This window comes from Bradyrhizobium iriomotense, assembly GCF_018130765.1.
Lineage (GTDB): Bacteria > Pseudomonadota > Alphaproteobacteria > Rhizobiales > Xanthobacteraceae > Bradyrhizobium > Bradyrhizobium iriomotense_A.
Genome location: NZ_JAFCJZ010000014.1, coordinates 1 through 55,307, shown reverse-complemented (window position 1 = coordinate 55,307; position 55,307 = coordinate 1). Strand labels below are relative to the sequence as shown.

The 55,307-nt window shown below is 64.6% G+C and carries 57 protein-coding genes (1 of these 57 running past the window's edge); 13 read left to right on the top strand and 44 right to left on the bottom strand.

The window, feature by feature from the left end; all coding sequences use genetic code 11:
- The 4 genes in view from JQ635_RS23365 to JQ635_RS23350 are tightly spaced (at most 15 nt apart) and all read right to left on the bottom strand, a layout consistent with a single transcriptional unit that may run on beyond the window.
- Positions 1-666, bottom strand: partial view of a thiamine pyrophosphate-binding protein gene (locus JQ635_RS23365; protein WP_211412134.1) — the 5' portion only. The gene continues 996 nt to the left of window position 1, outside the view; the window shows 666 of its 1,662 coding nt (coding positions 1-666); it begins with the start codon at positions 664-666; its stop codon lies off the left edge, out of view.
- Entirely contained in the window at positions 663-1,889 is a 1,227-nt protein-coding gene (locus JQ635_RS23360) for a pyridoxal phosphate-dependent aminotransferase (RefSeq protein ID WP_211412133.1), read from the bottom strand. The genes JQ635_RS23365 and JQ635_RS23360 overlap by 4 nt, the downstream gene beginning before the upstream one ends.
- Positions 1,890-1,898: 9 nt before the next feature.
- A complete protein-coding gene (locus tag JQ635_RS23355) occupies positions 1,899-2,252 on the bottom strand; it encodes a RidA family protein (RefSeq protein WP_211412132.1) in 354 nt (117 codons plus the stop codon).
- A gap of 15 nt (positions 2,253-2,267) precedes the next feature.
- Positions 2,268-3,185: an NAD(P)-dependent oxidoreductase gene (locus JQ635_RS23350; RefSeq protein ID WP_211412131.1), complete on the bottom strand. Its 918-nt coding sequence runs from the start codon at positions 3,183-3,185 to the stop codon at positions 2,268-2,270.
- A gap of 237 nt (positions 3,186-3,422) precedes the next feature.
- On the opposite strand from JQ635_RS23350, the gene JQ635_RS23345 reads away from it, so the two are divergent.
- Genes JQ635_RS23345 through JQ635_RS23330 form a run of 4 tightly spaced genes read left to right on the top strand, consistent with a single transcriptional unit; the run spans position 3,423 to position 6,458 of the window.
- Positions 3,423-4,259, top strand: a complete 837-nt coding sequence (locus JQ635_RS23345; RefSeq protein ID WP_211412130.1) for a transporter substrate-binding domain-containing protein — start codon at positions 3,423-3,425, stop codon at positions 4,257-4,259.
- A gap of 13 nt (positions 4,260-4,272) precedes the next feature.
- Positions 4,273-4,935, top strand: a complete 663-nt coding sequence (locus JQ635_RS23340) for an amino acid ABC transporter permease (protein ID WP_211412129.1) — start codon at positions 4,273-4,275, stop codon at positions 4,933-4,935.
- Positions 4,932-5,690, top strand: a complete 759-nt coding sequence (locus JQ635_RS23335; RefSeq protein ID WP_211412128.1) for an amino acid ABC transporter ATP-binding protein — start codon at positions 4,932-4,934, stop codon at positions 5,688-5,690. Before JQ635_RS23340 ends, JQ635_RS23335 begins: the two co-directional genes overlap by 4 nt.
- A 39-nt stretch (positions 5,691-5,729) precedes the next feature.
- Entirely contained in the window at positions 5,730-6,458 is a 729-nt protein-coding gene (locus tag JQ635_RS23330; protein ID WP_211412127.1) for an aspartate/glutamate racemase family protein, read from the top strand.
- Positions 6,459-6,486: 28 nt separating this feature from the next.
- On the opposite strand, the gene JQ635_RS23325 is transcribed toward JQ635_RS23330, so the two are convergent.
- Positions 6,487-6,651, bottom strand: coding sequence for a hypothetical protein (locus tag JQ635_RS23325; RefSeq protein ID WP_211412126.1), 165 nt, complete (start codon positions 6,649-6,651; stop codon positions 6,487-6,489).
- A gap of 124 nt (positions 6,652-6,775) precedes the next feature.
- Between JQ635_RS23325 and JQ635_RS23320 the strand changes: the two genes are divergently transcribed.
- Both JQ635_RS23320 and JQ635_RS23315 read left to right on the top strand, forming a co-directional pair.
- Entirely contained in the window at positions 6,776-7,204 is a 429-nt protein-coding gene (locus JQ635_RS23320; RefSeq protein WP_211412125.1) for a universal stress protein, read from the top strand.
- Between the two features lie 73 nt (positions 7,205-7,277).
- Positions 7,278-7,730, top strand: a complete 453-nt coding sequence (locus JQ635_RS23315; protein ID WP_211412124.1) for a universal stress protein — start codon at positions 7,278-7,280, stop codon at positions 7,728-7,730.
- Positions 7,731-7,976: 246 nt separating this feature from the next.
- Here the strand turns inward: JQ635_RS23315 and JQ635_RS23310 are convergent, their stop codons facing one another.
- From JQ635_RS23310 to JQ635_RS23300, 3 genes are read right to left on the bottom strand one after another with little or no spacing between them, the layout of a single operon-like run.
- Positions 7,977-9,656 (bottom strand): carboxylesterase/lipase family protein, encoded by a 1,680-nt coding sequence (locus JQ635_RS23310; RefSeq protein ID WP_211412123.1) that lies wholly within the window; start codon positions 9,654-9,656, stop codon positions 7,977-7,979.
- Entirely contained in the window at positions 9,653-11,149 is a 1,497-nt protein-coding gene (locus JQ635_RS23305; protein WP_211412122.1) for a carboxylesterase/lipase family protein, read from the bottom strand. The genes JQ635_RS23310 and JQ635_RS23305 overlap by 4 nt, the downstream gene beginning before the upstream one ends.
- A gap of 23 nt (positions 11,150-11,172) precedes the next feature.
- Positions 11,173-12,513 (bottom strand): MFS transporter, encoded by a 1,341-nt coding sequence (locus JQ635_RS23300; protein WP_211412121.1) that lies wholly within the window; start codon positions 12,511-12,513, stop codon positions 11,173-11,175.
- 208 nt (positions 12,514-12,721) lie between these two features.
- Between JQ635_RS23300 and JQ635_RS23295 the strand changes: the two genes are divergently transcribed.
- Positions 12,722-13,372 (top strand): TetR/AcrR family transcriptional regulator, encoded by a 651-nt coding sequence (locus tag JQ635_RS23295; RefSeq protein WP_211412120.1) that lies wholly within the window; start codon positions 12,722-12,724, stop codon positions 13,370-13,372.
- A 177-nt stretch (positions 13,373-13,549) separates the two neighbouring features.
- On the opposite strand, the gene JQ635_RS23290 is transcribed toward JQ635_RS23295, so the two are convergent.
- From JQ635_RS23290 to JQ635_RS23265, 6 genes are all read right to left on the bottom strand, one after another.
- Positions 13,550-14,335, bottom strand: a complete 786-nt coding sequence (locus tag JQ635_RS23290; protein ID WP_211412119.1) for an ABC transporter permease — start codon at positions 14,333-14,335, stop codon at positions 13,550-13,552.
- Positions 14,332-15,144, bottom strand: a complete 813-nt coding sequence (locus tag JQ635_RS23285) for an ABC transporter permease (RefSeq protein WP_211412278.1) — start codon at positions 15,142-15,144, stop codon at positions 14,332-14,334. Before JQ635_RS23285 ends, JQ635_RS23290 begins: the two co-directional genes overlap by 4 nt.
- A gap of 69 nt (positions 15,145-15,213) precedes the next feature.
- Entirely contained in the window at positions 15,214-16,260 is a 1,047-nt protein-coding gene (locus JQ635_RS23280; protein ID WP_211412118.1) for an ABC transporter substrate-binding protein, read from the bottom strand.
- A 27-nt stretch (positions 16,261-16,287) separates the two neighbouring features.
- On the bottom strand, positions 16,288-17,595 hold the full coding sequence (locus JQ635_RS23275) for an NAD(P)/FAD-dependent oxidoreductase (protein WP_211412117.1): 1,308 nt from the start codon (positions 17,593-17,595) through the stop codon (positions 16,288-16,290).
- Positions 17,596-17,610: 15 nt separating this feature from the next.
- Positions 17,611-18,327, bottom strand: a complete 717-nt coding sequence (locus JQ635_RS23270; RefSeq protein WP_211412116.1) for an HAD family hydrolase — start codon at positions 18,325-18,327, stop codon at positions 17,611-17,613.
- Positions 18,328-18,362: 35 nt separating this feature from the next.
- Positions 18,363-19,445, bottom strand: coding sequence for an ABC transporter ATP-binding protein (locus JQ635_RS23265; protein ID WP_211412115.1), 1,083 nt, complete (start codon positions 19,443-19,445; stop codon positions 18,363-18,365).
- A gap of 211 nt (positions 19,446-19,656) precedes the next feature.
- Between JQ635_RS23265 and JQ635_RS23260 the strand changes: the two genes are divergently transcribed.
- The gene (locus JQ635_RS23260) at positions 19,657-20,595 is read left to right on the top strand and encodes a LysR family transcriptional regulator (protein WP_211412114.1); all 939 of its coding nucleotides are present in this window, start codon (positions 19,657-19,659) and stop codon (positions 20,593-20,595) included.
- 158 nt (positions 20,596-20,753) lie between these two features.
- Here the strand turns inward: JQ635_RS23260 and uxuA are convergent, their stop codons facing one another.
- The 6 genes from uxuA to JQ635_RS23230 all read right to left on the bottom strand — a co-directional run bounded on the left by uxuA (position 20,754) and on the right by JQ635_RS23230 (position 26,988).
- A complete protein-coding gene (uxuA, locus tag JQ635_RS23255) occupies positions 20,754-21,941 on the bottom strand; it encodes a mannonate dehydratase (protein WP_211412277.1) in 1,188 nt (395 codons plus the stop codon).
- Between the two features lie 16 nt (positions 21,942-21,957).
- The gene (locus JQ635_RS23250) at positions 21,958-23,007 is read right to left on the bottom strand and encodes an L-idonate 5-dehydrogenase (RefSeq protein WP_211412113.1); all 1,050 of its coding nucleotides are present in this window, start codon (positions 23,005-23,007) and stop codon (positions 21,958-21,960) included.
- Complete coding sequence (locus tag JQ635_RS23245; RefSeq protein WP_211412112.1) at positions 23,004-24,410, bottom strand: TRAP transporter large permease; 1,407 nt, start codon at positions 24,408-24,410, stop codon at positions 23,004-23,006. Before JQ635_RS23245 ends, JQ635_RS23250 begins: the two co-directional genes overlap by 4 nt.
- Before the next feature lie 4 nt (positions 24,411-24,414).
- Positions 24,415-24,993, bottom strand: a complete 579-nt coding sequence (locus tag JQ635_RS23240; RefSeq protein ID WP_211412111.1) for a TRAP transporter small permease — start codon at positions 24,991-24,993, stop codon at positions 24,415-24,417.
- Between the two features lie 136 nt (positions 24,994-25,129).
- Entirely contained in the window at positions 25,130-26,089 is a 960-nt protein-coding gene (locus JQ635_RS23235; RefSeq protein ID WP_211412276.1) for a sialic acid TRAP transporter substrate-binding protein SiaP, read from the bottom strand.
- A gap of 89 nt (positions 26,090-26,178) precedes the next feature.
- The gene (locus JQ635_RS23230; RefSeq protein WP_211412110.1) at positions 26,179-26,988 is read right to left on the bottom strand and encodes a FadR/GntR family transcriptional regulator; all 810 of its coding nucleotides are present in this window, start codon (positions 26,986-26,988) and stop codon (positions 26,179-26,181) included.
- 144 nt (positions 26,989-27,132) lie between these two features.
- Here JQ635_RS23230 and JQ635_RS23225 point away from each other — a divergent pair, with 144 nt between their 5' ends.
- Both JQ635_RS23225 and JQ635_RS23220 read left to right on the top strand, forming a co-directional pair.
- Positions 27,133-28,617: a mannitol dehydrogenase family protein gene (locus JQ635_RS23225; RefSeq protein ID WP_211412109.1), complete on the top strand. Its 1,485-nt coding sequence runs from the start codon at positions 27,133-27,135 to the stop codon at positions 28,615-28,617.
- Between the two features lie 110 nt (positions 28,618-28,727).
- Positions 28,728-29,135 (top strand): nuclear transport factor 2 family protein, encoded by a 408-nt coding sequence (locus JQ635_RS23220; protein ID WP_211412108.1) that lies wholly within the window; start codon positions 28,728-28,730, stop codon positions 29,133-29,135.
- Positions 29,136-29,203: 68 nt separating this feature from the next.
- On the opposite strand, the gene JQ635_RS23215 is transcribed toward JQ635_RS23220, so the two are convergent.
- Positions 29,204-29,920 carry an HAD family hydrolase gene (locus JQ635_RS23215; RefSeq protein ID WP_211412107.1) on the bottom strand — a complete coding sequence of 239 codons (717 nt, stop codon included), beginning with the start codon at positions 29,918-29,920 and terminating at the stop codon, positions 29,204-29,206.
- Between the two features lie 149 nt (positions 29,921-30,069).
- On the opposite strand from JQ635_RS23215, the gene JQ635_RS23210 reads away from it, so the two are divergent.
- The gene (locus tag JQ635_RS23210; RefSeq protein WP_211412106.1) at positions 30,070-30,921 is read left to right on the top strand and encodes an SDR family oxidoreductase; all 852 of its coding nucleotides are present in this window, start codon (positions 30,070-30,072) and stop codon (positions 30,919-30,921) included.
- Between the two features lie 145 nt (positions 30,922-31,066).
- Here the strand turns inward: JQ635_RS23210 and JQ635_RS23205 are convergent, their stop codons facing one another.
- The gene (locus tag JQ635_RS23205; RefSeq protein ID WP_211412105.1) at positions 31,067-31,954 is read right to left on the bottom strand and encodes a dienelactone hydrolase family protein; all 888 of its coding nucleotides are present in this window, start codon (positions 31,952-31,954) and stop codon (positions 31,067-31,069) included.
- A gap of 620 nt (positions 31,955-32,574) precedes the next feature.
- On the opposite strand from JQ635_RS23205, the gene JQ635_RS23200 reads away from it, so the two are divergent.
- On the top strand, positions 32,575-33,153 hold the full coding sequence (locus JQ635_RS23200; protein ID WP_211412104.1) for a MarR family winged helix-turn-helix transcriptional regulator: 579 nt from the start codon (positions 32,575-32,577) through the stop codon (positions 33,151-33,153).
- Positions 33,154-33,167: 14 nt separating this feature from the next.
- Here JQ635_RS23200 and JQ635_RS23195 read toward each other — a convergent pair whose 3' ends face one another.
- Positions 33,168-34,112: a hypothetical protein gene (locus JQ635_RS23195; RefSeq protein WP_211412103.1), complete on the bottom strand. Its 945-nt coding sequence runs from the start codon at positions 34,110-34,112 to the stop codon at positions 33,168-33,170.
- A gap of 823 nt (positions 34,113-34,935) precedes the next feature.
- On the opposite strand from JQ635_RS23195, the gene JQ635_RS23190 reads away from it, so the two are divergent.
- Complete coding sequence (locus tag JQ635_RS23190; protein WP_211412102.1) at positions 34,936-35,706, top strand: response regulator transcription factor; 771 nt, start codon at positions 34,936-34,938, stop codon at positions 35,704-35,706.
- A 204-nt stretch (positions 35,707-35,910) separates the two neighbouring features.
- On the opposite strand, the gene JQ635_RS23185 is transcribed toward JQ635_RS23190, so the two are convergent.
- The 21 genes from JQ635_RS23185 to JQ635_RS23085 all read right to left on the bottom strand — a co-directional run.
- Positions 35,911-36,369 (bottom strand): hypothetical protein, encoded by a 459-nt coding sequence (locus JQ635_RS23185; RefSeq protein WP_018641232.1) that lies wholly within the window; start codon positions 36,367-36,369, stop codon positions 35,911-35,913.
- Entirely contained in the window at positions 36,366-36,878 is a 513-nt protein-coding gene (locus JQ635_RS23180) for a flagellar biosynthesis protein FlgN (RefSeq protein ID WP_211412101.1), read from the bottom strand. Before JQ635_RS23180 ends, JQ635_RS23185 begins: the two co-directional genes overlap by 4 nt.
- A gap of 41 nt (positions 36,879-36,919) precedes the next feature.
- Positions 36,920-37,396, bottom strand: coding sequence for a rod-binding protein (locus JQ635_RS23175; RefSeq protein WP_211412100.1), 477 nt, complete (start codon positions 37,394-37,396; stop codon positions 36,920-36,922).
- Entirely contained in the window at positions 37,393-37,812 is a 420-nt protein-coding gene (locus JQ635_RS23170) for a hypothetical protein (RefSeq protein WP_211412099.1), read from the bottom strand. The genes JQ635_RS23175 and JQ635_RS23170 overlap by 4 nt, the downstream gene beginning before the upstream one ends.
- Before the next feature lie 6 nt (positions 37,813-37,818).
- Entirely contained in the window at positions 37,819-38,571 is a 753-nt protein-coding gene (fliR, locus tag JQ635_RS23165; RefSeq protein ID WP_211412098.1) for a flagellar biosynthesis protein FliR, read from the bottom strand.
- Positions 38,568-40,649 carry a flagellar biosynthesis protein FlhA gene (gene flhA, locus JQ635_RS23160; RefSeq protein ID WP_211412097.1) on the bottom strand — a complete coding sequence of 694 codons (2,082 nt, stop codon included), beginning with the start codon at positions 40,647-40,649 and terminating at the stop codon, positions 38,568-38,570. Before flhA ends, fliR begins: the two co-directional genes overlap by 4 nt.
- Positions 40,650-40,722: 73 nt before the next feature.
- Positions 40,723-40,989, bottom strand: a complete 267-nt coding sequence (gene fliQ, locus JQ635_RS23155; protein WP_018641238.1) for a flagellar biosynthesis protein FliQ — start codon at positions 40,987-40,989, stop codon at positions 40,723-40,725.
- Complete coding sequence (gene flgD, locus JQ635_RS23150; RefSeq protein ID WP_211412096.1) at positions 40,986-41,408, bottom strand: flagellar hook assembly protein FlgD; 423 nt, start codon at positions 41,406-41,408, stop codon at positions 40,986-40,988. The genes fliQ and flgD overlap by 4 nt, the downstream gene beginning before the upstream one ends.
- Positions 41,409-41,422: 14 nt before the next feature.
- Positions 41,423-41,833 carry a flagellar biosynthesis repressor FlbT gene (gene flbT / locus JQ635_RS23145; RefSeq protein WP_211412095.1) on the bottom strand — a complete coding sequence of 137 codons (411 nt, stop codon included), beginning with the start codon at positions 41,831-41,833 and terminating at the stop codon, positions 41,423-41,425.
- Entirely contained in the window at positions 41,833-42,177 is a 345-nt protein-coding gene (flaF, locus tag JQ635_RS23140; RefSeq protein WP_211412094.1) for a flagellar biosynthesis regulator FlaF, read from the bottom strand. Before flaF ends, flbT begins: the two co-directional genes overlap by 1 nt.
- A gap of 69 nt (positions 42,178-42,246) precedes the next feature.
- Positions 42,247-43,293: a flagellar hook-associated family protein gene (locus JQ635_RS23135; RefSeq protein WP_211412093.1), complete on the bottom strand. Its 1,047-nt coding sequence runs from the start codon at positions 43,291-43,293 to the stop codon at positions 42,247-42,249.
- 3 nt (positions 43,294-43,296) lie between these two features.
- Complete coding sequence (flgK, locus tag JQ635_RS23130) at positions 43,297-44,772, bottom strand: flagellar hook-associated protein FlgK (RefSeq protein WP_211412092.1); 1,476 nt, start codon at positions 44,770-44,772, stop codon at positions 43,297-43,299.
- Between the two features lie 34 nt (positions 44,773-44,806).
- A complete protein-coding gene (locus JQ635_RS23125; protein WP_211412091.1) occupies positions 44,807-46,039 on the bottom strand; it encodes a flagellar hook protein FlgE in 1,233 nt (410 codons plus the stop codon).
- Between the two features lie 90 nt (positions 46,040-46,129).
- Positions 46,130-46,711 carry a transglycosylase SLT domain-containing protein gene (locus JQ635_RS23120; protein ID WP_211412090.1) on the bottom strand — a complete coding sequence of 194 codons (582 nt, stop codon included), beginning with the start codon at positions 46,709-46,711 and terminating at the stop codon, positions 46,130-46,132.
- A complete protein-coding gene (locus tag JQ635_RS23115; RefSeq protein ID WP_211412089.1) occupies positions 46,662-47,990 on the bottom strand; it encodes a flagellar hook-length control protein FliK in 1,329 nt (442 codons plus the stop codon). Before JQ635_RS23115 ends, JQ635_RS23120 begins: the two co-directional genes overlap by 50 nt.
- Positions 47,987-49,180, bottom strand: coding sequence for a chemotaxis protein (locus tag JQ635_RS23110; RefSeq protein WP_211412088.1), 1,194 nt, complete (start codon positions 49,178-49,180; stop codon positions 47,987-47,989). The genes JQ635_RS23115 and JQ635_RS23110 overlap by 4 nt, the downstream gene beginning before the upstream one ends.
- Complete coding sequence (locus tag JQ635_RS23105; protein WP_211412087.1) at positions 49,177-50,484, bottom strand: MotB family protein; 1,308 nt, start codon at positions 50,482-50,484, stop codon at positions 49,177-49,179. The genes JQ635_RS23110 and JQ635_RS23105 overlap by 4 nt, the downstream gene beginning before the upstream one ends.
- Before the next feature lie 5 nt (positions 50,485-50,489).
- Entirely contained in the window at positions 50,490-51,197 is a 708-nt protein-coding gene (locus JQ635_RS23100) for a hypothetical protein (RefSeq protein WP_211412086.1), read from the bottom strand.
- Positions 51,194-52,822 (bottom strand): flagellar basal-body MS-ring/collar protein FliF, encoded by a 1,629-nt coding sequence (gene fliF / locus JQ635_RS23095; RefSeq protein WP_211412085.1) that lies wholly within the window; start codon positions 52,820-52,822, stop codon positions 51,194-51,196. The genes JQ635_RS23100 and fliF overlap by 4 nt, the downstream gene beginning before the upstream one ends.
- 305 nt (positions 52,823-53,127) lie before the next feature.
- A complete protein-coding gene (locus tag JQ635_RS23090) occupies positions 53,128-54,075 on the bottom strand; it encodes a flagellin (RefSeq protein WP_211412084.1) in 948 nt (315 codons plus the stop codon).
- Between the two features lie 293 nt (positions 54,076-54,368).
- On the bottom strand, positions 54,369-55,307 hold a 939-nt coding region (locus JQ635_RS23085), incomplete at its 5' end, for a flagellin (protein WP_246583706.1).

Here is a 55,307-nt window from a genome sequence, read left to right as displayed (position 1 = left end):
GATGCTCTTGGTGGCCTCATCGGTCCAGCGCGAGCCACCGAGGATGACGAGCGGCGCCTTGGCGCTCGCGAGCATCGCACCGACGCGCTCGATATCTGATGGTGCCGGCCAGCTCACCGCCGGCTCGATGCGCATGGCGTCGGCGACGGCAGCGGTCTCGGTCAGCATGTTCTCCGGCAGCGAGATCACGACGGGACCGGGACGGCCCTGCATGGCGACGCGGAAGGCGCGCGCGACCAGCTCCGGAATGCGATCGGGGCGATCGATCTCGACCGCCCATTTCGCCATGGTGCCGAACACCGCCTTGTAGTCGAGTTCCTGGAACGCCTCGCGCTCGCGCATGCCGGTGTCGACCTGGCCGACGAACAGGATCATCGGGGTGGAGTCCTGCATCGCGATGTGGACGCCGTGGCTGGCATTGGTGGCGCCGGGGCCGCGGGTGACGAAGCAGACACCGGGCCGGCCGGTCAGCTTGCCATAGGCTTCCGCCATCATCGCCGCGCCGCCCTCGGCGCGGCAGATCATGACGTCGATCGGGCTGTCATGCAGCGCGTCGAGCGCCGCGAGATAGCTTTCACCGGGCACGCAGGTGACGCGCTCGACGCCTTGGGCGACGAGCTGATCGATCAGGATCTGGCCCCCGGTGCGGGTGTTGCGAATGGTCATGACAGCTCCCTGCAGGCTTTGGCGATGCGCTTCAAGGCTTCGCGCAAGTTTTGTTCGGAGGTGGCGTAGGACAGGCGGAAATAAGGTGCAAGGCCGAAACAGCTGCCCGGCACCACGGCCACGTCATGCCTCTCCAGCAGGAAGCGGCAGAACGTCGCGTCGCTGTCGATCAAGACGCCGTCGGGCGTGCGGCGGCCAATCAGGCCCGCACAACTGGCATAGGTATAGAACGCGCCTTCCGGCCGGCGGCAGCTGACGCCGTCGATGGCATTGAGCGCATCGACCACGATGTCGCGGCGGCGCTGGAACGCGGCGCGGCGTTCCACAAGCACGTCTTGCGGGCCGGTCAGCGCGGCAATTGCAGCGGCCTGGCTCACCGAGGACGGATTGGTCGTGCTCTGGCTCTGCACCACCGCCATGGCCGCGATCAATTCGCGCGGGCCGCCGCCATAGCCGACGCGCCAGCCGGTCATGGCATAGGCCTTGGAGACGCCATTGACCGTCAGCGTGCGTGATTTCAGGCTCGGCTCGAGCGCCGCGGCCGTGACGAACGGCATGCCGTCGTAAATCAGGTGCTCGTAGATGTCGTCGGCCATCAGCCAGACATGCGGATGGCGTTTCAGCACATCCAGGATCGGGCGCAGCTGCGCCGCCGAATAGGCTGCTCCCGTCGGGTTGGACGGCGAGTTCAGCAGCAGCCAGCGCGTCTTCGGTGTGATCGCGCGTTCGAGATCGGCGGCATCGAAGCGAAAGCCGTTGTCCTCGCGGCAGAGCACGTCGACCGGCGTACCGTCGGCGATGCGGACCATGTCGGCATAGCTGGTCCAGTAGGGCGCGGCGAGGATCACCTCGTCGCCGGGACTGAGCGTCGCCATGAAGGCGTTGTGGATCACCTGCTTGGCGCCGGCGCCGGCGGTGATTTCGTCGGCGGCATAGACGAGATCGTTCTCGCGGCGGAACTTCTCTGATATCGCCGCCTTCAATTCCACCGTGCCGTCGAGGATGGTGTATTTGGTCTGGCCGGCGCGGATCGCACGCTCGGCCGCGTCCTTGGCATGGTCGGGCGTATCGAAGTCAGGCTCGCCGGCGCCCAGCACGATCACCGGCCGCCCCTCGCGCTTCAGCCGCTGCGCGACCGCGCCGATCTTCAAGATCTCGGAGACGCCGATCGCGCTGATGCGCTGGGCGGGACGGAAGGTCGACGCGGGAGCCTGGACAGTCACGGCCGGGCCCTACTTGCGCGCGGCGATCGCGATCACTTCGATGCGGAAGGCGGGATCGGCGAGCTCGACCTTGCCGCAGGCGCGGGTCGGCGCGTTGCCGGGCACGACCCAGGCATCATAGACCGCGTTCATGGCGTCGAAATCGTCCATGGTCTTGAGCCAGACCTGCACGCTGAGCAGGCGCGACTTGTCGGTGCCGGCGCGCGCCAGCATGTCGTCGACCTTGGCCAGCGCTTCCTTTGTCTGCTGGGTGATGTCGGCGGTCTTGGTGTCCGCCACTTGTCCTGCGAGGAAAACGAGGTCGCCGAACACGGAAGCGCGGCTGCGGCGGGCGTTCTGGTCGATGCGGGTGATGTCCGACATGGGGTGTCCTTGTTCTTACTTGCCGGTGGCGATGATGCGACGGCAGTGATCGAGCGCAGCACCAATGAGGTTGTCGCTCGCCTCCGGCGTGCGGAACGCCGAATGCGCCGACAGCGTCACGTTCGGCAGCTTTGTCACGGGATGCCCCGCCGGCAGCGGCTCGACGGTGAAGACGTCGAGACCGGCATGAGCGATGTGGCCCGAGCGAAGCGCGTCCAGCATCGCGTCTTCATCCACGATGGCGCCGCGCGCGGTGTTGATCAGAATGCTGCCCTTGCGCATCTGCGCGATGCGCTCGCGCGACAGAAAGCCCTTGGTCTCGTCGTTGAGCAACAGATGCAGCGAGACGACGTGGCTTTCGGCGAGCAGCTTCTCCAGCGAGACGAACTCGACGCCGGGATGGGCCTTCGGCGTCCTGTTCCAGGCGATCACTTTCATGCCGCAGCCCGCCGCCATGCGCGCGGCTTCCGCGGCGATGCCGCCGAATCCGATCAGGCCGAGCGTCTTGCCGGTGAGCTGCATCGCGTCGCGGCGCAGCCAGTTGCCCTCGCGCATGCCGCGGTCCATCTCGCCAAAATTTCGCGCGGAGGCCCACATCAGCGCGATCGCGCATTCGGCGACGGCCGTGTCGCCATAACCCTTGATGGTGTGGACGGAGATGCCGCGCTCGCTAAGCTCTTCCGGATTCATGTAGCTGCGCGCGCCGGTGCCGAGGAAGACGACATGCTTGAGCGCCTTGCACTTCTCGGCGATCGCGGTCGGCACCGCGGTATGATCGACGATCATGATCTCGGCATCGCCAAGCAGGCCCGGCAGGTCATCGGGCTTGATGGATGGGTTGCGGTTGATGCCGACCGGTAGGTCCTGGGAGCGCAGCAGCTTGTCGGTCACCGCCGCCAGGGTGTCGTTTGCATCGACGAATAGGGCGCGCACAGGCCTCTCCTTCAGATCACGGGGTAATTGCGTTCAGTCTTGAATACAGACTTGCATGCGATTGACAACCCCACAGTCCGAGGAAATTTGCGCAATCCTGCCAAGATATTGGGCTCATCTCTGCCTTGCCGCACAAATGGTCAGCAATATGAAATACCGTATTGCATTTTATCCTGAATACAGAAATAGTCCAGTGGCCGAAGCCGATCCGACCCAAATTCCAGGGAGACAGAGACCATGAATCGCAGGGACGCTCTCACCACAGTCGCGCTCGCGGGCGCAGCGATGGCCGCCGCGGGCAGCTCGGCCAAGGCCGACGCGCCGACCTCCACCCTCGACCGCATCAAGAAGAATGGTGTGCTGCGGATCACCGTCATCGTTGGCCAGGAGCCCTACTTCCACAAGGACCTCGCGACCGGCCAGTGGTCGGGCGCCTGCATCGACATGGCCAACGACATCGCCAGCAAGCTCGGTGCCAAGGTCGAGGTGCTGGAATCGACCTGGGGCAACCAGATCCTCGACCTCCAGGCCGACAAGGTCGATCTCACCTTTGCCGTGAATCCGACGCCGGAGCGGGCGCTGGTCATCGACTTCTCCACCCCGATCCTGGTGCACTCCTTCACCGTCATCACCAAGAAGGGCTTTCCCAAGCCGCAGACCTGGGCCGAGCTCAACAAGCCCGAGGTCAAGATCGCCGTCGACATCGGCTCGACGCATGAGACCATCGCACGCCGCTACTGCCCGAAGGCGACCATCCTCGGCTTCAAGGCGCGCGACGAGGCCATTCTCGCGGTGTCCACCGGACGCGCGGATTGCAACGTCTCACTCGCGGTGCTTTCGGTCGCGACCCTGAAGAAGAACCCGACGCTCGGCGAGCTCGCCGTGCCGCGGCCGCTGCTGACGCTGCCGACCAACATGGGCATCCGTGCCGAGGGTGACCGCCGCTACAAGGACTTCCTCAGCGCCTGGGCCGACTACAACCGCTCGATGGGCCAGACTCGCGAATGGATGCTGAAGGGCTTTGAGGCGGTCGGCCTCACCGCGGACGACCTTCCGGGCGAAGTGCAGTTCTGACGGCCGTTCGACGATGTATGTCTGGGAGTTCGCGGCGCTCAAGCCGTATTGGGGCCTGATCTGGCAAGGGCTCCTGGTCACCGTATTCTACACGGTGATCACGGTCGCCGCGGGCCTCCTGGTCGGATTGATCGTCGGCATTTTGCGCACGACGGCACCGCGCTGGGTCTCGGTGCCGCTGCGTCTCTACATCGAGATCTTCCGCTGCACGCCGCTGCTGGTGCAGCTGGTCTGGATGTACTACGCCCTGCCGGTCCTGATCGGCGTCGACATGTCGCCGGCGATGGCCTGCTTCATCGCGCTGTCGCTCTATGCCGGCTCGTTCTACGCAGAGATCTTTCGCGGCGGCATCGAGGCTGTCGACATCGGCCAGTGGGAGGCCGGACGCGCCATCGGCATGCGCCGCGGCAAGATCTTTCGCCGCATCGTGCTGCCGCAGGCAACCCAGGTGATGATCCCCTCCTTCATCAACCAGACCATCATGCAGCTCAAGAACACCTCGCTGGTGTCGGTGGTCGCGGTCGGCGACCTGCTCTACCAGGGCTCGGTGATCACGGCGACGAGCTACAAGCCGCTCGAGGTCTACACCACCATCGCCGTACTCTATTTCGTCGTGCTGTTCCCGCTGACGCTGGTCGCCGACCGGGTCGAACTGAGGATGGGAGCGCATCGATGAGTGCCCTGATCGCGACCAACATTCACAAGGCGTTCGGCGACCACGAGGTGCTGAAGGGCGTCTCGCTCGCGGTCGAACGCGGCGAGGTCGTCACCCTGATCGGCGCCTCCGGCTCCGGCAAGTCGACCTTTTTGCGCTGCCTGAACTTGCTGGAGATGCCGCAACAGGGCGAGCTCGCGATCGGCGCGCATCAATTCGCCTTCGGCAAGGGCGTGCGCGCCGCGGGCGATGCGCAGCTCGCCCTGCTTCGCCGCAGCGTCGGCATGGTGTTCCAGCATTTTAATCTGTTCCCGCACATGTCGGTGCTCGCCAATGTCACCGAAGGCCCGGTGCAGGTGAAGGGCATGGCGCAGAACGAGGCCAACGAACTCGGCCGTGACCTGCTTGCAAAAGTCGGCCTCGCCGACAAGGCCGACGCCTTTCCGAGCCGCCTGTCCGGCGGCCAGAAACAGCGCGTCGCGATCGCGCGTGCGCTCGCGATGAAGCCCGAGGTGATGCTGTTCGACGAGCCGACCTCGGCGCTCGACCCCGAGCTCGTCGGTGAAGTGCTCTCCGTCATCCGCAGCCTTGCGAGCGAAGGCATGACCATGGTGCTGGTCACCCACGAGATGGCCTTCGCCGCCGACGTCTCCACCCGCGTCGGCTTCATGAACGACGGAATCATGACCGAGATCGGCACGCCCGAGGAGACCATCCGCCAGCCGCGCAGCGAGCGACTTAAGTCCTTCCTCAGCCGGTTTCACGAAACGCATTAGACTGCCGGCTACGATCATCTCGAATCGGTGGGAAGAACCATGAGACTCCGCGGCGGCTTCACGAATTACGGCGAGACCATCGGCATCCTGATGCTCGATACCCGCTTCCCGCGCCCGCGCGGCGATATCGGCAATGCGCTCTCCTACGACTTCCCGGTGCGCTACAAGATCGTTCGCGGCGCTCACGCCACAAGGATCATGGGCGATCAGCCCGACCCGGCGCTGCTCGAGCCATTCATCGCCGCGGCGCGCGAACTGGAAGCTGACGGGGTCAAGGCGATCACGACGAGCTGCGGCTTCCTCGCGCCCTTTCAGAAGCAGCTCGCGGCCGCGGTGAACATCCCGGTCTTCACCTCGAGCCTGATCCAGGCGCCGTTGATCCATGCCATGCTGCCGCCGGGCAAGGTCATCGGCATCTTCACCGAGCGCGGCCATCACATGAACGAGGGCCACTTCCGCGGCGTCGGCTGGTCGCCGGACGAGATCGCGGTCCAGGTCCAGGGCATGAAGCCCGATGCTCAGTTTCCCGCAACCTACATTCTCGGCCGCGAGGAGCTGGACACCGACGTGCTGCGCGCCGAGATGATCGAGATGACGGAAGCCTTCATGGCGTCCTGCAAGAATCCCGGCGCGATCCTGTTCGAGTGCACCAACATGTGTCCGTTCTCGAAGGATGTCGCCGAGGTGTCAGGCCTTCCAGTGTTCGACATCAACACGCTCATCAATTTCTTCTACCGCGCGGCCCATCCCGTCCCGTTCCTGCGCTGAACTTGTGGGGACAGGCACCGCAGCGCGTTCAATCCCGCGACAGCCGCGGCGTTGACGACGTGACGTTCGCCGGCGTGTAGAATTCGAGGCGTGCGCGGTTCTCCGCGCGCACGCCGCTAGCTTCGCCGAACTCGATATAGTTCTGCGTACCCTCGACCCATTCTCGCCTCGACAGACGTCGAGGTTGTGCCAATTGCGGACATCCGGATCACGATACGATGAACCAACAGGTTGATTTATCTCTAGATTGCATTCGGAACGCGAGCTAACTTACCTTCGCAAGGCAGCGATACGTCCGGACAATCGGGAGGTAGAGCATGTACCGGCACATTCTCATTCCGACAGATGGGTCTCAGCTAGCGGAGCGTGGAGTGGCGCACGGATTGGCGCTGGCGAAATCCCTTGGAGCCACCGTATCCTTCATCTTCGTTGTGGAACCATTTTCCGAAGTGTCAGGCCGGTTCCTTGAAGCAGTCGGAACATATGCCGAGTTGCGCAAGGAGCAGGCCACGAGTGTATTGAACGGCGCGGCAAATGCGGCCAGGACGGCCGGTGTCTCCTGCGAGACGATTCAAGCGGAGAACGGGCAACCCCACCAGGCCATCATCGCAGCAGCCACGGACAAGGGCTGCGATCTCATCGTCATGTCGTCGCATGGGCGCAGCGGACTTGCCGCGCTTCTCATCGGGAGCGTGACGAACAAGGTGCTGACGCACGCAAAGACCCCCGTCCTGGTCTGTCCATGAATGTGAGCCCCTGTTGAAGTCAAACCAGCGCGCCGGAAGATGCGACAGGGTGGTCCGGAAAGGGAACCTCCAAATGTGCAACCGGATTCTCTTGAGCACGGACGGATCGGACGTCGCGAGAAACGGCATTAAGCATGGGATTGCCTTGGCAAAGGCCTTGAAGGCCAAGGTGACAGTCATCGCCGTGACGGAATCACTGCCGATCGACTACGGGAGCGGACACGCCTCGGGATGGATACCGTCGCAGCAGGAAATTGATAGCTACGACGCGGCCTGCAGGGAACGTGCGGGCAGAGTCCTCGACGAAGCGCGCGCTATGGCAGAGCAAGCTGGGATATCCGCAGAACTCCTGCACGTTCCGAATGCGCACCCGGCCACCGCGATAATCGAAACAGCAAAGTCAGGAGGCTGCGACTTGATCGTCATGGGCTCTCATGGGCGCCGCGGTCTCAAGAAGTTGTTCGTGGGGAGTCAGACATCGGAGGTCTTGGCCGACGGAAGCGTGCCGGTGTTGGTCGTACACTAACGAACGGAAATGATAGCGCAGGCTTGGTGAAAGCCGGCTCCCAGGGGCTCATCCTGCCTCCCTGATTTTCTTCTTGTCGTTGGTACCCGAGCGGAGTTCCGCCCACAGGCGCGAGCGTACGCCTTCATTGAGCGGCACAATATGGAACGGCCGGCCGAAGATGGCGAGAGGCTCCTGAAGGCCTATGAAACCGTCGGCCTCAACGCCGAGGACATCCCGAGCGAAGTGCAGTTCTAGATCGGGCGTCTAGTCCCGCGACAGCCGCGGCGTTGACGGGGTGACGTTCGCCGGCGTGTGGAAGTCGAGGCGCGCGCGGTTCTCCTCGCGCACGCCGCTGTCGTCGCCGAATTCGACATAGTTCTGCGCGCCCTCGGCCCATTGCGGCCACGGCGTCGCGGGCGTAGCGGGATTTCCCGTGCGCGCGAAGGCGACCAGCGTGTCCATCATGCGCTCGGACAGTGCGCGATCGAACTCGGTCCAGTTGCGCGTGGTGCGGAATCTGTTGAAGGCATCCTGGGTGCCGAACCAGTAGGGCACGTCCGAGGTGTGATAGGCGCCGATCTTCTGCGGGCTGTCGAAGAACTCGACGCCTGATACGAACGGATGCACGCGCGAGAACATGTACATGTAGAACGGTGCCTTACCGGTCTTGCTCTGCGCGACCGCCCAGTTGCGCGTTCCGATCTCGACCAGCCCCTCGCGCGCCGCAAGCAGCCCCATGGCTTTCGCCTCGCCGTCAGTCTTCGCGGGATAGAGCCCGAGGAAGCGGTCGGCCTGATCGCCATAGAGTTTTCGCGCAGCAGCGACATAGGCGTCCACCGTTCCGGCGGTACGCAGATCGTTCGAGCTCTCGTCGCGCGTAAAGCCCGCGACGGTGGCGACGTCGTTCTGCTTGCCGGCGGCAAAAATGTTCGGGACGGTGTCGGACAAGACATAGCCGTCGATATCGGGGGTGACGGAGATCGTGCCGGCGCAGCCGAGCTGGCAGTCCTTCTGGATCGCAAGAATCTTGTCAGCCTGGATCAGCCGCATCTCGGCAAGCGACGATGCGCCGAGTGCCGACTGCACCTCGAGGCCGATCTTCTCAGCGGCCGGAAGCGCCGGGAATTTGAAGCGGCTGTCGAACATGCTCAAGCTCATCGCGAAGCCGCGATGGAACAGGCCCTTCGCCAGCGGGCTCGCCTCGAGCGCCGACACCGACATGGCGCCAGCCGACTGCCCGGTGATGGTGACGTTGTCGGGGTCGCCGCCGAACTGCGCTATGTTGCGCTTGACCCATTGCAGCGCCGCGACCTGGTCCATCAGACCGTAATTGCCGGAGGCACGGTGCGGCGATTCCGCGGTCAGCTCAGGGTGGGCGAGATTGCCCAGGATGCCGACACGGTAGTTGAAGCTGACGAAGAGCGTGCCCTTCTTCGCGACGTTCTCGCCGTCATACATCGCCATGCCGCTGGAGCCGAGCGTGAAGCCGCCGCCATAGATCCAGACCACGACCGGCAATTTTGCGTCCGGTTGCGCATCCGGGCTTGCCCAGACGTTCAGGTAGAGGCAGTTCTCGCTGGTCGCCTCCTCGCCGAAATAATGATTGAGATTGTGCCGGCGCAGCACCTGGATGCACTCCGGTGCGAGCCGGTCCGCATGATAGGTCCCCTTCCACGCCTCGACCTTCTGCGGCGCGCGCCAGCGAAGATCGCCGAGCGGCGGCGCGGCAAAGGGGATGCCGAAATAGGCTCTCACGCCCGACGGCAGCACCTTGCCCGAGACAGCACCGCTATCGATGCTCACGGGATCACCGGAGACAGGCGTCGCGACCACCTGCGCCGACGCAGGCGAGGCTGCCGGCATGACGAATGTACCAACGAGCGAGATGACCAAAATAGCCGATCGCCACTGAACGCGCGCAGCGTTCGTGTTCAAGATACTCATCCGGCCTCCCTCATTTTCTTGTCGTTGTCGCTCGCGCCCAATTCCGCCCACAGGCGCGAGCGTACGCCTTCATTGAGCGGCACAATATGGAACGGCTGGCCGAAGATGGCGAGCGGCTCCTTAGGCAGCTCGAACCGCGGCCAGGCTTCGGCGATGTCGGGCGCGCCTGATGTGACGAAGCGCAGCAAGCTCGTCTGGAATCGCGCCGCGACATCGATGTCGGCGGGCGTCATCGGACCGCCCTTGCGCTTCAGGATCGGGCGATCGATGAAATCAGGCAGATGCGCCCAGAGGCAGGCGTTGTCCGCGCCGTGGGTCGGCCCCTGCGACAGGAACGGCTCCAGCGCCGGGCGATGGTCGAACCGGCTCAGCCACACCGCGCCGCCGGCCGCAGCATGCAGCCGCGCGAGATCGGCCATCGGGCGGTGCCAGAATGCATCCGACAACAGCGCCTCGTAGGGGTCCTCATCGAGGCGCGCCGAGCCCCGATAATAGGCCAGCAGACGCTCCCAGCCGGCATCACCGAAAGCAGCGCGCACATTGCGCTCGGTGGTGCGGATCATCGCCGCCGGCGGCGTGCTCTTCAGGAACATCACCATCTCGTCGCGGCAGGAGCCGAGCCAGAGCGGAATGTCGCGCAAGCTTCCATCGGCGAAGACATCGCGCGGCTCGCGCGCGATCACGGTACCGTCGAGCACCGGACCGAACACGGTGCCCGATTCCGTTTCGTCCGCGAGCCTGCGGCCGACCCGCTCCACGGCCGCGAAGAGCTTTGGCAATGCCACAGAGGCTATCGCAGCCGGATCGCGCGTCATCTCAAGCTCGTCGAGCACGCGGCGCGCGACCTCGTCAGCATGATCGGCGCTCATGATGGTTCGCCCGGGCGCGCTCAGCGCGAGTGCTCGGCTGAACTTGCCACTCGCCTGCGGCAGGGTTGCGAGCGCAATGACCATGGACGCGCCGGCCGACTGCCCGGACAGCGTGATGGCGTCCGGATCGCCGCCGAAATTCGCGATGTTGGCATGCACCCAGCCGAGTGCCGCGAGCGCATCCGTGATTGCAAGGTTGTTGGCCTCATCGAGGTCGTGACGATGCAGTTGCAGGAAACCGAGCGGGCCGAGCCGGTAGTTGATGGTGACGATCACCGCCGGGCCGTGCTTGGCGAGGAAGCCGCCGTCGTAGTCGGCGCCGCCGCCGGTGACGAAGGCACCGCCATGGATGAAGAACAGCACCGGCAGCGGCCGATCGGCCTCGATCGGCGTCCAGATGTTCAGGCTGAGACACGCGGCCTCGTCCGCATGATCGAGATGACCGGGCTGCGGCGCGTAAGGACCGTAATCGGTGCATGGACGCGGCTCCGTCCAGGCGACGGGCGGCGTCGCCCTGGCAAAGCGCCGCGCGATTGCGAACGGCACACCCTTGAAGGCGCGCATGCCGGCCTGTGTGGTGCCGACGACGGGGCCATGCGTGGTCGGAACTGCTTTGGTCAGCATGCGCAGATTGCCTTCTCTTTCACTCAAGCGCGCCGCTTGCCGAGATCGGCGATATCGACGGTGTGGGTTTCGCGCGCGGTCGCAGCAGCCACGGCCGAAATCACGCAGCAGCAGGCCACGAAGATCGCGACGGGAATCCACCCCTGAGGCCCCTCACCGACCAGGCTCGCGCTGACCAGCGGCGTGAAGCCGGCGGCGAGGAAGCCAAGCTGGGTGCCGATCGCCGTGCCGGAATAGCGCACGCGCGCCTCGAACATCTCCGCGTAGAACGACGGCCAGATCGCGTTCGGCGCGGCGTAGACGACACCGGACAGGATCATCGCAGCGGCGAAGATCGCGATCGTGTTGCCCGACGTCACCAGCATGAAATAAGGGAACAGCAGCACGGCGCAGCCGAGCACGCCGCCGATGAACACCGGCTTGCGGCCGATCTTGTCGGCGAGCAGGGCCCAGAGCGGCTGGGTGATCAGCGCGGTGACGTTGCCGAGCACGCCGGCCCACAGCATGGTCGGACGCGCCACGCCGAACTTGGACGTCGCGTAGCCGAGCGCGAACACGGCGGTCATGGTGCTGACGGTCGCGATCAGCGCGCAGACGATGACGCGCAGCACGTCGGGCCAGTAGTCGCGCAGCAGCGCGATCACCGGGAAGCGCGCGACCTGCGCCTTGTCCTTGATGTCCTCGAACACCGGCGTTTCCGGCATGGTCCGTCGCACCAGGTAGGCAACGACCAGCACGAAGAACGAGAGCAGGAACGGAATGCGCCAGCCCCAGCTCAAGAGCTGGTCTTCCGGCAGGCTCGACACCGGGATGAACACCAGCGTCGCCAGGATCGCGCCGGCCTGGGTGCCGCTCAGCGTCCAGCTCGTGAAGAAGGCGCGGTTGGAATTGGCGGAATGCTCCAAGGTCAGCGAGTTCGCCCCGCTCTGCTCGCCGGCAGCCGACAGGCCCTGCAACAGGCGCAGCAGCGTCAGGATGATAGGCGCGGCATTGCCGATCGATTTCGCGTCCGGCAACAGGCCGATCGCAAGCGTCGAGCCGCCCATCAAGACCAGCGTGAACAGCAGCACCGTCTTGCGGCCGATGCGGTCGCCGAAATGGCCGAGGATGACCGCGCCGACGGGCCGCGCGATATAGCCGATGCCGAAGGAGAGCAGCGCCAGCAGAGTCGCGGTCGAGGGATCGACATTGGCGAAGAAGACCTTTGGAAAGATCAGCGCCGCCGCGGTGCCGTAGATGAAGAAGTCGTAGTATTCGAGCATGCTGCCGACGAAGCTGACGAGCGCGGCGCGCTTGGGCAGCTTGTTCGGCATGGCTTCCGCGCTGGATGATGCGTGCAGCGGTGCGGTTGACGTCAACGTCATGAAATTCCTCCCCATGTGCGAGGTGCGGTTCGCGTCAGGCCGACCGCCTCACGCGCGTTGTTTCTTGTTTTTGTTGCCGCAACCTTGGTTTGGATCGATAATGTACGAACTAGTACGTTTATGCAATACGCGTTGGATCGCCGCCCAAAGGGGCGAAATTTGCCTTCACCTTCAAGGCGATCCATGGAAACTGGCGGAAGAAACAGCAATGCTCGAGCGCATGCCGCCCCCATCGAAGCGCACCAACGACCCCGAGCGCACCAAGCGCGACATCCTCGAAGTGGCGATGGCCGAATTCGCCTCGGAGGGCTATTCCGGCGCGCGCGTCGATGCGATCGCGGCGCGGACGCGCACGTCGAAGCGGATGATCTATTACTATTTCGGCGGCAAGGAGCAGCTCTACCTCGCGGTGCTGGAAGAGGCCTATCGCAGCATCCGCGCGCTGGAGGATCAGCTCGACATCGCAAGCTGCGACGCCCGCGAGGGCCTGCGCCGGCTGATCGAGGCGACCTTCGACCACGACGAGCGCAACCCGAACTTCATCCGCCTCGTCTCAATCGAGAACATCCACCACGGCAAGCACCTGAAGCAGAATGTGCAGCTGCGTCAGCTCAACGCCAGTGTGATTGCAACGCTCGACGGCATCCTCAAGCGCGGCCGTGAGGAAGGCGTCTTCCGCGACGACGTCGACGCCATCGACCTGCACCTCGCCATCTCCTCCTACTGCTTCTTCCGCGTCGCCAACCGCCACACGTTTGGGGCGCTGTTTGATCGTGACCTCAGCGAGCCCAGGGTACTGGCGAAGAGCCGGACGCAGATCGTGGAGATGATCTTGGCGTGGCTGGGGGCGAAGGGCTGAGGCTGCGACTGCGCGCTGCAGTCGAAAGCGGCCGCTGCATATTCAGTGTCGTCCTGGCGAAGGCCAGGACCCATAACCACCGAACATCGTTTGGCGAAGACTCCGGGTTACCAGAACCCGCCACAACATCTCCCTGGGGTAATGGGTCCTGGCTTTCGCCAGGACGACAGTACTCTCTCACCCACCCCTTTTCTGCCGCGTGCTCGCCAGCAGCACCAGCATGAAGGACGCCGCCGTCATCAGCGTCGAGATCGCGGCGATGGTGGGGTCGATCTCGTCGCGGAGCGCGGTGAACATGCGCTTGGTCAACGGCTGGTACTGGCCGCCTGAGATGAACAGCGCGACGATGGTCTCGTCCATTGCCGAGATAAAGGCGAAGATGCCGCCCGCGACCACGCTGGACTTGATCTGCGGCAGCGTCACCGCGAAGAAGCTGCGCAGGCGGTTCATGCCGAGGCTGCGCGCGACCATCTCCTGCGCGGGGTCGAAGCTCTGCAGGCCCGCCAGCACCGAGATGACGACATAGGGCAGGCCCAGCATCACGTTCGCCAGCACGAGCCCGGGCATGGTCGCGACCAGGCCGACCTTGGCATAGACAAAGAAGATGCCGACCGCGGTGATGATAATCGGCACCACCAGCGGCAGCAGCAGCGCCATGTGGAACAGCCGCATGATGCGCAGCTTCGACTGGCTGATGGCATAGGCGGCGGCCACCCCGAACGGGGTCGCGATCACCACGGTCAGCAGCGCGACCATCAGCGTCACCCGCGTCGCCTGCATCCAGGCCGCATTCGAGAAATATTGCTGGTACCAGCGCAGCGAGAAGGACGGCGGCGGGAAGGTCAGGAAGCGCGCGCTGGAGAAGGAAATCGGCGCGATGATCAGGACGGGAAGGATCAGATAGACCAGCACCAGCGCGCTGATCACGTAGAGGGCCATTCGTGCCGCCGAGACGCGCATCATTTCTGCCCCAATACGCGATCGAGCGAGATGAAGCGGCTGACGACGAAGAAGATCGCCAGCACGCTCAGGAGCAGCACCACGGCAACCGCGCTCGCAGCGCCGAACTGGTTGTAGAGCTCGACATTGCGGCTCACCAGCATCGACACCATCACGGTGCGCCCGCCGCCGAGCAGCTCCGGCGTGATGTAGAAGCCGAGGCAGAGCACGAACACCATGGTGCAGCCGGCGAGCACGCCCGGCAGCGACAACGGCAGGAACACCCGCATGAAGGTGAGCGACGGGCTTGCACCCAGGCTGGCACCGGCCTGCATCAGATCATTCGGAATCTTCTGCATGGTGGCATAGAGCGGCAACACCATGAACGGCAGCAGGATGTGCACGGTCGCGACCACCGTGCCGAAGGTGTTGTGGACCAGCGCGAGCGGCTCCGAGATCACATCGAGATAGCGCAGGAACTGGTTGATCACGCCGGTGCGCTGGAGCAGTGCCAGCCAGGCATAGGCGCGCACCAGCACGCTGGTCCAGAACGGCAGCACGACCAGCGACAGGATCAGGATGCTCCACCCTTTCGGCACCGAATTGGCGAGATAAGCCACGGGATAACCGAGCAGCAGCGCGATCACCGTGACCGCGAGGCTGATCTCGAAGGTCAGCGCAAAGCTGCGCCAGTAGACGTCTTCGGTGAAGACGCGGCGATAATTCTCCAGCGTGAAGCCGTCATGATAGATCGACTGCCAGGCGAGCCAGCCGACCGGCAGCACGATCAGGGCCAGGATCACCAGCAGCGCCGGCGACACCAATGCCAGCATCAGGCCGTGCTCGCGGCGCAGATGCTTCTTGGAGGGATCTGGCACGGATGTCGTCAACGCTGCCTTGCCTTACTTCTGCATGAACGACGCCCAGCGCTTCTCGGCGGCTTCGCCGGCCGGCGAGGACCACCAGGCATAGGACATCAGCGCCTGCTTGGCGGCGTTGGCCGGCTCGCTCGGCAACTGCGCGGCACGCTCGGGCTTGATTACGCTGGTCTCGAACGCCTTGGGGTTGCCCGGACCATAATCGATGTGCAGCGGCAGATTGGCCTGGTGCACGGGATCGACCGCCTCGTTGAGGAATTTCACCGCCGTCTCCAGGTTCGGCGCGCCCTTGAGGATGCAGAGCGAGGTGCTCTGCAGGATGCCCTGGTTGTAGGTGAAGGCGACCTTGGCGCCTTCCTTGGCGACGGCGCTGACGCGGCCGTTCCAGGCCATCTCCATGTCGACCTCGCCGTCATTGAGCAGCTGCGCCGACTGCGCGCCCGACGTCCACCACACCGTGATATGCGGCTTGATCTCTTCCAGCTTCCTGAAGGCGCGATCGACGTCGAGCGGGTAGAGCTTGTCGGGTGCGACGCCGTCGGCCATCAGCGCCGCCTCGAGCGTCGCGAACGGGTGATTGCGCAGCGCGCGGCGGCCGGGAAATTTCTTGACGTCCCAGAAATCGGCCCAGCTGTTCGGCGCGTCCTTCGGGAAGGTCTTCTGGCTGTAGGACAGCACGCTGGAATAGAACTCGTAGGACACCGAATAGGGACTGCGATAGGCCTCCGGCATCGCCGCGCCGTTTGGAATCTTCGAAAAGTCGAGCTTCTCGATCAGCCCCTGCTCGCCGCCGCGCAGGCAGTTGCCGGTCGGGGTGTCGACGACATCCCAGATCGGCTTGCCGCTGCCGACTTGCGTCTTGATCGCCGGCCAGGCGTCGGGAATGGAGTCCTGGTTGATGGTGATGCCGAGCTTTTTGGCGGAGGGATCGAGAATCGCCACCGTCTGCGCCTGCTGATAGGCGCCGCCCTGCGAGACGAAGGTGATCTGCTCTGCGGCATCCGCCGCGCTGGTCAATCCGATTGCGCCCAGCAACGCGCAGCCCAGTCCAAAATTGCGCTTCATCTTCATCCTCGCCTCCTCCATCGCCAAATGATCTCACCGACCGATCGCATCGAGAAACTGGTACCAGCCGGCGACCATGCGCACGGCGGGCTCGCGCAGCGGATAGAACGGGATAGCCTTCATCCGCCGCGCATCGAGCAGGCCGACATCGGGCGTCTCGCCGCGCGCGAAGGCGGCGAGATAGCGGCCCATCAGGCTCGACATCGCAACGCCGGCGCCGTTGTAGCCGACCGAAAACAGCGTGCGATCGTCGAGCCGGCCGATATGCGGCACCGAGTCCAAGGTCATGGCAACGAGGCCCGACCATTTGTATGCGAGCTCGATATCGGCGAGATCGGGGAAGATGCCGACCATCGCCTTGCGCAAGGCATCGAATGCGGCTTGCGAATCCTGCTTGCCGAAGGCGCCGCGGCCGCCAAAGATCACGCGGTTGTCGACCATGCGGAACCAGCGCATCATGCGCTTGGTCTCGGTGTAGGTGCGCCCCGTCGGCATCAGCCGCCCTGCGAGATTGCCGGGGAGTCGCTCGGTGGCGACCATGGCGCTGCGGAACGGGATCAGCGTGCGCTGCAGATGCGCGGTGGCGCCGGTCAGATCCGAATAGCTGTTGGTGGCGATGATCGCCTGTTTTGCGCGCACCGCGCCTTGCGGCGTCTCGGCGACGATGCCGTCCTTCTCACGCCGAAGCTTGACGACCGGCGACTGCTGGAAGATGGGGACGCCGCGGCTCGCCACACCATTTGCGAGACCACGCAGATAGTTCAGCGGATGGATCCCGCCCGAGCCGGGATTAAGCACGCCGCCAACAAAAATGTCGGAGCCGGTCTCCTCGCGCACGCCGCTCTTGTCGAGGATGCGGACCTCGGCCGAGCCCATCTCGCGCGTCATCCAGTTGGCTTCGTCGATCGCGGCCTTCAGCGTCGTCTCGTTATGCGCGGCCTTGACCTGGCCGGTGCGGGTAAGGTTCGCGCTGGTGATGCCGAATTCGGAGACGAGCTCCTCGACCATGTCGGTCGATTCATGCGCGATCTCGTACATGCGCCGTGCCATGGCGCGGCCATGCGCGGCGTCGATGTCGCGGAACGAGAGGCGGAATTTTGCGGTGATCACCCCGCCGTTGCGCCCGCTCGCGCCCCAGCCGGGGCGGTTCGCTTCGAGCACAACCGGCGCAAGGCCGCTCTTGGCGATGTGGTGTGCGGCGGAGAGGCCGGTATAGCCGGCGCCGATCATCACCACATCCGCCTGTTGCTCGCCCGACAGCACGGGATAGTCGCGCGCCGGCTCCGCCGTGGCTTCCCACAGCGAATTGACCGATGGCAGCGCGCTCCAGTCCCGTGTCATGCCACAGCTCTCCGTTTACGCCGCCGGACCGATCGCGGCGTCGGCGAGCGCCTTCATGGTCGGGAAATGGAAGTCCGGCTTGGTCAGCGTCTCCACCGCGGGCGTGCCGCCGAAGCCGGCGATGCCCTGGCGGCGCTCGATCCAGCACACCTTGTAGCCGAGCTTCCGCGCGATCCCGATGTCGTGATACTGGCTCTGCGCGACATGCAGGATATCGGACTGCTTGTAGCCGAAGGCGGACTGGCGGCCCTTGTTGTAGGCAAAGAATTCCGGGTTCGGTTTTGCAACGCCGGTGTCGTCGGCGCAGACGGTGTCGTCGAAGGGATTGCCGAGCGCATGCGCGTAGCACGACAGCGCGACCCGGTCGGCATTGGTCATGGCGACCAGACGGAACTTCGTGCGCAGACGCTTGAGCGCCTCGACGGAATCGGAGAATGGCCCCCAGCGCAGCACGGCGAGCTGGAAGACGTCGCATGAGGCGTCATCCGCCGGCAGCCCGAGTTCCTGCGCGAGATAGCGATAAACGTAGAACATCACCTCGCTCGAGCGCTCGTAATGCTTGTCACGGCCGCGCTTGTAGGATTCGAAAATCTTGTCGTCGCTGAGCTCGGCCGGCGTCTTGCCCGAGATCCTGCGCACCGCGGAGAGCACGCCGGTCTCGAAATCGATCAAGGTGCCGACGACGTCGAAGGTGAGGACCTTGAAATTGCTGAACGCGGCTTGGGTCGACATATCGTTTCTTCTCTCGGGTTGGATGAGGCTGAAGTTCAGTCCCCCACCCTGGGGACGACAATCGTGTCCTCGGGGTGAAGGGTCACGGTGAGGCTGCCGCCGAGCGGCGGAATGCGGTGATAGGCCTGGTGGTAGCTCGGCTGGCGCAGGCTGAGCGCGATGCCGTCGGCGAGCGCGAGGAAAATGCGCAGGCTCTCGCCCTGGTAGACGATGTCGGTGACCGTTCCGGTCAGCCGGTTGCAGGCGGCATCCTGCGCGCCGTCGTCGATCAGCAGCTTTTCGCTGTGCACGGCGAGCATCAGGGCATCGCCATCGGGAATGGCGCGCGCGCTGCGCAGCAAGGCATTGCCGAGCGCGACGCTGGAAGTATCGACCCGGCGGACGGGCAGCATCGTCGCTTCGCCGATGAAGCTGGCGACGAAGGAATCGGCGGGATGATCGTGCAGCCGCGCCGGCTCGTCGATCTGGACCAACCGGCCGTCCTTCATGACGGCGACGCGGTCGCTCATGGTCAGCGCCTCGCGCTGGTCGTGAGTGACGTAGATGATGGTGGCGCCGATGCGCTTGTGCAGCGCCCGCAGCTCGATCTGCATGGATTCGCGGAGCTGCTTGTCGAGCGCGGACAACGGCTCGTCCATCAGGATCAACTGCGGCTCGAAGATCATGGCACGCGCGAGGGCGACGCGCTGGCGCTGGCCGCCGGAGAGCTGCGCGATGCCGCGCTCTTCATAGCCGGCGAGGCCGACCATGCTGAGCGCCGCGCGCACCTTGTCGGGCCAGGAGGATTTCGGCAGGCGCCGCGCGCGCAGGGGAAAAGCGACGTTCTCGCCGACGCTCATATGCGGAAACAGCGCGTAGTTCTGGAACACGACGCCGATGTCGCGCTTGTGCGGCGGCATGTAAGTGACGTTGCGGCCCCCGAACAGAATTGTTCCCGACGTCGGCAGGATGAAGCCGCCCAAAATGCCGAGCAGCGTGGTCTTGCCGGAACCGGAGGGGCCGAGCAGCGAGACGAATTCACCGGCGCCGACATTGAGCGAAACGTCGTCGAGGGCGCGAACGGCGCCATAGGCCTTGCTGGCGGACCTGATCTCGACGCTTTCCGCTCGCTTGTCCAACGATCGTCCTCGCCATGTCCCTTTGCTGGCGTGCCTCACTGCGCGCCATAAGCCTGCTTTATAGACAGGGGTTTGGAGCAATCACGGCCGAAGCGTGCGCTGCACCAAATCTTCTCTCGAAGGCCCTGTCTTTAGGCTGTCATCCTAATGACACCAGACTTGCGAAAACTCGGCAATTGCCAAATTCTCACCGCGCCCATAACATGACGTTATGCCCGAGCTCCGCCGCATGCTGCCGTCCAGCAACGCCCTGTTCGTCTTCGACGCGGCGGCGCGCAATGGCAGCTTCACCGCAGCGGCCGCCGAATTGAACGTAACGCAGCCGGCGGTGAGCCGGATGCTCGGCCAGTTCGAGGAGCATCTCGGCGTTCGCCTGTTCGATCGCAAGGCGGGCCGCGCGGTGCTCACCGAGGAAGGCGAGCTGCTCTATCGCCGCGTGCTCGAAGGCTTCCGCAGCATCGAGAGCGGGCTCGTCGAGATCGAGCGGCGCCGCAAAGGCACCGAGACGGTGACGCTGTCGGTCTCCTCCGCCTTCACCACGCATTGGCTGATGCCGCGCATCGACAAGCTGCAGAAGCAGTTTCCGCAGGTCGATCTGCGCTTCCAGCTTATCTCCGGCGCGCTGCGCGGGCCGGTGGAGAATGTCGATCTCGGCATGCGCTTCCGCGATCGCGAAGAGCCCTCCTCCGGCGGCACGCTGATCATGAGGGAAGCGATGCTGCCGATGTGCAGCCCCGGCTACCTCGGTGAGACCGATCCGGCCGAGGGCAACACCATCATCCGCCTCGCGGAGACGCCGGGCGACTGGGCCGCGGATTACGCATCGCTTCTCACCGGGCGCCGCGGTGCGGCCAAGGCGCTCAGCTTCACCGACTATGCCGTCGTGGTGCAGGCCGCGCTGCTCGGCCAGGGCATCGCGCTCGGCTGGCTGACGGTCACCTCGCACTGGCTGCTCACCGGCGCGCTGGTGCCGGCCTCCGATACGCTCACCACCACGCGCCGTATCTGCGAATTCCTGCCGCCGCGCAACCGTCCCATGCGCCCGATCGCCGCCGAGATCCGCGAATGGATCATCGCGCAGATGAAAAGCGAGATCGCCGCGATCGACCGGCTCTATCCGAAGCTCGGCGCGATGGACGCTTGCTACTAGCTGCTCCCTCGCCCCGTTCTTACGGGGAGAGGGTCGGGGTGAGGGGCTGCTTCCACAATCACGGTGAGAGACGGACTCGCGGAGAGTCCCCCTCACCCGGATTGCACCTTCGATGCAATCCGGCCTCTCCCCGCAGGCGGGGAGAGGCGAAGAGTCCTCTACCGATGCTCGATCGCCCTGATCGCGCCGCGCAGTTCGGCGAGGCCGCGCAGGCGGCCGATGGCGGTGTAGCCGGGATTGGTGCGCTTGGTGGCGGCGAGATCGTCGAGCATGCGGTGGCCGTGGTCGGGGCGGAAGACGATTCTCTTGTCCGGCGAACGCCGCGCGTTCTCCTTAAGCAGCACCTTGAGCACCGCGACCATGTCGACGTCGCCATCGAGATGATCGGACTCGTAGAACGACAGCCCGTCCGCTTCGCGCTTGGTTGCGCGCAAATGGGCGAACGCAATGCGCGGACCGAAGCGTTCGGCCATCTCGGGCAGGTTGTTCTCAGCCCGCACGCCGAGCGAGCCCGTGCACAGGCAGATGCCGTTCGCCTTCGACGGCACGGCATCGAACAGCGCCTGATAGTCGTCGGCGCTGGACGCAATGCGCGGCAGGCCGAACAGCGGCCGCGGCGGATCGTCTGGATGCAGCGTCAGGGAGACGCCGAGCTGCTCGGCGACCGGCGCGACACGCGCGAGGAACTCAGCGAGATGCTGCCGCAGGATTTTTGGCGTGATGTCGCGATAGGTCTCGAGCCGGTCGCGGAATTGCGGGATCGTCATCGGCTCGGTGGTCGAGCCCGGCAGCGCGCTGGCGATGACCATGACGAGATAGTCGATATCGGCCTGGCTCATCTTCTCGAACAGAGCTTTCGCGCGCGCCTGCTGCTCGGGCGAATACTCCTGAGCAGCCGCCGGGCGCGTCAGGATATGCAGCTCGAACGCGGCAAAGCGATCCTGGTCGAAGCGCATGGCGCGCGCGCCATTCGGCAGCTCCCATTCGAGGTCGGTGCGGCACCAGTCCACGACCGGCATGAAATTGTAGCAGATGATCTTGATGCCGGAGGCGGCCACCGCCTCAAGGCTCGCGATCCACGCCTCGATCGACTTCGTCGCCTTGCCGCCCAGACGTTTGACGTCGTCGGGGATCGGAATCGATTCCACCACCGACCACGTCAGCTTTGAGCGGCCGGGCTGGCCGTTCTCGATGAAGTTCTTGCGTTCCTCGACCGCCTTGCGCGTCCAGGCCTCCCCGATCGGCACCTGATGCAGCGCCGAGACGATATCGCTCGCCCCGGCCTGCCTGACGTCGTCGAGCGAGACCGGATCATCGGGCCCGTACCAGCGCCATCCTTCGAGCATCATGTGCAATCTCCGATCAGTTCGCAGTCAGCACGACCTTGACGCTCTGCGAGCGGTCGAGCGCCAGCCGCAGCGCATCAGGCGCGGTCGACAGCGGCCGCTCCGCGGTCACCAGCGACAGCACGTCGACGCTGCCGTTGCCGATCAGTTCCACCGCGGTCATGAACTCGAAGCCGAAGCGGAACGAACCGCGCAGGTCGATCTCCTTCGCCATCACCGCATTCGACGGCGTCGGGATCTGGCCGCCCGGCAGGTTGCCGATCTGCACCACAACGCCGCCGCGCCTGACGATACCGATCGCGCTGGCAAGGCCCGCGGCCGTGCCCGAGACCTCGAAGGCGACGTCATAGGGGCGCGCGGCGGCCTGCGCCTTCAGGCCTTCCTCGCCGGCGGAGACGTTCTCGACATGGGAGGCGCCGAGCTTGGTCGCAAAGGCCAGCGGCGCCGGCGCGATGTCGGCGACCGTAACGTCGGCCATGCCGGCGCGGTGCGCGGCGAGCATGGTCAGAAGCCCGATCGGGCCGGCACCGAAGATGATGCCGCGCTTGCCCTCGACATTTCCGGCGCGTGCGACCGCATGCAGGCAGACCGAAAGCGGCTCGGCGAGCGCCGCGGCCTGGTAGGAGACGTGATCCGGGATCTTCACGCACTGCGCCGGGATCGCGTCGAAGTAATTGGCGAAGCCGCCCTGCATGTGCGGCGTCTTCGAGGCCGAGCCCATGAAATAGATGTTCTCGCACAGGTTCGGCCGGCCCTCGCGGCAGGCGCCGCAATGGCCGCACCAACGCGACGGGTTGACGGCAACGCGGTCGCCGACCTTCAGATTGGCGGCGGCGCCGGAGATCTCCACGACCTCGCCCGAGATCTCATGGCCCAGCACCAGCGGCGACTTCACCACGAAGTCGCCGGTGCGGGCATGGCGGAAGTAGTGCATGTCCGAGCCGCAGATGCCGCCGGCGCCGAAGCGGATGCGCACCATGCCCTGGCTAAGCTTCTCGAGCGGATGCTCGATCATGCGCAGGTCTTCGGGGCCGAACAGGGTTGCGGCGAGAGCAGTCGAGGTCATTTGGAGAGTCCCATGTATTTAGGCAGCCAGAGGGTCAGGTCGGGAATGTAGGTGATCGCGATCAGCGCGAGCATCAGCGGCACCAGCCAGGGCAGGATCGCGACCGTCGTGCGTTCGACCGAGAGCTTTGCGACGCGGGCGAGCACGAACAGCACCATGCCGAGCGGCGGATGCAACAGGCCGATCATCAGGTTCAGCGTCATGATCAGACCGAAATGGATCGGATCGATGCCGAGCTTGAGCACGATCGGCAGCAGGATCGGCACCAGGATGGTGATCGCCGCCGTGGTGTCGATGAAGCAGCCGACGAACAGGATCAGCACGTTGGCGAGCGCCAGGAACACCCATTTGTTGTGGGTGATGCTGAGCATCCAGTCCGACAGCATCTGGGCGGCCTGCGACACCGTCAGCAGCCAGGCGAAGATCGAGGCTGCGGTCACGATGAACAGCACCGAGGCCGTGGTCTCGATGGTGTCGAAGGTCGCCTTGGCAACGGTCCGGAACGTCATGGTCCGGTAGCGCACGAGACCGAGGAACAGCGACCAGATCACCGCGGCGACCGCGGCTTCGGTCGGCGTGAACCAGCCGAGCGTCATGCCGCCGATCAGGATCACCGGCGCCATCAGCGCCATCACCGCCGAGAAGTCGAAGTACCAGTCGATGATCAGCAGCGTGCCGAGACCGATGACGACCGCCATGTTGACCGACATGCCGGCCAGCACCATCAGCCAGATCGCCATCGGGAAAGCAAGCACGATGGCAATCTCGAGCCCGGCCGAGCCGAGCTGCGGCCAGGAGAACGGGGTGTCGCTGCCCCATTTGTTCTTGTGCGCGAAATAGGTGACGGTCGCCATCATCAGCAGCGTCATGACGATGCCCGGGATGACGCCACCCAGGAACAGCGCGCCGATCGAGACGTTCGCCATCATGCCGTAGATCACGAAGGGCAGCGACGGCGGAATGATCGGCCCGAGCGTTGCGGACGCCGCGGTGACGCCGACCGAGAATTCGGTGGAGTATCCGTGATCCTTCATCGCCTTGATCTCGATGGTGCCGAGGCCGGCAGCATCCGCGATCGCGGTGCCCGACATGCCGGAGAAGATCACCGAGCCGATAATGTTGACGTGGCCGAGGCCGCCGCGCATCCAGCCGACCAGCGCGACCGCGAACTTGTAGATGCGGCCGGTGACGCCGGCGATGTTCATGAGATTGCCGGCCAGGATGAAGAACGGCACGGCGAGCAGCGGAAAGCTCTCGACGCCGGCGATCATGCGCTGCGCCAGCGTGACATCAGGCGTCACGCCGCTGACCAGGATGTAGAGCAGCGACGACGCGGCCATGGCGATCGCCACGGGAACGCCGAGCAGCATCAGGATGAGAAAGCCTCCAAGCAACAGCAACATGACGTTACCCTTCAAAACCGTCGTAGGCGCCGGGACGTTCGAGGATCGAATAGCCCTGTCGCAGATGTTCCAGCGCCACCTGCACCGAGCGCACGAACATCAGCACGAAGCCGGCCAGCACGGCGTAGTAGACGTAGTCCTTAGGCAAATTGATCGTGGTCATCGATTCATCGCCGATGATCTGGATGTAGACCCAGACCAGCTTGATGGCGTAGCCGAAGAAGGCGATCCGGATCAGGTCGATCGCCGTGGACAGCACGCGCGCCACGAGGCGCGGCAGATAGCGGTAGATCAGGTCGACCTGGATATGCCGCGACAGCCGCACGCACATCGAGGCGCCGATGAAGACCACGCCGATCAGGCAGTAGGTCGCGATCTCCTCGGTCCAGGCATAGCTGTCGTTGAGCACGTAGCGGGTGAAGAACTGGAGGAAGACGGCAAGCGCCATCACCCAGAAGATCGCCAGCGCCACCCAGTCCTCGAAAGCATAGACGCCGAGATCGACCTTGGGCGTCGCCTCTTCCTCGAAGGTGTGGGCGATCTCGTCCGCGGTGATCTGCCGGTGTATTTCGGCGGTCGACATGGGGTTTCTCCCTCAAAACTCACTCACGTCGTTCCGGGGCTCGCGAAGCGAGAACCCGGAACCTCGAGATCTCAGGTGCGCAATTGCGCACCGTAGGTTCGGTCCTGCGGACCGCCCCGGGATGACGACTACGTCGTCACTTCACTTCCTGGATCCGCTCCCAGTCGGCCTTGCGGTAACCGAAGGTCTCGAACGCAACGTTCTTCAGCACGATGTCGCGGAACTCGTTCTTGTCGACCTCGGTCACGGTCAGGCCCTTCTCCTTGAAGAAGGCGACCAGCTTGGCCTCGTTCTGCTTGATCTCGGCGGTCGCCTTTGCGGCTGCCTCCTGCGCGACGTCGGTGAAGATCTTCTTGTCCTCGTCGGAGAGCTTCTTCCAGAGCGCGCCCGCGACCACCGTGTTGAGGTGGTCGACGATATGGCCGGTCAGCACGATATGCTTCTGCACCTCGTAGAACTTCTTGGCCTCGATCGTGGTCAGCGGGTTCTCCTGCGCCTCGACGGTGCCGTTCTGCAGCGCGAGATAGACTTCGGCGAACGCGATCGGCGCGGTGTTGGCGCCGCAGGCGCGCGGCATTGCGAGGTAGGCCGGAACGTCGGGCACGCGCATCTTCAGGCCCTTGAGGTCGGCGCAGCTCTTGATCGGCTTGTTCGACGAGGTCTGGCGCACGCCGTAATAGGTCACCGCGACGATGTGGTGGCCGCTCTTGTCCTCATAGCCCTTGGCGAGCTCCTTGAAGATGTCGCTTTTGGTGTAGGCGAGGAGATGGTCCGAGTCGCGGAAGGTGTACGGATAATAGGTCACGCCGATCGGCGCGAAGCTCTTGGCCGCGAAGCTCGAGCCGGAGATGATGATGTCGACCGAGCCGAGCGAGAGGCCCTGGTTGATGTCGGCTTCCTTGCCGAGCTGCGAGGCCGGATAGACGTCGACGGTGTAGCGCCCGTTGGTGCGCTTGCCGATCTCCTGCGCGGCCCAGACCGAAGCGGTGTGGAACGGCTCCGAGGTCTCGTAGACATGGGCCCATTTGAGCTTGGTCTGCGCCATGCCGGCCTGGGTGGTGGCAAACATCGCCGCGGCAGAGACCGCGAGCATCATCGTCATCTTCTTCAACACTGACTTTTCCTCCATCGTTCAAGTCTGCTTCTTGTTCGCCCGCACCTTAAGCGGATGCGGGCCGCCCAATCTCATCGCCGTCGCGTGCTGCTGCTCGCGGCCCGCGTCTTCTTCGCTGCCGGTTTTGATGGCTTTGCCGGCGCTCGCACCGTGCGGCCGCGGTCCGAAACCGGCCCCGCCGCGCTCTCGGCGCCGAAATTCTGCGCAAAGCGCTCCTGGGAACGCGCCAGATGATCGCGCATCGCCTTGCGTGCGGCGTCCGGATCATGCGCCGCAATCGCGTCGCGCACGGCGCGGTGCTCGTCGAGCGCGGTGCGCCACGTGCCCGGGCTCTCGAAATAATGCGCAAGCTTCGCGAAATAGGGATTGAGACGCTGGTCGAACAGCTCGCCGACCACGCGCACCAGAACGGCATTGCCGAGGCTTCCGGCGATCGCGACATGGAACGCGCGGTCGTGCACCATCGAGGCTTCGCCGGGATGCTCGACATTCTCCATCGCCAGAAGCGAGGCGTCGATGCGGGCAAGATCTTCTTTGGTCGCGACGCGCGCGGCCTGCTCGGCGATGGCGCTTTCCAGGAATTCGCGAGCGCGCAACAGCTCGAACGGCCCCTCGATGACGGAAGCCGGCGCAGGCGCCGCAACGGCGGCAGGCTCGATCACATAGATGCCGGACCCGACGCGGATACGGAGGCGGCCTTCGACCTCGAGCGCGATCAGGGCTTCGCGCACCGTCGGCCGCGACACCTTGAGCTGCTCGGCGAGCTCGCGCTCGGTGGGCAAGCGGCTGCCGACCGCGTACTCGCCGCTGTCGATCAGGCTTCGCAATTGATCGGCGACCTGGCGATAAAGCCGTCTCGCCTCCACAGCTTCCAGCGGCACGCTGGTCCTCCCGGAAGGGTCGCGCGGGGTCGTCGAAACCCGCGGCCCGCCAATTTTTGGAAAATTGGTCTTACCAATTGACCGGAGCATTGACCGAGGACGGGCGCCATGTCAAGCAGCGGCAAAGCAACGGGGAGACGTCCTATGCGCCCAAGTTCAGCGCGTCTTGGCCGCGCCAATCTCGACCGGCTGCCATCTGGCATCCGCCGCCCGGCCTATGACCGCTCGCGCGTCACGCCCGGCATCGTGCATCTCGGCCTCGGGGCCTTTCATCGCGCACATCAGGCCGTCGTCATCGACGATTGCCTTGCCAAGGGCGCCATGTCCTGGGGCATCGTCGGTGCGAGCCTGCGCAACCCGGATACGCGCGACGCCCTCGCCCCGCAAGATCATCTCTATACTGTTGCTGTCCGCGCCGCCGAAGGCACTGAGCACCGCGTCATTGGTGCCCTGCTCGACAGCGTCGTCGCGCGCGAGAAGCCGGCAGCGCTGGTCGAACGTATGGCCGATCCCGCCATCCGCATCGTCTCGCTCACCGTCACCGAGAAGGGCTACTGCCACACCCCGCAGACCGGCGATCTCGACGAGCGGCATCCTGATGTCGTGCACGACCTCAACAATTTTGACGCGCCGCGCTCGGCGCCCGGCTTCATCGTGGCCGCGCTGGCGCGCCGGCGCGCACAGGGTCTCGCCCCCTTCACCGTGCTGTGCTGCGACAACCTCGCCGCCAACGGTCACACCGTGCAGCGGATCGTGACGCAGTTCGCCGCGCTCCGCTCCAAGGATCTCGGCAAGTGGATCGCCGATGCGGCTGCCTTTCCCTGCACCATGGTCGACCGCATCGTGCCGGAGACGACGGATGCTGACCGGGATGCGGTCTCGAACGCGCTGGGTTTCCGCGACGCCTGGCCGGTCATGACCGAGCCGTTCACGCAATGGGTGGTGGAGGATCGCTTCACCGCGGGCCGGCCCGACCTCGCCGCCGCCGGGGTCGAGCTCGTCACCGACGTCAAGCCGTTCGAGCTGATGAAGCTGCGGCTGCTCAACGCCAGCCATTCGGCGCTCGCCTATCTCGGCTATCTCGCCGGCTATGAGACCATCGCCGACACCATGCGGGATCCGCACTTCGCGCGCCTCGCCGCGCGCGTGATGGAAGAGGCCGCGGTGACGCTGACGATGCCTGCAGGTACGGACCTCGCCGCCTACCGCGCCTCGCTGCTCAAGCGTTTTTCCAACCCGGCGCTGCACCATCGCACCTGGCAGATCGCGATGGACGGCTCGCAAAAGCTGCCGCAGCGCCTGCTCGGCGCGATGCAGGATCGTCTCGCGAGGGGCCTGCCGATCGCGACCCACGCGCTCGCGGTTGCCGGCTGGATGCGCTACGTCACCGCGCTGGACGAGCACGGCCGCGCCATCGACGTGCGCGATCCCCTTGCCGCCGAGTTCGCGGCCCTCGCACGCGAGGCCGGTCCCGTGGCCGAACGGCTCGCGCCGGCCCTGCTCGGGGTCGAGAAGGTGTTCGGACCGCTGGGCACCGAGCCGCGCCTGCGCGAGGCTGTCACTGCGGCGCTCGGCCGTCTCTATCAGGATGGCGCGCGACGAGCGGTTGAGACGCTTTTTTCGGCCTGATCACAAAGCAGGCAGCGGCGACCTCAATGCTGCACTGCGGTCAAAATCGAACGCAAAATCAAACGCAAGTCGCGCTTGATTTTTGCCTGTCATTGCCTCACCCGAGAGGCATGGCACAGGACAGCAAGGTCATCGCCGCGAACGCGGCCTTCTATGCCGCCTTCTCCACCGGCGACGTCGCCGGCATGGAGCGGATGTGGGCGGACGACGACGCCATCTCCTGCATCCATCCCGGCTGGCCGGCCATCATCGGGCGCGCCACGGTGATCGGAAGCTGGCGCGACATCCTGCAAAACCCGCAGCGGCCGCAGATCGTCTGCGCCGAACCGCAGGCCATCGTCGACGGCGACAGCGCCCGCGTGCTCTGCATCGAGATCGTCGACGGCACCGCTTTGGCGGCTGCGAACCATTTTCGGCGCGTCGGCGACGGCTGGCGCCTGGTACATCACCAGTCGAGTCCAATCGCCCAGATTGTCGAGCAGGCTGAGGACGATAGAACGAGCCGCCGCGTGCACTGAACGCGGTGGACACGCGAGCGTGATCTACTGTGCATGGGGTTGTTTTCCGACTTTTTTTGTTGGGGACCTCATCCGAGCCCCGACAGATCGTCCAGCACCACCCGCGCCGCGCTGAAATCGTCGTCCCGGAAGAACATGCTGCGAGTGATCAGAACCGGGATGTTCGCCCGCGAGGCCGCAATCAGCCCGTTGGCGGAATCCTCGATCGCAACGCACGTCGCAGGCTCGAGCTTCAGCCGCGCCAGGATCTCGAGATAGACGTCCGGCGCCGGTTTCTTGTGCCTGACATCGTCGCCGGCGACGATCGCGTCGAAGTCCGCGGCCCAGCACGTCCCCAGCGCCTGTGACAGCAGCGCATCGATGTTGCCATGCGAGGTGGTGGTCGCGATCGCGAGCCGCTGCCCGCGCGCCTTCGCCGCAGCGAGCAGCTCCGCCACGCCCGGCCGCAACGGGCAGCAACCGGTCTCGATCAGCTCGGTGTAACGCGCGGTCTTGATGCGGTGAAGCTCCGCAATGTCTGCATCCGACAATGGCGGGGCAATGCCCAGCCTTGCGTGATAGGCGCGCATGCGCTCCTTGCCGCCCGTCACCCGCAGCAGGTCCTTGTAGACGGCGCGGTCCCATTGCCAGTCGAGACCCACGCGAGCGAAGGCATGGTTGAAAGCCTGCCGATGCAGCTCCTCGGTCTCGGCCAGCGTGCCGTCGACATCGAAGATCAGCGCGCCGGCGCACCGGATCAGATCCGCAGCGCCCGGTGGCGCTATGGTCGCCGCGTCTGCCGGCATGATCGACGCCTCCCTCCCGGTGATACGCGACCATCGCCCGCACTGGCGGCCGGGACAAATCGCAATATCTTTTGCCAGACCCAAAAATCTCTTATGAGCGAAGGACGCGCAGCTGGCGCGACGGGAACTCCGACCTGCACGGAAGACGCATGCGGCTCTTCATCCTCGGCCTCGGCTACAGTGCCCGGCATTTCGTCCGCAAGTTCGGCGGGGCCTTCTCGCATGTCGCCGGCACCGTGCGTGATCCCGAGGAGCGAACCGACCTGCCGGATATCGAGGTGCATGCCTTCTCCGGCAGCCGTCCAGCTGACGCGACGCTCGAACGTATCGGCCACGCCGATGTTCTTCTGGTCTCGATCCCGCCCGGCAGCGGTGGCGATCCCGCACTCGCGGCATTCGGCGACGTGCTGGCGGAAGAGCGCCAGCGCAAGATCATCTATCTCTCGACCATCGGCGTGTATGGCGATCACGCGGGCAGCTGGGTGGACGAGAGCACGCCGCCACAGGCCGCCTTCGAGCGCACGCGCCTGCGGCTCGCGGCAGAGCAGGCCTGGTCCAACGGTGGGTACGGCAATGTCGCGATCCTGCGGCTTGCCGGCATCTATGGTCCCGGCCGCAATGCGCTGGTGACGCTGCGCGCCTGCACGGCCCGGCGCATCATCAAGCCGGGGCAGGTCTTCAACCGCATCCACGTCGACGACATCGCGAGCGCGATCATGGCCGCGATTCAGCACGGAAGCGGCGGCACCTGGAACGTTTGCGACGATGAGCCCACACCGCCGCAGGACGTGATCGCCTATGCCGCGCAGCTCATGGGCGTTGCGCCGCCGCCGGAAGAGGCGTTCGAGACGGCCGAGATGTCGGCGATGGCGCGCAGCTTCTATGCCAGCAGCGCCCGCGTCTCCAACGCGAAATTGAAGCGCGAGCTCGGCGTCAAATTGGCTTATCCAACCTATCGCCACACCCTGGATGCACTCTGGCGCGCAGGCGAAGGACGATAGGTTCCGGCACGCCCGGCGTCTCCCAGACATGCCCTGCCCGCGCTTGACTTCGCTCCAGCGCGATCGCCATGATCGCGGCGATGACGAAGTGACCGCGTCTCGATAAGGAAAGGGCGGCCACTCGGGCCGCCCTCCAAATTCGGCGTCAGCTCAACACGCCGTACTTCTTGAACCAGGCCTCGGCCTGCTTCCACGCATCGTCCGCCGCGTCCCTGCGATAGCTGCCGCGATAGTCAGCATGGAAGCCGTGCGGCGCTTCGGGGTAGATCTTGAACTCGGCCGTCTTCTTGTTCTGCTCGAGCGCCGCCTTGAGCTGCTCGACCTGGGCGACGGGAATGCCGGTATCGGCGCCGCCATAGAGGCCGAGCACCGGCGCCTTCATCTCCGGGGCCAGCTGCATCGGGCTCTTCGGCCACAGCGGATTGGCGGGGTCGACCACAGTGCCATAGAAGGCCACACCGGCCTTGAGCGTGCCGCTGTGGGCGGCATATCCCCAGACGGTGCGGCCGCCGCGGCAGAATCCGATGATGCCGAGCTTCGCCGTGTCGCCACCCTGAGATCCCGCCCAGGCCGCCACCGCGTCGAGGTCGGACAGCAGTTCGGCATCCGGCTTGGAGTTGACGACCGGCAAGAGGTCCTTGACCTCGGTGACCCTGGTCAGATCGACGCCTTTGCGGAAGTAATAGTCGGGCGCGATGGCAAAGGCGCCGAGCTTGGCGAGGCGCCGCGTCACGTCCTTGATGTATTCGTGCAGGCCGAAAATCTCCATCGCCACGATGATCACCGGCGCCTTGCTGTTGCCGGCCGGGCGGGCGAAATAGGCGGGCATCTCCTCGGAGCCGACCTTGATCCTGGCGTCGCCGGCCTGGAGGCCGTTGGTATCCGTCGTGATGATGTCGGCACGGACCGGACCGGCCGCGAGCGTGTAGCCAGCGGCGACGGCCGCGGTGGCACTCATGAATCCGCGGCGCGAGAGCGGGGCGACTTTCGTCAGCCCGACGACGTCGGATGTCATGGTGGTTTCAAAGCTCATCGGTCTTTCCCTTCCTGCTTCCCATGCTGTGCCCTTGGGGCGCCGCATTCGCCGATAGTTGCCGGGCAAACGCAAGTCACCAGCCTGCGAGGGACCTCGCCTCATCCCCTCGTCGGCGCGAGCACCGGCGTCTCTCGGCAGCCTCCGTCCGCCGGGGACTGATCGTGTGCAGGCTTTAACCGCGTGGCCACACTGCGGCGCAACATCCATTAACCCAAGATTGTGGTTCTCCCGCCCCACTCCGCGCGGTCAGAAGCTGCAGCCCCGCCGCCGCTTCGCGCATTTCGAAACGCTTCGCCGCAACAAATGGGCTGTGCAGTGGCCGCAACGACACATCATGTTGCCCGGATGCTGCGCGCCATCGGATTCCGCCGCGTGAAGCGCAGTCATTTGACTGAAATTTTCGGAAGAGTTGAGCCGTGTGATTCACCCGAACTTTCTTTGTGACGCTCTAGTTCCACGGCCGGAAGTTCCATCTCCGGCAACGGAGAAGCGTCTTCCAGGCGCGCTCAGCCGTCCGGCCAAGGACGAAGGAGCGCCCGAGAGCTTCATTGTCGTCCACCCAGATTGCGCTACCCAAAGGCTCAATTGAATAAAGCTTTATCCGATCCGGAATTGAAATGAACTTGGCTCGTGAATCGATTGAACTGGTGGAGCAGGTCGCACGGATCCTGTGGTTCGAAGGCACCAAGCACGGCTTGCGCGATCGCGAGTGGATGGCGCTGCGTTTCCTCTCCCGCGCCAACCGGTTTTCGCGCACGCCCTCGGCGCTCGCGAGCTACGTCGGCACCACGCGCGGCACGGCCTCGTTCATCATCGGCGAGCTCGAACGGCTCGGCTATATCGAGCGGAAGCGCTCGGCCAAGGACAAGCGGTCGGTGATGCTGAGCGTCACCCAGCAGGGCAAGAAGTTCCTGGCGCGCGACCCCGTCAGCGTTCTCGTCGAGGCGATTGCCGTGCTCGACGAAGAAGCCAAGATCCGCTTCCGCGACGCGCTCCGCCACGTGTTGGATCAGTCCGACGCGGCCGAGCAGCGGCACCATACCGACGTCTGCAAGCGCTGCATCTTCCTCCGGGAGGATCGCACCAGTGCGGACGGCAAGACGACGGTCGAATTCTCCTGCCGCCTGTTTCGCGCGCCGATCGCGGAGCCCGAAGTCGAGCTGCTCTGCACCAGCTTCGAGCATCACCGCCAGTAGACGGCAGGCCCCGATCAGGGCGTAGCCTTGCGCGACGAATAGATGACGCCGCCGCTGGTTTCCACCACCAGGCGACCGTTCTCGCTCCGGATCTCCTCGATACGGCCAAGGCCGGGCACCTGCTGTCCCAGCACGGCCTCGATGACGCCGTTCGGACTTTGCAGGATCGCGATCCCCTCATAGGCCTGGCGCACCGACCAGCCCTTGACCAATTTTCGCGGCGCCGCCGTACGTTCTGACGCAGGCACCGAACCCGTGAATTCCGGAGCGGCGACCGAGGCCATCATCGGCATCGTCGGCGAGGACGGCTGCGAAGCGACGGTCGCCGGCGCCGGAGCCTGGGCTTGTGCCTGGGCGAGCTTGTCGAGCTTCACTGTGGAGGACGAGCTCACCCGCTCGATGCGGTCGAGATTCTCGGCGAACCTGCCGAAGCGGTCATTGGTCGCCTTGCTGGATTGGTCGACCGCGGTCCGCAGGCCGTCGAGATTTTCGGACACGCCCGACACCTGCTTGCGCAGCTGGGCGACCGTCTCGCGCAGATTCCTGATCTCGGCATTGGCCGCGACATTGTTCTGGGCGGGCTGCGTGGTGAGATAGGCGATCACGCCGGTGCAGGCGCAGACCACCAGGATGGCGGCGACCGCCAATGTCGCGAGCGGCACCACCCAGGTCGGACGGGGCGGCGGCGGCTTGGCCACGATCACGGCCGGCTTGATCACGGCCGGCGCCGGCTTGGGTATTGCCATCTTGTCGAGGCGCGCCTTGGCGCGAATGCGCTTCAAGCCCTCGAGCGCCTCTTTCGCCAGAGTTTCGTCGTTCGCCGCAGCCGACATGCGCTTTGCACTTGCTGCGGGCTTGGTCGCTTGCGTCGCGTTTATCTTGGGTGCTTCCGGAGCCGGCTTCGCCGCCGCGGCAACATCGGCGGTTGCGCCGGGACGAGCTTGTCCATCGGACGACATGTGAAAATGCTCCGTTCGCTTCGATCTATCGAGCGACGAATTTATTTGTCGAAGCTTGCCTGAAACGTGCGCATCGAAAACTTTTCATCACGCACGATGCGACGCCGAATGAGTCAAAAGCGCCACGCACACGGCGAGAGTGCGACTCGAAAGACACACACTCGCCAAGATTTCGCCAAGCTGGAGTCGCCGTGCCACACATGAGTCGAATTGTCGCATGTGGAAATCCGGTGGACAAAGTCAATCCGGGGTTGAAAACCCCTCCCTATGCGTGACCCACAGCACCACCCAAAATAGCTGTAATTATACAGGGATGCGGAACTATAGACCCAGCACGGTGCAAAACTAGTTCGGAATCCAAATCAACTGGTGCAACTGGATATATCAAGAAACAACTCGTAACAAACCAACAGCATCAAACACGCATAGCAACCGCTTTGTTACGCGCGCTTGATCGGGAATCGGCAATTGTTACGGTCCTACTCAAGTGATTCTCGCCAGTTGGCGAGGAGATCGGCAAAGTTCAGTAGCGTTCGGACGCAATAGGCAACTTGGCGCAACTGTTCTAGGTCGCTGTCTCAATCCGCCCCGCGAGGTGATTCGTAAGACACCCGCCGGGCCTCACGCAGTAAGCGTTCAGTATCGAGTCGAAGTAACAGGCCCGCGGAAAACGCAGGCACTGAATGCGTAGGGCTGCCCGCGAATATCGAAACCATAACAACGGTTCGCGGGATGGAAATATCGTCAAACAGCATGGTCGCCGAGCCGGTGCATCACAACAACCTGCCGGCCGCGACACGTGCGAAACAGGGGCGAAAGACTGATGTATATTATCGTTGATGATCGCGAGAGCGTCACGAACAGCTACGTTGGAGGGCTCGTTCGCGAAGGCGTATCGTCGATCGGCTTCTCCTCCGGAGAATTCTGGGACTGGCTGCAATCTGCGAGTGAATCGGACCTGGCAGCGGTCGACGCCTTCCTCCTCGGGGATTGCGACGCCCGCGGAAGCCTGCCGCGGGCGATGCGCAAGCGCTCCTCGGCTCCCATCATCGCCATGAGCGGCCAGAAGATGCTCAAAAACACGCTGGAGCTGTTCGAAGCGGGTGTCGACGACGTCGTGCACGTGCCGATTCATCTCCGCGAGATCCTCGCCCGAACGGCTGCGATCGCACGCCGCCGGGTCGGCGAGCTGCCGAGGCCCTGCGAGACCAGGATCCAGGTCTTCTTCAACGGGCGTGACCCCGAAATCGCGGGCCACGCCCTCACCCTGCCCCGCCGCGAACTGCGCATTCTCGAATATATGGTCAGCAACCACGGCAAGTGGATCACCAAGACGCAGATCTTCAACGCGGTCTACGGCATCTTCGAGTCCACCTTCGACGAGAGCGTGATCGAGAGCCACGTCAGCAAGCTGCGCAAGAAGCTCCGCGACCGCCTCGGCTTCGATGCGATCGTGGCCCGGCGCTACGTCGGATACCGCCTCAACATCCCGGCCGGCGAAACCCTCGAAGTGCCGATGCAGGAGCTCGACGAGGTCGGCATTCTCCTCAACAGGGCGCATGCCGCGCCGGCGGCGTATCCGGCCGGAAACTGACGCGGCAGGGCGCTGCCACGAAACCGACAACGGCCTCCGCGGAGCCTCTTCGCGGAGGCCGTTGCATTTTCAGGCCGCGTGCGGAACGCAGGCCTTGCACCGCGGGCGCAGCCGCAGCGGGCGCGACGAGATGAGAATGGTGCCTCAGGATATCATTCGGACGTGACGCTTCCGGAAAGCCACCTCACGCCTGTCCGGTGAAGCCTACGGCTTCGACTGGAATTCTTCCTTGGAGACGTAATTGAAGTCCTCGACCAGGACGTCCTGGACCACGTCGGCCTGCATCCGCTCGTTGACGCGCTGCTTGATGGCCGTCGTGAGGATCGAGAGGTCGTAGCGGGCGAGCTTCCTGAAATCGAGGCGGTCGTCGGCATAGATCCTGCGGAACGCCTCGTCGACGACGAACGGCTCCGGGGGAACATTGAGCTGGTGCATGGTCCGCGCCTCCACGGTGTAGACGAAGCGTGCGACGATATAGCCCTGCACATTGCCGTTCTCGACCATGGGCACGCTCAGCGCCCGCGTCTTCTGGTACTGGAGCCCGTCGAGATAGGCGTCCTTTGCCGGCAAAAGGCTGCCGTTTTCCTTCCAATAGGCCACGGCGTAGCTCGTGCCTGCCGTGAGGATACAGACCCAAAGCCCGGCCAGCACAAGTCTGATCATTTTCCGTCCTGCGCTGTGCGACCGGTATAGGTCCCGTCCGACTCGGCATCCTTGATGGCCTTGACGATGATCGATGCAACCTCGCGCACCGCGTCGTAATGCATCTCGAGGACAGACCGGTTACGCTCGAGCTTCTCGCGCAAACGCTGGATCTCCTCGGTGATCTCGACCTCGCTGCCGAGATGCATCCGTGCCCGCATCAGGCGAACGAACTCCAGCATGCTCCGGCTCTTGCGGGCGCTGAAGTCGTCGAAATCGATCTTCTTGCCCGTCGTGAGCGCGACCGTCTCTTCCTCGACGATGCTTTCGAGCCGGCGGATCGACGCCAGCAGGCCGCGCACCTCGTCCGATCTCGCCGCCTCGGCGCCGTCGATCACCGCCTCGCCGCCGACATTCGGCAGCAGCACGGGCAACAGCGCATCGGGAGATGCCGCAGCAAACGTCATCGCCTCGGTGTCCACGACCGGCTGCTCCATCACCAGGGCTGCCGCGCCTTCTTGTGCCTGCATAGGAAATTCACCCCTCAACTTCTGTCACCCATTCCGGATCATCATCCGGCCTTCCCCGTAACGTCAGGCCCCGCCGGATTTGCTGCGGCGAGTTGCTTCGCTATGCCAATGCCCTTGCCCTTTGCGAGCTGGGCACCCAGTTGCTCCGCCAGCATCGACTTCCAGACGCTGCCCGCGGTCCCCTTGCCGAACAGCTCCTCGGACTCCTTCGGCAGCATCGTTTCGACGAAGCTCTGGAGGATGAAGGCTTCGAACTTCCGGTAGACCTCGCCGGATGCCGGCGCCTTGATCACCTGCACCGGCGCCCCGTTCACCGCCCCCGACTGTGCTTCGACGACCTTCGCCGCGGATTGATCGGCAGCCGCCGCGGCCTTGCCGACCTCGGCGTCCATCGTGGCGGCGAAATCGGCGCCCGACGATTTCAACGCGTCGAGCTTTGCGGTCGCCGCGCGCTGCGTCACGGGATCGGCAGCCTCGAGGACATCGAGGACGAGGTCGGGTGTGGCTGTCACGATCATGTCTTGGTCCGGCTGGCTGGCCGCGGCGTCCACGCGCGCACGGTAAGGCTTGTTCCCGTGATTTCCTCGAGCGAGCGCTTTTCGGCGTCGCGAAGCTTCTCCGCGAGCGCCGCCTTGGCGACTTCCTCGAGCTGTTTCACACGGCGGGTCTCGAGGCGAACCTGGTCGAGCTGCCGCGAGGCCTGCTCCTTCACGGCGCGCGCGCCGACGCTTGTCCGGTTGAGCCGCCGTGCGATCGAATCGCTCGACGATCCAGCCGGCGGCTTGCCCTCGTTCAGCGCGCCGACCAGCCATTCCTGCTCGTCCTGCAGGCTGCGCTCCTGCTGCCGCAGGTGCGCGAGCTGCCATTCGGACAGCCGGAGCTGGAGCTTTACCAGCGAGACCATCCGACCAAGCTTGTCCGCGCGCGACTTCATGATCTGTCACTCCGCCAGCCACGAGGAGACGCCAAGGATGAACTGCGTCAAGAGTTCGTCGCTGGTGAGATAGAGCAGCAGGAAGCCTCCGAACAGCACAAAGGGCGTCGAGATGAAATAGACCGGAATCGCCGGCGTCAGCTTGTTGAGCAGCCCGACGGCCAGGTTGACGATGACGGAATAGACGATGAACGGGCTGCTGATCCGCAGCGTCAGCACGAACGCTTCGGAGAGACGACCGACGAGCTGGTCGAGCGCCATGCTGCCGCCGAGCCTGCTGCCGGGATGCCAGATATCGTATGAATTCATCAACCCGCGCAGCACCTGCCAGTGCTGGTCGGTCATGAAGAACAGCGTGGTGACCGATGCCATGATCAGCGGCACGAGGGCCGGCGCCGAATCGGTGTCGGCGACCGGCGTTCCCGGGATGTTGCTCAGCCCGATCGCGCTCGCCATCACAGTTGCCATGGTCTGGAGCGCCAGGAAGAACACGCGCCCGCCGAGGCCGATGACGCTGCCGACCAGAACTTCCGAGCCGATCAGGAGCGCGAGCGACAGCGGCGCCGCGTTGTCCGTCAGAGGTTTCAGCACCGCGATCAGGATCGGCGTCAGCGCGAATGTCGTGACCAACGCGATGAACAGCCGGACCTGGGCCGGGACATTGACGCTGGAATAGCCCGGCACGAACATCAGGCAGGCGCCGATGCGGCAGAACACGATGAACGTGACCAGCACGCTGTCGGCGAGGCTGCTGATCACGATATGGCTCCGAGCGCACGGATCTCGGCACTGCGCGCCACTTCGACATGCGACAGGATCGGCAGCGTCGGGAACACCCGTTCCAGGATCATCCGGACATAGGGGCGCGCTTCGGGGGTCACCGCCAGCACCACGCTGGTGCCGTTCTCGGTGAACTTGCGGATCGCGGCGCTGGCTTCCGTCGCGAACTGCTCGATCAGGCGCGGATCGGCATCGAATTCGATGACGTCGCCCTTGGCGTCGCGCTTCAGGCTCTGGTGGAAGGCGAGATCCCAGCGATTGCCGAGGCGAACCACGTTCAGCACACCGTTGTCGGAAAGATCGCCGCAGATCTGCTGGGCAAGGCGCGTGCGCACATGCTCTGCGACCTGCTCGGAGCGCCGCACATGGGGCGCGATCTCGGCGATCGCCTCGAGGATCAGATGCAGGTTGCGGATCGACACGCGCTCGGCCAGCAGGATCTTCAGGATCGCCAGCAGGCCCGAATAGGAGATCTGCGACGGGCAGAGATCCTCGACCAGGCGCTTGTATTCGGGATCGAGCCGGTCGAGCAGCCCGCGCATGTCCTTGTAGGACAGGAGCTGGGCGAGGTTCGCCCTGAGCACCTCGCTCAAATGCGTGAGCAGCACCGACAGATTGTCGACCGGCTTGCAGCCCTGCCGCCTGACTTCGTCGGTGAAGGCTTCCGTCACCCACAGCGCCTTCATGCCGAAGGCGGGCTCGATCACTTCTTCGCCGGGCACGTCGGGCTTGCCGTCCTTGTCGACCAGCACCAGCACCTCGCCGAGCCTGAGTTCGCCGTGGGCGACGCGGGTGTCGTGGATCCGGATCTGGTAGCCCTTCGGATCGATCGACAGATTGTCGGTGAGCTTGATCTCGGGAATAACGAAGCCGTATTGCTTGGCGAACTTCTTGCGGATCTTGGCGACGCGGTGGCCAAGCTCGGTGCGCGAGCCCAGGAGGTGGACCGAAAGATGGCCGCCGAGCGCCAGCTCGATCTCCGCCGTCTTGAGCGATTCCTTGACCGATTCCTTGGCCTCGGTCTGGGCGCGCTCGTTGGCCTTGCGCGCATCTTCCTTCTGCTTCTCGGCCGCCTGCCGCTTGGGCAAGGTGTAGCCGACAAAGGCCATGACGCCGCCGAGCAGCACGAAAGGCGGCATCGGCAACCCCGGCATCAGCGCGAGCACGAACATCATCAGCGCTGCGGCCGACACCGCGCGGGGATAGCCGCCGAGTTGCCGCAGCACGGCCTGCTCCGCCGAGCCCCTGGTGCCGCCCTTGGAGACCAAGAGGCCCGCGGACAGCGACACGATCAGCGCCGGCATCTGCGACACCAGACCGTCGCCGACGGAGAGCTTGGTGTAGACGTCGGCGGCGCGCGACAGCGTCAGGCCGTGATGGGTGACGCCGATCACGATGCCGCCGAAGATGTTGATCGCGGTGATGATCAGGCCGGCGATGGCGTCGCCGCGGACGAATTTCGAAGCACCGTCCATGGCGCCGAAGAACGCGCTTTCCTCTTCGAGCTCGCGGCGGCGGCGCTGGGCTTCCTTGTCGTCAATCAGGCCCGCCGACAGATCGGCGTCGATCGCCATCTGCTTGCCGGGGATGGCGTCCAGGGTGAAACGGGCGCCGACTTCCGCGATACGCGTCGCGCCCTTGGTGATCACGACGAAATTCACCGTGACCAGGATCGCGAAGATGATCAGGCCGATGACGAAATCGCCGCCCATAACGAATTTGGAAAAGCCGGCGACGACATAGCCGGCGGCCTGCTCGCCCTCCCCACCGCGCGACAGGATGAGGCGCGTGGTCGCGATGTTGAGCGCCAGGCGCAGGATGGTCGCAATCAGCAGCACGGTCGGGAAGGCCGAGAAGTCCAGCGGCCGCTGAATCCACAGCGCGACCATCAGGATCAGCGCCGACAGTGCAATCGAGAATGCGAGACCGAGATCGATCAGGATCGGCGGTATCGGCAGGAACAGGATCGTGAGCATGGTCACGATGCCGGCCGCAAAGAAAGCGTCGGCCCCGAATCGGCGGGGGCTGGGCAGGCTAGCAGCTAACGTATCGGCCATGGGTCACCGGCAGAGGGTCCGCCCCGTAATCTGCCGCGCAAAGCTTACGCGAGGGTGGTGGCTGCCTCGCGGCTCAGAAGCCGCGCTCGATATGCGAATAGACCATCTCGGTGAAGGTGGAGAGATGGGCGCCGATGAAGGAGCCGGAGACGGCGACGACCACGAGAATGACGATGATCTTCGGAACGAAGGTCAGCGTCACCTCCTGGATCTGGGTCAGGGCCTGCATCAGCGCGATGATGGTGCCGACCAGCATCGCAGCTCCAACGGCAGGCCCGGAGGCGACGATGATGGTCCAGATCGCCGCCTGGACGATATCGAGGGCGTCCCGTTCGTTCATGACTGGCTGATCGTGAGGCCGGGCCCGACGGCGACTTTCGTGCCGTTTTCGAGGGTCGCAACGGAACCGTCGCTGTTGATGGAGATCGACTTGACCTTGCCGGAGAAGGTCGCGCCGGTCGAGTCGGTGAAGCTGACGGTCTTTCCGATCAACCCGTCGGCCTGCGACAACGACTGCGAGGACAGCAGCGCGTCCAGCTTCGTATTGGTCTGCATCGCCTGCTCGACCGTCGAGAGCTGGGCGAACTGGCTCATATATTGCGAGGTATCCATCGGATTGGTCGGATCCTGGTTCTTCATCTCCGCGACGAGGAGCTGAAGAAAGGTATTATAGTCGACGCTGTTGCTCGACGTGGTCGTCGTGGAGCTGGTCGAGCTGGACGACGTGCTGGTGGTGTCGGTCGCGCTGGTGACGTTCATATGTCTCTCCGCTGTCAGGCAGCCTCGAATGGGACTTCAGTGGTAGCGCCTGCCAGGATGGCCTGCTCCACCGGAAACAGCGCCCGGATCCGCTTGAGCGCCTCGAAATAACGCGTCGCCCCGACCAGCTCGTTGACCGCGGCAAGCCCCTCCAGCATCTCGCGGCTTTCGCACACCGCAACCAGGGCCTCGTGGTGCTGCCCGTACAGCGCCGAAGCGTCGCGGACATCGGTCGGGTTCATCAGCATGAGCTGGACGATGAAATAGAGCTGCCGCATCGCCGTGGTGGCATCGGACGCCTGCATGATCTGCCCTTCGAGCAGGAACATGACGTCGTTGACGAGCTCGACGGAGACCTTGCGGTCCACGCGAAGCACCGCGCCGTTGATGTAGATCCGTTCGCCCGCCCGCAAGGATATCTTCATTAGAGCGCGTCTCGGATCAGGCGGTTGATTTCGATGAGCTGCACGACATCGTTCGACTTCTCCTCACGAAGGCGGTCGGCTTCCTTGACCACCCACAGGCCGATCGAGATGATCTCCGCGCGCAGCTTCTCGGGAAGCCCGTTTTCCGGATGCGAGAGATCCTCGATGAAGATCGTCCACAGCCGCCGGACATAGAGCAGGCTCTGGACGTGATCCTCGAAACTGGAGCGTCCCTTCTGGAGCCGCTCGAGGCGGTCGATGCCGAGGCTGAGCGCTTGCCGCTCGCGGCCTCGCGCCTCAGAACCGCTCTCTTCGACGACCGCTGCATAGGCTTCAAACGTCATCAGGACCACTCTGCGCAGGAAACGGAATTACAAGACAAGGGTCGTAAACCTCGAAAAACGAACTCTGGCTCAGAGATAGTTGATGAGGCTGATCTTCTGGAGCTGTGAGGTCAGCGCCAGCGCCGTCTGGATCTGGGTCTGCAGGGTGTTGACCCGGACCGAGGCTTCCGTCGGATCGACCTTCTCCATACCGACGATCTGATTGTTGAGAATATCCTGCTGCGTCTTGAGCTTGTCGGTTGCGGAGGTGATCCGCTGCTGCACCGTGCCGACGCTGCCGCCGAGCGTAGCGAGGTCAGAGATTGCGGCACCAACGAGGCCGATGGCCTTGTCCACGACGACCTGGAACGTCTCTTGGCTCAGCTTCGCGTTCCCGAGATCCGCCATCATGGTGTAGGCCTCGGCGAGCTTGCGGAAGCCGGTCTGGTTGGCGCTGACGGACGTATCGGCGATTTCGGTCGTGGAGATACGGCTTTGCATGACCTGGTCAGTGGCCGATGACCAGTTGGTGTTCCAGGCCGGGCTGGCGAACTCGGCATCGAAGGTGGTGTTGAGGAACGTCTGCATCTGGGCCGGGGTTATGCCGCTCACGCTGGCCGAGGATTGCGAAAAGCCGAAGGCCGCAAGAAAATCGGCGTCGACCTGGTTCTTGCTGGCCGAGCCCGTGGCGTACGCCGTGATCGGCATGTTCTGCGTGTTGATGCCCGAGAAGAGATACGAGCCGTTATAGGAGACGTTCAGCGCGCCGATCAGATCCTGGAGGTTGGCGGACGCAGGTGGCAGCACGATCCGCCCGCCGTTGTCGGTGCTGCGGGCCGCAATCAGGTCCTTCAGGAAGTCCGATGCGGTCGTGCCGAGCTGGGTGATCCGGGTTTGCGTCACGTCGAGGCGTCCCGCAACGAGCTCGTTGGTGTCGACGAGCTGGTCGGCGAAGCTCCAGTCCGCGCGCAGGGTGACGTCGCTTCCCGTCGTGGCACCGAGCTCGAGGCCGACATCGGCGAAACGGCCGGTGGTCGCTTCCGTCGACGCCTTGCTGAGCGCTGCCTGGTTGTTCGTGATCGAGGACCTCAACGACGAGGACAGCATCAAGGTCGAGATGTAGTTCGCGCTCATCATGGCTTAGTTCCCCACGGCGGCCAGCAGGCTCTGCAACATTTCGTCAACGGTCGAAATGATCTTCGACGAGGCCGAATAGGTGCGCTCGACCTGAAGCATCAAGGACATCTCGTCGTCCATGTTGACGCCGCTGACGTTGGACAGCGCCGCGGTGCTGCGGTCGAGCAGCGTTTTCTGGTAGGTGACGTTGGAGTCCGCGGTCTTGCGCTGGTTTTCGATCCAGCTCGTCGACGACGACGCGTAGTCGATCAGGCTACCACTCGGCTTGCCTTGCGTGGTTGCATCGAACGGCTGCGCCGCATCCATGTCGCCGATGAGCTGCTGCAGCCGGGCCGAGTAGCCGCCGTTGCCGGCGGTGTTGTATGTGTATGCAGGATTGCCGCTGATCGCGCCGTCGCGCAGCAGGTTGGGATTGCCGCCCTGGGCCGGATCGACTGATGCCGCGACACTGATCAGGCCGGCAAGGCCGACCGAGACGGTGGCGCTCGCCGGCATCGCCGGCGCACCGGGATAGGTAAAGAGACCGGGAACGTCGGGCAGCGCCGCGGCGGTCTGATCGCTCTCCCTGAAGGTGTTGATCAGGCCGCGAGCGATTTCGTCGAGCTGACTCTGATAGGTGATGGTGTCCTGGTCACGCAGCTGGGCGAGACCCGCAAGCTTGCCCGACTTCAGCGGCATCACCGAATTGGCGCCTGTGACCGGCACGCCGTCGATATAGACCGCGTTGCCCGTGGTGCCGGGCGAATAGATATTGGTCGCCGTGAAGCTGACCGTTCGCGCCGTCTTGTCGAACAGCACGACGCCGCTGTCGGTATAGAGCGCGGCATCGCCGTTGGTGCGGATCGACATCTCGACGCCGACCTCCTCCGACAGCTTCGAGACGATGCTGTCGCGCTGGTCGAGATAGTCGGTGACGTCGTCACCGGCAATCGTCCCCCTCACGATCGCATTGTTGACCTTGTCGAACTGGGTGAGGAGCTGGTTGATGTTGGCAACCGAGGTCGCCATGTCGGCATCGGCCCCCTCGCGAACCGATTGCACGGTCTTGGTCGCCTCGTTGAGCGAGGTCGCCATATCCTTGGCGGACGTGACCGCCGCCTGCGCCAGCGTGGTGTTGTCCGGCGCGTTGGCATATTGCTGCAGCGCCTTCTTCAGCGCATTGAGCTGCGCCGTCGGCGACTGGTCGAGCTCCGTATCGTCGACCGTGGCAGTTGCGATCTTCTGAAGACCGTCATAGATCGCGCTTTGCTTGGCCGACGACGAGGTCGCGGTCAAGACGTTGTTGTAGAGACCCGAGCTGGCGGCGCGCTGGATCGCCGCCACATAGACGCCGGCCCCGGGCAGATTGTCCAGCACGGCGATCTTGCGCGAATAGCCGGTGGCGCTGGCACCGGCGATGTTGCGCGAGATCGTCGAGGACTGAATGCCCGACGCCATAAGTGAAGCGCGGGCGGAGTCGAGAGCGGCGGTAAGGGACATGATTTGCTCTTGCCCGGAACGGGCGCTGAAGAATTCAGCGCTTCAGGTTGACGACGACGTCGAGCAGGTCGGCACCGGTCTGGAACGATTTCGAGTTGGCGGTGAAGCCGCGCTGGGCCTCGATCATCCCGGTGAGCTCGTCCGCGAGGTCGACGTTGGAGTCTTCCAGGGCGCCGGACTGGATCGTGCCGAGGCCACCGGTGCCGGCATTGCCGGCCTGCGCGTTGCCGGAATTCATGTTGGTCGAGTAGACGTTGCCCGGCTCGGGCGTCAGATTGTCGGGGCTCGCGACGTCGGCCAGCATGATGGTGTAGAGCGTCATCTGCTGCCCGTTCTTGAGCACGGCTGTCACGTACCCGTTCTCGTCGACGTCGACCTTGTCGATGGCCGATGGAGCGCTGCCGTTGACGGTCGCCTTGAAGCTGAAGTCGGTTCCGGTCTGCGTCATGTTCGACAGGTCCAGGGTCGTCGCCGCACCGCCGGGGACGGTGAAGGAGAGAGTCGTCGGGCTCGCCGCGGCCAGCGCGCCTTTGCCGGTTGCGGTCGTATCGAAGGTGAAGGTGGTGGCGGCGCCGACCGACGTACCTGTCGCGGAGTTGTAAGCCTGAATCTGCCAGGTGTCCGAGCCAGCGGCCGTCGCCGTGTGGGACATGTAGACGTCGAGCGTAACGGCCTGGCCGATATTGTTGTAGGCCACGATCGAGCTCTTCGACGAATATGACGCCGGTCCGGGCGGACCGGCGATCACAGCCGCCGTCGGATCCAGATTGCCGGTCGTGAGTGTCCCCGCCGTCGTCGGCACGGGCACTTGCGAAACCTGGGCAATGTTGACGATCTGCATGCCAGACAGGCTGTTCTGCGAGAAATTGGTCACCTTGCCGGGCTGACCCAGAAGGTAGTAGCCGGCCGCGTTGACCAGATTGCCCTGGGCGTCCGGCACGAACGAGCCGGCGCGCGTCAGATATTGCTGCGTGTTGTTGGCGTTCGACACCACGAAGAAGCCGTTGCCCTGGACGGCGAGGTCCGTGGTCGACGTGGTGAACTGCGTATGTCCTGCGTCGCTGATGGCGTAGCGGACCGTCGTCTCGACGGCGCCGGAATCGTAGTTGCCCGAACCGCTCTTCAGGATCAGCGATGAGAATTCAGTCGAAGCCCGCTTGTAGCCGGTGGTGTTGACGTTCGCGATGTTGTCCGAGACCGTCGACAGCTTGTTGGATTGCGCAGACATGCCGGAAACGCCGGTGCGCATAACACCATACAGGCTCATGAATTGGGCTCCTTTGGTAGGTTGCAGCTACAATGAGGGTTCTTGCTTGCGCGGGGCTGATGGTTGGGAACCATGCACAACTTCATGTTGTCAGGTCGTTTTCGGCTGACAGAACGAGCGCGCCTTGTCGGTCCACGCCCCGAAGCCGCTCGAGACGAGATGAGCGACGATGTGACAGACATAACGCTTCTGCGCCGGCTGGTTGTTGGGGCCTGCGTTGTAGCGGGCGACCGCCATGGTCCAGCTGCCCTCGCGCTGCTTCAACTCTTTCAGGAAGCGCGCGGCGTAGTCGACATTCCGGGCGGGATCGAACATCGCCTGCACGGAGGCAAACTTGTCGCCGTGGTAATAGTGGTTGATCTGCATGCAGCCGAGGTCGATCAGCTTGATGCCCTTGGCTCGCATCGCCTCGAAATTCGCGATCGCATCGTTCATGTCCTTGGCGAACACGGTCTGACCGTCGGCGCCAAGCGCATAAGGATAGAGCGCCCCGCGCCGTCCGGTCTCGGTGAGGCCGACGGCGTAGAGAATGCCGAGCGGAATGCCGTGCTGCTGGGCCGCACGCGCCATCTCGCGCTCGCAGGGGCGCGCGCTGTCGGCGGCCGCCTCCGCGGCGCCGGCGTTACAGATAAACAGGGCCGCGACGAGTCTGCGGCGCCACGTCCTGGTCATGACGCGTCTCCTGGTTGGACTGGCGCTCCTGCCGGGCCTGTCTCGCATCGCCGTCCGATTGTCCCGACGACGTGCTGGCGCCGTCGAACGTGCCTTGCGACTGTGAGGATGACTGTTGCTGGCCCGAGAACTGCGGCTGCGACTGCGACTGGCCGGAGCCGCTCTGGAATCCATCGAGCGAGCCGTGCTGGACGGGCGCGACGTCGGCGACGTAACCGGCCGACTGCATCAGGTCGCGGATCGAGTCGCGCTGCTGGTCCAGCATCTGGCTGGTGTCCTTGCGTTCGGCCGCGAGGTGGATCGAGACCTCCGAGCCGACCAGGCGGAGGCGCACGGTGACATTGCCGAGCGCCGGCGGCTCCAGGCTGACGGTCAGGATCTTCAGTGGCTGATCCGGCGCATTGGTCTGCGACCCCGTGAGATCAGGGGCTGCGGACGATGCCGTCGGCGCCGCGGATTCCTTCAGCTCCGCGACCACCGCATTGGCGACCTGTTGTGGAGCGTTGAACTGCGCCGGAGGCAGATGAGTCTCCTGCTGGACCACGGTGACCTTGGTGGCCTCGGGCAATGCGTCCCGGGCCGAGGCCTTGACGGCGCGTTCTACATTCGCCGTAACGGCCTCGAAGCCTGACGTTGCCGGCAACGCCTTTGACGGACCCTCGTTATCCTGCTGTGCGGCTGCTGCCGCCTGCGAACGCACGCCGATCGGGTCGGCAGCAGTCGGCGCGGAATCAGCTGCGGCGATCTTCGCCATGCCCGTAGCCTGGACCTCGCGCTTCGACGTGGAGGCGCGCTCGTCGCGCGCGGACGCATCCTTCCCGTCATCCGCCTGCGATTGCACCTGCGATTTCACGGCCAGCACGACGGCGAGTTCCTGCCCGACGATCGCGGGCATGCTCGACCGGCTCGAAACGTCCGCCTTCGCGGTATCCTCGACCGGACTCTGCGTTTCCGACGATTGATCGGTCTTCTGGCCAGACGATTTGCGGCTGGACTTGGACTCGTCGGCTGCCTCGGTGCGATCGTCTACCGTGTCGTCCTTCCCGGCCTGATGCGCCAGGCGTGCGCGCAGCGTTCCGGTTTTCACGGTCGTGTCGCTGGCCTCGTCGTTGAGTGCCCGCTTCGCCAGGTTCGAGACGGTGTGAAGCAGATCGTTGAACGAGGAATCTGCCTGCGATTTGGTCCCCGCCGCTTTCGCCGAACGCGACGCACCGCGCATGTTGAGGCTCTCGGCGAGACCCGAGAAGAGCTGTCCGGAGGTTCCGCTGAGTTTGGTCATGGGCGGCGATCCTTGGCAAGGAGTTCGAGTTCGCCGAGCTGCTTCTGCGCGCGCGCGAGCGTCGCGTTCGATGATGCGAGATCGAGGCGCGCCGGCGTCGCAGGAGGCTTGTCGGCGGTGGCGGCGGGGCCGCCCGCGAATGGTTTGCGGACGTCGAGCGCGAGCTGCAACGTTGCGTTCAGGAGAGCAACATCGCGCTCGGGCAGCTTCGACCGGTCGAGCGCCTTCAGCTCGGCAAGACCGCCGTCATATTCGTCGGTGAGCGCCCGCGAGGCGCCGCGGAAGAAATGCGCACGCTCGCGCTCCGCCGAGGCGTCGGCGCTGAGCGCCAGCGCACGCTCGGCCGCGAGCCGGGTCACGGGCATCAGTCCACGCAGCATCGCGTTGCGCGCGATCATGAGATGAAGCTTGATGCGGCTGGCGCGGTCGATCTGGTCCAGCAGAGTAACGATCCGCGCAAAGCGGCGCTCGTCGAGAGCCAGGCTCGATTGCGTCAGGCCCGTGGAGAAGCGCTGCCAGAAATCGCCGGCATAGATCGAGTTGCGGTAGTGGCGGATATAGGCCAGCGTCAGGAACTCGAACTTGTCGAAATCCTCGGCCTGCCCGACCAGCAGGATCTCGCGCCGCAGCGCGGCCTCCTCCACCAGCGTTCCGGGCAGGAGCAGACGCGCATCGTCCAGACGCTCGATCGCGAGCGATGCTTCGGTCCGTGCGAACAACGCGCCCTGCACCAGCGCGACCTGTCCGCCCAGGCCCGACGGAAGCGTCCTGGGCTTGACGTCCTTGAGCAGCTCGCGCGCCTCGTCCTGGCGGCCCTCGACATAAGCGAGCGCGCCATCGAACAGCCGTCCGTCGACGTTGATCTTGTCGCGCGGCAGCTTGCGGACCAGTTGCGGCGCGCCGCCGCTGAGCAGGTAGATGACGACGGCCTGGCCGTTCTGCGGATTGCTCCACACGTTCGCATCGGCGGCAAGAAACTTCTCGCCGACCTGCCGGATCAGCGCGATGTGACTGCCATGCGCCGCAGTGTCGCCGTTGGCGATGCCGTCCTGCACCGCCTGCAAGGCACGCACGAGCTCATACGGCTCGCTTGACGTCGAGGCAGGGACCGGCGTCGGATCGGCAAGCGCGGGCGCCGCTGTCGGCGGCAACACCATCAGCAGGGCAGCGCAGAGAAGCGGCCTGATCACGGGCGCTTCTCCCGGATCAGGATCTCGATCCGGCGATTCTGCGCGGCCGCCGGGTCGTTCGGGAGTTTCGGCCGCCGGTCGGCATAACCTTCGACATGCTCGATCCGCTGCGCATCGACGCCGGAGCGGACCAGCATGTAATAGGCCATCTGCGCGCGGGCGGTCGACAGCCGCCAATTGTCGTAGTTCTCCGACTTGTACGGCCGATTGTCGGTGTGGCCGCGGACGATGATCACGCCGGGCCGCTTCGCCACCAGCGGCCCGATCTTGTCGATCACCCGGATCAGTTCGGGCCGCGGCTCAGCCGAGCCGACCGCGAACATGCCGAAGCTCGCATCGTCGGTCAGGCTGACCAGCAGGCCTTCCTCGACCTGGCGCACCTCGGCCACAGGTCCCGCACCGGCCTTGATGTCCGACAGCGCATCCGCGATCGCGGACTGCAGCTGCTTGACGGTCGGCTGCTGTGTTTGTGCAGCCTCGCGCGTTTCGGAATCCTTCTTCGCCTCGTTGGGACGCGCCTGCGCGCCGGACTGCGCGTTCGCCTGGGCGCTGCCGTCGCGGGACGACTGCGACGGCGCGGGCCCCGGCGGCAGCAGGGGCGACAGGCTCGCCGACGACGCATCCGCGTTCGGAGCGATGCTTCCGCCGGCATCATCCGTCCTGGCGCGGCGCGGCTGCGGCTCGCCCTGCCCCGCACTGGAAGCATTGTCGCGCGCGGACGCATTCGGCTTGGGCTCGCTCTCGATAATGCGATCCGCATCCTTGGATGTCTGTGGCGCCAGCTTCCAATAGCCGGGATCGAAGGGATCGCGGTAGGCGTCGCCGCCCTTCAGGCCATCCTCTTCGGCTGATGTCAGCGATCCGGCGCGGCGCTGGCCTGAGGCCTCGTTCGCGTTATTCGCGATCTCGGCAAGCGTCGCATAGGGATCGCGGAACAGGACCTTCTCCTCGTAGAACGGCGGCTTCTCCGCCGTCGGGGAGTCACCGCGACGCTCCTCGCTCGGCCCACCCGGCTGACGCCGGCCCTCCTGGCCGTCGAACGTGGTCGGCTCCTTCTTGGTGAGATCCTTCAGACCTTTCGGCGCCGGCGCGTTCTCGGCGAGCTTGATCGGGTTGAAGTAGCTCGCGACCACCTGCTTCTGGTCCTGGTTGAGCGCGTTGAGCAGCCACATGACCAGGAAGAACGCCATCATCGCGGTCATGAAGTCCGCATAGGCAATCTTCCATACGCCGCCGTGATGCGCCTCCTCGGCGAAGGCGCTGCGCCGGCGGACGATCACGAGCTCCTGCTTGACCTCTTCCATGGCTGCTACCGGCGCGCTTCCTTCAGGCGTTCGCCCCAGGCCGTGATCTGCGTCTCGATCACGGTCTGGTCGGCGACGACACGGACCTCAGAAGTCTCGGCGACCTCGTACTCAACTCCCGTGCGCCTGCTAGCCTCAAGCTGGGTCCTCACGAGGTCGAGCAGCTCGCTCGGGCCGGTGACCTTGAACACCGGCACCGGCGAATTACCGGTCAGCGCCGCGATCTGCTCGACCAGCGATCCCACCGCCTTGTCGCGGACCGCATCGGCGAGGAAAGGCAGCAGGATACGCGCGACGGAGCTCGCGATGTTGGTTTCGATCTCGCGGCAGGCCGCCTCGAAGCCGCCGACGATCGCGACCGCCTGCTGGTCGGACCACTTGGAGCGTTCCTCGCCGAGCCGGATCGCGCTGCGGACGCGCTCCTCGGCGACCCTGGCATCGCCTTCGGCAACACCGGCGGCATGACCGCGACGATAGGCATCTTCGAGAAGATTGACCGGCGGAGCTTCCGCCTCGGGCGCCGGAGGCGCGGGCTGAAGCTGCGGCTGCGATTGAGGCTGACGCTGCGGCTGGGCCTGTGATTGCGGCTCGCGCCTCGCCTCCTTCGGCCTCGTCAGCACGTCCTGGATCTTGGGCGGCGGAGGCGGCGGTGGCGACTTGACCCGGCCATTCGCGTCGAACTGCGTCAGGAGTTTTCCGATTGCCGCGTTCATGCCGCCTCCTCGCGTCGCATCCAGTCTTTAAGGATCGCTGCCGCTTGCGCCTGATCGAGCCGGACGATCTGCTCGAGCCGCTTTTGCGGTGTTCGCTGCATCTTGCCTTCGAGATCCTCGACGAGGTTGAGCTCGGGATCCTGGCTCTCTGTCAATGCAAGGGCCGCGGCGGCTTCGAGTTCGGCAGCCTCAGCCGCCTCGGTCTGCTCCTGCGCCGCACGATGGGTCAGAATGCCGTTGACCGCGGGCCGAAGCCCGAACCAGACCAGCATCGAAGCAACCGCCAGGATCGTCACCGCGTTGATGACGCTGCCGAGCTGCTTGTTGATCATCTCGACGAAGCTGATCGGCGGCACCGGCGCGAGCTCGCGCGAGCCTTCGATGAAGTCGACGGCCGTGACCTGGATCTGGTCGCCGCGCGCCTTGTCCAGCCCGCCGGCCGTCGCCGCGAGCTGGCTGATCTCGGCGAGCTTGCTGTCGACGATGGCCTGGTTGCTCTTGTCGCCGAGATCGGCGACCAGACGCGCGCGGTTGACCAGCACGGCGATGAACAGCTTCTTGACCAGATAGCCGTCGCTCACCGTCGTCGTGGTCTTGGACGAGACCTCGAAATTGGTGACGTCCTCGCGGCGGGTCTTGTCCTCGCTGGAGTTCTTGCCGCCGCCGGCGTTCACCTGCTGATCGGGGAGGTTCTGCTGCACCGTTGTCGGCTGCGAACGATCCGCATTCTGCGACGATTCCTTCTCGCGCACGTTCCGCACCGAACGTTCGGCGCGGCTCTCCGGATCGTAGACGGTCTCGTTGGTCTGCCGCTTGTCGGTGGAGAGCTGCGGCGCGACGCTGACCTCAAAATTGTCCAGACCCAGATACGGCGTCAGCGCCTTGCGGATGTTCTCCTGCACCATTCCGCCGACCGTCTTCTGCAAGCTCGCCATCTTGGTCGGCGCGGCGCTGGCCTCGTCCTCCTCGGCGAGCAGCATCGAGCCGTCGGCATCCAGCACCGTCACCTTGTCGCGGCTCATGCCGGGGATGGCGGCCGCGACCAGATGACGGATCGACTGCGCCGTGCGCGCCTCGATCGCGCCGTCGGTGCGCAGCACGACCGACGCCGAAGGCGGCTGCTGGGTTGCGCGGAACGAGCCGCGCACCGGCAGCACGATGTGCACGCGCGCCGCCTTCACGCCCTTCATCAGCTGGACGGTGCGCGCGATCTCGCCCTCGAGCGCGCGCAGCTTCGTCACTTCCTGCATGAACGAGGTCAGGCCGAGCGAGCCGATCTTGTCGAACAACTCGTAGCCCGAATTGGCGCTGGTCGGCAGGCCCTTCTCGGCGAGCAGCATGCGCGCCTGCATGGTCTGGCTCGGACGCACCGAGACGGCGTCACCGGCGGTATTGACGTCGAAGGCGATGTTCTGCTCGCGCAGCGCTGCGCCCATGCGCGTCACGTCCTCGCGGGTGAGGCCGGTATAGAGCGTCTCGAACTCGGGCCGGCTCAGATAATACGCGCCGCCAACGACGGTGACGAGAACGGCAAAGCCGATCAGTCCCAGGGCCATCAGCCGTCGTGGCCCGAGCTCCAGCAGATTGTTGAGCAGTTGCTGTATCTGCGCACGACTGAACAGCATATGACCTCATACCAATGCGAACGTAGAGGACACTCCGCTGCCAACCTTGTCTGAAGGTTGCGCGAGGCCACGAATGTGTCGGTTCGCGGGCGAGGCGTGGTAAATTTACAAGAAATTGGGTGACGCTGCCGCGCGTATCGGCATCAGGTGCACAGCCGGCTGTATCGCGGCGTGATCGGCTGCGGCGTACTGCTTCAAGTCTGGCGTCGGGAGGTCGATTGCGGGCACGTCATGCGCCGTCACATCCGCCGTTCATGGCGGAGACCGTGCTCCCTTGGGAGCACGGTCGTTTCCAAAGCCGAGGCCTACTTGAACAGCGACAGGATGCTCTGGCTGTTCTGGTTGGCGATCGAGAGCGCCTGAACGCCGAGTTGCTGCTGGGTCTGGAGGGCCTGCAGGCGCGTCGATTCCGCATTCATGTCGGCGTCGACGAGCTGGCCGATGCCGCGATCCACGGAGTCCATCAGGTTCTTGACGAATTCCGTGTTGGTCGCGATGCGGTTCTTGATGGCACCGAGATTAGCGGCAGCCGAGGCAACCGTGTTGATCGCAGCGGTGACCTGGTTGATGTAGCCGTCGAGCTTGGTCTGGTCAGTCGCCGCGTCGGTCAGCGCGCCGATGGCGAGCGTGTCGACCGACGCGAAGCCGGTCGTGCTGTTGCCGGTCACCGTATCCAGGATACCGGTCTTGGTTGCGCCGTTGACGGTGTAGAGCGCGAAGGTGGCGGTCGTCACCGTGATGGAGCCGATGGTGGGCGTACCGCCGACACGCGAGTACGACGACACAAGGTTGAAGCTCGTCGGCGTCGCCGTGGTTCCGGTCGAGGTGTCGATGCTCAGCCAGTTGATGCCGTTGATCGTGGCCGAATTGGCCTTCAGCTTCATATCCTGCTGGATCTGGGTGATTTCCGACTGGATCTTGGTGCGATCGATACCGGCGGTCTTGGCTTCGACCAACAGCGCCTGGAGCTTGGTCAGGCCGGAGTCCTTGTCGCCGATGACCGTGTTCAGAGCGGTGTATTCGGTGTCCACCATCGCGGCCGACAGACCGAGCGAGTCGGAGACTGCGGAGAGCGCGGCGTTGTCGGAGCGCATCGACGTCGCGATCGACCAATAGGCCGAGTTGTCCGCGGCAGTCGAGACGCGCTGGCCGGTCGAGATCCGGTTCTGCGTGGTCGCGAGCTGCGAGCTGACGTTGCGGAGGGTCTGCAGCGCGGTCATTGCAGACGAGTTGGTGAGAAGGCTGGAACTCATTTTTGACGCCCCTTTGAAGATTGATTTGTTAGGGACATACCGGACTTACACCGGTACGACAGGACGGCATCATGCCTTTGGGCTGCGGACGAGCGCGCTCAACCTGACGTAACAGTGGCGATAGCATGCGAAGTTTGTGCGGAGCTTGTGGCTCCGTGACCGGACCGCAACAGGGTGCGCCAAATCAGGGTACGAGGGGCAAGGTGCGAAAGTCATGGCGCGCGACCAACGCACGCCAAATGAAAAGGGCCGCGCTTCTCGCGAAGCGCGGCCCTTTGCCGATGGTTTGAAGCTTAGCGGAACAGCGACAGGATGCTCTGGCTGTTCTGGTTGGCGATCGAGAGCGCCTGAACGCCGAGTTGCTGCTGGGTCTGGAGGGCCTGAAGGCGCGTCGATTCCGCATTCATGTCGGCGTCGACGAGCTGGCCGATGCCGCGGTCCACGGAGTCCATCAGGTTCTTGACGAATTCCGTGTTGGTCGCGATGCGGTTCTTGACGGCACCGAGATTGGCGGCGGCCGAGGCAACCGTGTTGATCGCAGCGGTGACCTGGTTGATGTAGCCGTCGAGCTTGGTCTGGTCAGTCGCCGCGTCGGTCAGCGCACCGATGGCGAGCGTGTCGACCGACGCGAAGCCGGTCGTGCTGTTGCCGGTCACCGTATCCAGGATACCGGTCTTGGTTGCGCCGTTGACGGTGTAGAGCGCGAAGGTGGCGGTCGTCACCGTGATGGAGCCGATGGTGGGCGTACCGCCGACACGCGAGTACGACGACACGAGGTTAAAGCTCGTCGGCGTCGCCGTGGTTCCGGTCGAGGTGTCGATGCTCAGCCAGTTGATGCCGTTGATCGTGGCCGAATTGGCCTTCAGCTTCATATCCTGCTGGATCTGGGTGATTTCCGACTGGATCTTGGTGCGATCGATACCGGCGGTCTTGGCTTCGACCAACAGCGCCTGGAGCTTGGTCAGGCCGGAGTCCTTGTCGCCGATGACCGTGTTCAGAGCGGTGTATTCGGTGTCCACCATCGCGGCCGACAAACCGAGCGAGTCGGAGACTGCGGAGAGCGCGGCGTTGTCGGAGCGCATCGAGGTCGCGATCGACCAATAGGCCGAGTTATCCGCGGCAGTCGAGACGCGCTGGCCGGTCGAGATCCGGTTCTGCGTGGTCGCGAGCTGCGAGCTGACGTTGCGGAGGGTCTGCAGCGCGGTCATTGCAGACGAGTTGGTGAGAAGGCT

What these genes read in the sequence shown, in the direction of transcription:
- JQ635_RS23280 (WP_211412118.1), bottom strand. Translation starts at nt 16,260, where the DNA reads ATGAAGATGAAGCGCAATTTTGGACTGGGCTGCGCGTTGCTGGGCGCA.
- JQ635_RS23305 (WP_211412122.1), bottom strand. Translation starts at nt 11,149, where the DNA reads ATGCTGACCAAAGCAGTTCCGACCACGCATGGCCCCGTCGTCGGCACC.
- JQ635_RS23250 (WP_211412113.1), bottom strand. Translation starts at nt 23,007, where the DNA reads ATGACCTCGACTGCTCTCGCCGCAACCCTGTTCGGCCCCGAAGACCTG.
- JQ635_RS23315 (WP_211412124.1), top strand. Translation starts at nt 7,278, where the DNA reads ATGTGCAACCGGATTCTCTTGAGCACGGACGGATCGGACGTCGCGAGA.
- JQ635_RS23125 (WP_211412091.1), bottom strand. Translation starts at nt 46,039, where the DNA reads ATGAGCCTGTATGGTGTTATGCGCACCGGCGTTTCCGGCATGTCTGCG.
- JQ635_RS23195 (WP_211412103.1), bottom strand. Translation starts at nt 34,112, where the DNA reads ATGTCGTCCGATGGACAAGCTCGTCCCGGCGCAACCGCCGATGTTGCC.
- JQ635_RS23215 (WP_211412107.1), bottom strand. Translation starts at nt 29,920, where the DNA reads ATGCCGGCAGACGCGGCGACCATAGCGCCACCGGGCGCTGCGGATCTG.
- JQ635_RS23320 (WP_211412125.1), top strand. Translation starts at nt 6,776, where the DNA reads ATGTACCGGCACATTCTCATTCCGACAGATGGGTCTCAGCTAGCGGAG.
- JQ635_RS23200 (WP_211412104.1), top strand. Translation starts at nt 32,575, where the DNA reads ATGAACTTGGCTCGTGAATCGATTGAACTGGTGGAGCAGGTCGCACGG.
- flgD (WP_211412096.1), bottom strand. Translation starts at nt 41,408, where the DNA reads ATGAACGTCACCAGCGCGACCGACACCACCAGCACGTCGTCCAGCTCG.
- JQ635_RS23225 (WP_211412109.1), top strand. Translation starts at nt 27,133, where the DNA reads ATGCGCCCAAGTTCAGCGCGTCTTGGCCGCGCCAATCTCGACCGGCTG.
- JQ635_RS23330 (WP_211412127.1), top strand. Translation starts at nt 5,730, where the DNA reads ATGAGACTCCGCGGCGGCTTCACGAATTACGGCGAGACCATCGGCATC.
- JQ635_RS23290 (WP_211412119.1), bottom strand. Translation starts at nt 14,335, where the DNA reads ATGATGCGCGTCTCGGCGGCACGAATGGCCCTCTACGTGATCAGCGCG.
- JQ635_RS23240 (WP_211412111.1), bottom strand. Translation starts at nt 24,993, where the DNA reads ATGTCGACCGCCGAAATACACCGGCAGATCACCGCGGACGAGATCGCC.
- JQ635_RS23340 (WP_211412129.1), top strand. Translation starts at nt 4,273, where the DNA reads ATGTATGTCTGGGAGTTCGCGGCGCTCAAGCCGTATTGGGGCCTGATC.
- uxuA (WP_211412277.1), bottom strand. Translation starts at nt 21,941, where the DNA reads ATGCTCGAAGGATGGCGCTGGTACGGGCCCGATGATCCGGTCTCGCTC.
- JQ635_RS23310 (WP_211412123.1), bottom strand. Translation starts at nt 9,656, where the DNA reads ATGAGTATCTTGAACACGAACGCTGCGCGCGTTCAGTGGCGATCGGCT.
- JQ635_RS23245 (WP_211412112.1), bottom strand. Translation starts at nt 24,410, where the DNA reads ATGTTGCTGTTGCTTGGAGGCTTTCTCATCCTGATGCTGCTCGGCGTT.
- JQ635_RS23115 (WP_211412089.1), bottom strand. Translation starts at nt 47,990, where the DNA reads ATGACCAAACTCAGCGGAACCTCCGGACAGCTCTTCTCGGGTCTCGCC.
- JQ635_RS23335 (WP_211412128.1), top strand. Translation starts at nt 4,932, where the DNA reads ATGAGTGCCCTGATCGCGACCAACATTCACAAGGCGTTCGGCGACCAC.
- JQ635_RS23210 (WP_211412106.1), top strand. Translation starts at nt 30,070, where the DNA reads ATGCGGCTCTTCATCCTCGGCCTCGGCTACAGTGCCCGGCATTTCGTC.
- JQ635_RS23270 (WP_211412116.1), bottom strand. Translation starts at nt 18,327, where the DNA reads ATGTCGACCCAAGCCGCGTTCAGCAATTTCAAGGTCCTCACCTTCGAC.
- flhA (WP_211412097.1), bottom strand. Translation starts at nt 40,649, where the DNA reads ATGGCCGATACGTTAGCTGCTAGCCTGCCCAGCCCCCGCCGATTCGGG.
- JQ635_RS23220 (WP_211412108.1), top strand. Translation starts at nt 28,728, where the DNA reads ATGGCACAGGACAGCAAGGTCATCGCCGCGAACGCGGCCTTCTATGCC.
- JQ635_RS23175 (WP_211412100.1), bottom strand. Translation starts at nt 37,396, where the DNA reads ATGATCGTGACAGCCACACCCGACCTCGTCCTCGATGTCCTCGAGGCT.
- JQ635_RS23185 (WP_018641232.1), bottom strand. Translation starts at nt 36,369, where the DNA reads ATGATCAGACTTGTGCTGGCCGGGCTTTGGGTCTGTATCCTCACGGCA.
- JQ635_RS23120 (WP_211412090.1), bottom strand. Translation starts at nt 46,711, where the DNA reads ATGACCAGGACGTGGCGCCGCAGACTCGTCGCGGCCCTGTTTATCTGT.
- JQ635_RS23275 (WP_211412117.1), bottom strand. Translation starts at nt 17,595, where the DNA reads ATGACACGGGACTGGAGCGCGCTGCCATCGGTCAATTCGCTGTGGGAA.
- fliQ (WP_018641238.1), bottom strand. Translation starts at nt 40,989, where the DNA reads ATGAACGAACGGGACGCCCTCGATATCGTCCAGGCGGCGATCTGGACC.
- JQ635_RS23345 (WP_211412130.1), top strand. Translation starts at nt 3,423, where the DNA reads ATGAATCGCAGGGACGCTCTCACCACAGTCGCGCTCGCGGGCGCAGCG.
- JQ635_RS23135 (WP_211412093.1), bottom strand. Translation starts at nt 43,293, where the DNA reads ATGATGAGCGCGAACTACATCTCGACCTTGATGCTGTCCTCGTCGTTG.
- JQ635_RS23170 (WP_211412099.1), bottom strand. Translation starts at nt 37,812, where the DNA reads ATGAAGTCGCGCGCGGACAAGCTTGGTCGGATGGTCTCGCTGGTAAAG.
- JQ635_RS23190 (WP_211412102.1), top strand. Translation starts at nt 34,936, where the DNA reads ATGTATATTATCGTTGATGATCGCGAGAGCGTCACGAACAGCTACGTT.
- flgK (WP_211412092.1), bottom strand. Translation starts at nt 44,772, where the DNA reads ATGTCCCTTACCGCCGCTCTCGACTCCGCCCGCGCTTCACTTATGGCG.
- JQ635_RS23180 (WP_211412101.1), bottom strand. Translation starts at nt 36,878, where the DNA reads ATGCAGGCACAAGAAGGCGCGGCAGCCCTGGTGATGGAGCAGCCGGTC.
- JQ635_RS23355 (WP_211412132.1), bottom strand. Translation starts at nt 2,252, where the DNA reads ATGTCGGACATCACCCGCATCGACCAGAACGCCCGCCGCAGCCGCGCT.
- JQ635_RS23235 (WP_211412276.1), bottom strand. Translation starts at nt 26,089, where the DNA reads ATGATGCTCGCGGTCTCTGCCGCGGCGATGTTTGCCACCACCCAGGCC.
- JQ635_RS23285 (WP_211412278.1), bottom strand. Translation starts at nt 15,144, where the DNA reads ATGCTGGCATTGGTGTCGCCGGCGCTGCTGGTGATCCTGGCCCTGATC.
- flaF (WP_211412094.1), bottom strand. Translation starts at nt 42,177, where the DNA reads ATGACGTTTGAAGCCTATGCAGCGGTCGTCGAAGAGAGCGGTTCTGAG.
- flbT (WP_211412095.1), bottom strand. Translation starts at nt 41,833, where the DNA reads ATGAAGATATCCTTGCGGGCGGGCGAACGGATCTACATCAACGGCGCG.
- fliF (WP_211412085.1), bottom strand. Translation starts at nt 52,822, where the DNA reads ATGCTGTTCAGTCGTGCGCAGATACAGCAACTGCTCAACAATCTGCTG.
- JQ635_RS23260 (WP_211412114.1), top strand. Translation starts at nt 19,657, where the DNA reads ATGCCCGAGCTCCGCCGCATGCTGCCGTCCAGCAACGCCCTGTTCGTC.
- JQ635_RS23100 (WP_211412086.1), bottom strand. Translation starts at nt 51,197, where the DNA reads ATGAACGCGGCAATCGGAAAACTCCTGACGCAGTTCGACGCGAATGGC.
- JQ635_RS23105 (WP_211412087.1), bottom strand. Translation starts at nt 50,484, where the DNA reads ATGGAAGAGGTCAAGCAGGAGCTCGTGATCGTCCGCCGGCGCAGCGCC.
- JQ635_RS23205 (WP_211412105.1), bottom strand. Translation starts at nt 31,954, where the DNA reads ATGAGCTTTGAAACCACCATGACATCCGACGTCGTCGGGCTGACGAAA.
- JQ635_RS23295 (WP_211412120.1), top strand. Translation starts at nt 12,722, where the DNA reads ATGCTCGAGCGCATGCCGCCCCCATCGAAGCGCACCAACGACCCCGAG.
- JQ635_RS23090 (WP_211412084.1), bottom strand. Translation starts at nt 54,075, where the DNA reads ATGAGTTCCAGCCTTCTCACCAACTCGTCTGCAATGACCGCGCTGCAG.
- JQ635_RS23300 (WP_211412121.1), bottom strand. Translation starts at nt 12,513, where the DNA reads ATGACGTTGACGTCAACCGCACCGCTGCACGCATCATCCAGCGCGGAA.